The organism is Streptomyces sp. NPDC006235 (genome assembly GCF_040613735.1).
Lineage (GTDB): Bacteria > Actinomycetota > Actinomycetes > Streptomycetales > Streptomycetaceae > Streptomyces.
In genome coordinates this window covers 56,171-113,451 of the sequence record NZ_JBEXSR010000009.1, presented here as the reverse complement: position 1 = coordinate 113,451, position 57,281 = coordinate 56,171, and the positions used below count along the sequence as shown (strand labels likewise).

Annotated in this window: 45 protein-coding genes and 3 pseudogenes (2 of these 48 running past the window's edge); 26 read left to right on the top strand and 22 right to left on the bottom strand. The window is 70.9% G+C overall.

Translation table 11 applies throughout. From position 1 onward, the window contains the following. A protein-coding gene (locus ABZ192_RS14040; protein WP_356924735.1) for a helix-turn-helix domain-containing protein crosses the window boundary here: on the bottom strand, nucleotides 1–297 show its 5' portion. It extends 54 nt beyond the left edge of the window; only the first 297 of its 351 coding nucleotides appear in the window; its start codon is at nucleotides 295–297; its stop codon lies off the left edge, out of view. Between the two features lie 136 nt (nucleotides 298–433). On the opposite strand from ABZ192_RS14040, the gene ABZ192_RS14035 reads away from it, so the two are divergent. From ABZ192_RS14035 to ABZ192_RS13995, 9 genes are all read left to right on the top strand, one after another. Then, nucleotides 434–1,159 carry an ANTAR domain-containing protein gene (locus ABZ192_RS14035; protein ID WP_356924734.1) on the top strand — a complete coding sequence of 242 codons (726 nt, stop codon included), beginning with the start codon at nucleotides 434–436 and terminating at the stop codon, nucleotides 1,157–1,159. 180 nt (nucleotides 1,160–1,339) lie between these two features. After that, nucleotides 1,340–2,617: an ROK family transcriptional regulator gene (locus tag ABZ192_RS14030; protein WP_356924843.1), complete on the top strand. Its 1,278-nt coding sequence runs from the start codon at nucleotides 1,340–1,342 to the stop codon at nucleotides 2,615–2,617. Nucleotides 2,618–2,837: 220 nt separating this feature from the next. Beyond that, entirely contained in the window at nucleotides 2,838–4,103 is a 1,266-nt protein-coding gene (locus ABZ192_RS14025) for a sugar ABC transporter substrate-binding protein (protein ID WP_356924733.1), read from the top strand. Between the two features lie 21 nt (nucleotides 4,104–4,124). Next, complete coding sequence (locus ABZ192_RS14020; RefSeq protein ID WP_356924732.1) at nucleotides 4,125–5,090, top strand: sugar ABC transporter permease; 966 nt, start codon at nucleotides 4,125–4,127, stop codon at nucleotides 5,088–5,090. A 5-nt stretch (nucleotides 5,091–5,095) separates the two neighbouring features. Further along, nucleotides 5,096–5,980: a carbohydrate ABC transporter permease gene (locus ABZ192_RS14015; RefSeq protein ID WP_356924842.1), complete on the top strand. Its 885-nt coding sequence runs from the start codon at nucleotides 5,096–5,098 to the stop codon at nucleotides 5,978–5,980. Nucleotides 5,981–5,992: 12 nt separating this feature from the next. Then, nucleotides 5,993–8,860 (top strand): glycoside hydrolase family 2 TIM barrel-domain containing protein, encoded by a 2,868-nt coding sequence (locus tag ABZ192_RS14010; RefSeq protein ID WP_356924731.1) that lies wholly within the window; start codon nucleotides 5,993–5,995, stop codon nucleotides 8,858–8,860. A 139-nt stretch (nucleotides 8,861–8,999) separates the two neighbouring features. Further along, nucleotides 9,000–9,995, top strand: coding sequence for an ATP-binding cassette domain-containing protein (locus tag ABZ192_RS14005; RefSeq protein ID WP_356924841.1), 996 nt, complete (start codon nucleotides 9,000–9,002; stop codon nucleotides 9,993–9,995). Nucleotide 9,996: 1 nt separating this feature from the next. Further along, nucleotides 9,997–10,800, top strand: a complete 804-nt coding sequence (locus ABZ192_RS14000) for an ABC-2 family transporter protein (protein WP_356924730.1) — start codon at nucleotides 9,997–9,999, stop codon at nucleotides 10,798–10,800. A 1-nt stretch (nucleotide 10,801) separates the two neighbouring features. Further along, nucleotides 10,802–11,608, top strand: a complete 807-nt coding sequence (locus ABZ192_RS13995; RefSeq protein ID WP_356924729.1) for an ABC-2 family transporter protein — start codon at nucleotides 10,802–10,804, stop codon at nucleotides 11,606–11,608. Here the strand turns inward: ABZ192_RS13995 and ABZ192_RS13990 are convergent. Continuing rightward, nucleotides 11,522–12,862 (bottom strand): MFS transporter, encoded by a 1,341-nt coding sequence (locus ABZ192_RS13990; protein WP_356924728.1) that lies wholly within the window; start codon nucleotides 12,860–12,862, stop codon nucleotides 11,522–11,524. The two genes, ABZ192_RS13995 and ABZ192_RS13990, sit on opposite strands and share 87 nt — an antisense overlap. Nucleotides 12,863–13,076: 214 nt before the next feature. Between ABZ192_RS13990 and ABZ192_RS13985 the strand changes: the two genes are divergently transcribed. Further along, complete coding sequence (locus ABZ192_RS13985; protein WP_356924727.1) at nucleotides 13,077–13,844, top strand: hypothetical protein; 768 nt, start codon at nucleotides 13,077–13,079, stop codon at nucleotides 13,842–13,844. Between the two features lie 12 nt (nucleotides 13,845–13,856). Here the strand turns inward: ABZ192_RS13985 and ABZ192_RS13980 are convergent, their stop codons facing one another. Beyond that, a complete protein-coding gene (locus ABZ192_RS13980) occupies nucleotides 13,857–14,243 on the bottom strand; it encodes a hypothetical protein (protein WP_356924726.1) in 387 nt (128 codons plus the stop codon). A gap of 103 nt (nucleotides 14,244–14,346) precedes the next feature. Between ABZ192_RS13980 and sigJ the strand changes: the two genes are divergently transcribed. The 4 genes from sigJ to ABZ192_RS13960 all read left to right on the top strand — a co-directional run bounded on the left by sigJ (nucleotide 14,347) and on the right by ABZ192_RS13960 (nucleotide 18,300). Next, entirely contained in the window at nucleotides 14,347–15,261 is a 915-nt protein-coding gene (gene sigJ / locus ABZ192_RS13975; RefSeq protein ID WP_356924725.1) for an RNA polymerase sigma factor SigJ, read from the top strand. Between the two features lie 145 nt (nucleotides 15,262–15,406). After that, on the top strand, nucleotides 15,407–16,726 hold the full coding sequence (locus tag ABZ192_RS13970; protein WP_356924724.1) for a jacalin-like lectin: 1,320 nt from the start codon (nucleotides 15,407–15,409) through the stop codon (nucleotides 16,724–16,726). Between the two features lie 22 nt (nucleotides 16,727–16,748). Then, entirely contained in the window at nucleotides 16,749–17,339 is a 591-nt protein-coding gene (locus tag ABZ192_RS13965) for a TetR-like C-terminal domain-containing protein (RefSeq protein ID WP_356924723.1), read from the top strand. Further along, nucleotides 17,332–18,300 (top strand): aminoglycoside phosphotransferase family protein, encoded by a 969-nt coding sequence (locus ABZ192_RS13960; protein ID WP_356924722.1) that lies wholly within the window; start codon nucleotides 17,332–17,334, stop codon nucleotides 18,298–18,300. Before ABZ192_RS13965 ends, ABZ192_RS13960 begins: the two co-directional genes overlap by 8 nt. A gap of 9 nt (nucleotides 18,301–18,309) precedes the next feature. Here the strand turns inward: ABZ192_RS13960 and ABZ192_RS13955 are convergent, their stop codons facing one another. From ABZ192_RS13955 to ABZ192_RS13940, 4 genes are all read right to left on the bottom strand, one after another. Further along, entirely contained in the window at nucleotides 18,310–19,110 is an 801-nt protein-coding gene (locus tag ABZ192_RS13955) for an isocitrate lyase/phosphoenolpyruvate mutase family protein (protein ID WP_356924721.1), read from the bottom strand. A 22-nt stretch (nucleotides 19,111–19,132) separates the two neighbouring features. Further along, nucleotides 19,133–21,733, bottom strand: a complete 2,601-nt coding sequence (gene rph / locus ABZ192_RS13950; protein WP_356924720.1) for a rifamycin-inactivating phosphotransferase — start codon at nucleotides 21,731–21,733, stop codon at nucleotides 19,133–19,135. Nucleotides 21,734–21,897: 164 nt separating this feature from the next. Beyond that, on the bottom strand, nucleotides 21,898–23,589 hold the full coding sequence (locus ABZ192_RS13945) for a DUF2264 domain-containing protein (RefSeq protein WP_356924719.1): 1,692 nt from the start codon (nucleotides 23,587–23,589) through the stop codon (nucleotides 21,898–21,900). A gap of 87 nt (nucleotides 23,590–23,676) precedes the next feature. Next, nucleotides 23,677–24,720 carry a rhamnogalacturonan acetylesterase gene (locus tag ABZ192_RS13940; protein WP_356924718.1) on the bottom strand — a complete coding sequence of 348 codons (1,044 nt, stop codon included), beginning with the start codon at nucleotides 24,718–24,720 and terminating at the stop codon, nucleotides 23,677–23,679. A gap of 191 nt (nucleotides 24,721–24,911) precedes the next feature. On the opposite strand from ABZ192_RS13940, the pseudogene ABZ192_RS13935 reads away from it, so the two are divergent. Then, nucleotides 24,912–26,589, top strand: a pseudogene (locus ABZ192_RS13935) (rhamnogalacturonan lyase B N-terminal domain-containing protein). Nucleotides 26,590–26,606: 17 nt separating this feature from the next. Here the strand turns inward: ABZ192_RS13935 and ABZ192_RS13930 are convergent. Then, nucleotides 26,607–28,016, bottom strand: a complete 1,410-nt coding sequence (locus tag ABZ192_RS13930; RefSeq protein WP_356924840.1) for an RICIN domain-containing protein — start codon at nucleotides 28,014–28,016, stop codon at nucleotides 26,607–26,609. A 1-nt stretch (nucleotide 28,017) separates the two neighbouring features. Beyond that, a complete protein-coding gene (locus tag ABZ192_RS13925; RefSeq protein ID WP_356924717.1) occupies nucleotides 28,018–29,115 on the bottom strand; it encodes a glycoside hydrolase family 43 protein in 1,098 nt (365 codons plus the stop codon). A 258-nt stretch (nucleotides 29,116–29,373) separates the two neighbouring features. On the opposite strand from ABZ192_RS13925, the gene ABZ192_RS13920 reads away from it, so the two are divergent. Next, complete coding sequence (locus ABZ192_RS13920; RefSeq protein WP_356924716.1) at nucleotides 29,374–30,336, top strand: expansin EXLX1 family cellulose-binding protein; 963 nt, start codon at nucleotides 29,374–29,376, stop codon at nucleotides 30,334–30,336. A 62-nt stretch (nucleotides 30,337–30,398) separates the two neighbouring features. Then, a complete protein-coding gene (locus tag ABZ192_RS13915) occupies nucleotides 30,399–32,507 on the top strand; it encodes an autotransporter-associated beta strand repeat-containing protein (RefSeq protein ID WP_356924715.1) in 2,109 nt (702 codons plus the stop codon). A 3-nt stretch (nucleotides 32,508–32,510) separates the two neighbouring features. On the opposite strand, the gene ABZ192_RS13910 is transcribed toward ABZ192_RS13915, so the two are convergent. The 3 genes from ABZ192_RS13910 to ABZ192_RS13900 are packed head-to-tail and all read right to left on the bottom strand — an operon-like array spanning nucleotide 32,511 to nucleotide 35,911. Then, a complete protein-coding gene (locus ABZ192_RS13910) occupies nucleotides 32,511–33,356 on the bottom strand; it encodes an MOSC N-terminal beta barrel domain-containing protein (RefSeq protein WP_356924714.1) in 846 nt (281 codons plus the stop codon). 40 nt (nucleotides 33,357–33,396) lie between these two features. Next, nucleotides 33,397–34,512 (bottom strand): aminoglycoside phosphotransferase, encoded by a 1,116-nt coding sequence (locus tag ABZ192_RS13905; protein ID WP_356924713.1) that lies wholly within the window; start codon nucleotides 34,510–34,512, stop codon nucleotides 33,397–33,399. A 10-nt stretch (nucleotides 34,513–34,522) separates the two neighbouring features. Beyond that, nucleotides 34,523–35,911, bottom strand: coding sequence for an amino acid permease (locus ABZ192_RS13900; protein WP_356924712.1), 1,389 nt, complete (start codon nucleotides 35,909–35,911; stop codon nucleotides 34,523–34,525). 130 nt (nucleotides 35,912–36,041) lie between these two features. Here ABZ192_RS13900 and mmuM point away from each other — a divergent pair, with 130 nt between their 5' ends. Then, nucleotides 36,042–36,989, top strand: coding sequence for a homocysteine S-methyltransferase (mmuM, locus tag ABZ192_RS13895; protein WP_356924711.1), 948 nt, complete (start codon nucleotides 36,042–36,044; stop codon nucleotides 36,987–36,989). Next, nucleotides 36,977–37,054, top strand: a pseudogene (locus tag ABZ192_RS13890) (hypothetical protein); the annotation flags it as partial. The gene mmuM and the pseudogene ABZ192_RS13890, both read left to right, overlap by 13 nt. On the opposite strand, the pseudogene ABZ192_RS13885 reads toward ABZ192_RS13890, so the two are convergent. After that, nucleotides 37,054–37,191: pseudogene (locus ABZ192_RS13885) on the bottom strand (helix-turn-helix domain-containing protein); the annotation flags it as partial. The pseudogenes ABZ192_RS13890 and ABZ192_RS13885 overlap by 1 nt on opposite strands. Between ABZ192_RS13885 and ABZ192_RS13880 the strand changes: the two are divergent. Both ABZ192_RS13880 and ABZ192_RS13875 read left to right on the top strand, forming a co-directional pair. Then, nucleotides 37,135–37,389 carry a hypothetical protein gene (locus tag ABZ192_RS13880; RefSeq protein ID WP_356924852.1) on the top strand — a complete coding sequence of 85 codons (255 nt, stop codon included), beginning with the start codon at nucleotides 37,135–37,137 and terminating at the stop codon, nucleotides 37,387–37,389. The pseudogene ABZ192_RS13885 and the gene ABZ192_RS13880 sit on opposite strands and share 57 nt — an antisense overlap. A gap of 160 nt (nucleotides 37,390–37,549) precedes the next feature. Further along, the gene (locus ABZ192_RS13875; protein WP_356924839.1) at nucleotides 37,550–38,062 is read left to right on the top strand and encodes a hypothetical protein; all 513 of its coding nucleotides are present in this window, start codon (nucleotides 37,550–37,552) and stop codon (nucleotides 38,060–38,062) included. Nucleotides 38,063–38,135: 73 nt separating this feature from the next. Here ABZ192_RS13875 and ABZ192_RS13870 read toward each other — a convergent pair whose 3' ends face one another. Next, complete coding sequence (locus ABZ192_RS13870; protein WP_356924710.1) at nucleotides 38,136–38,993, bottom strand: MBL fold metallo-hydrolase; 858 nt, start codon at nucleotides 38,991–38,993, stop codon at nucleotides 38,136–38,138. A gap of 305 nt (nucleotides 38,994–39,298) precedes the next feature. Here ABZ192_RS13870 and ABZ192_RS13865 point away from each other — a divergent pair, with 305 nt between their 5' ends. After that, entirely contained in the window at nucleotides 39,299–40,354 is a 1,056-nt protein-coding gene (locus tag ABZ192_RS13865) for a LacI family DNA-binding transcriptional regulator (RefSeq protein ID WP_356924709.1), read from the top strand. 7 nt (nucleotides 40,355–40,361) lie between these two features. Here ABZ192_RS13865 and ABZ192_RS13860 read toward each other — a convergent pair whose 3' ends face one another. The 7 genes from ABZ192_RS13860 to ABZ192_RS13830 form a co-directional block, all read right to left on the bottom strand. Then, entirely contained in the window at nucleotides 40,362–41,969 is a 1,608-nt protein-coding gene (locus ABZ192_RS13860; RefSeq protein WP_356924708.1) for a carboxylesterase family protein, read from the bottom strand. A 93-nt stretch (nucleotides 41,970–42,062) separates the two neighbouring features. After that, complete coding sequence (locus tag ABZ192_RS13855; RefSeq protein WP_356924707.1) at nucleotides 42,063–43,310, bottom strand: alginate lyase family protein; 1,248 nt, start codon at nucleotides 43,308–43,310, stop codon at nucleotides 42,063–42,065. Nucleotides 43,311–43,335: 25 nt separating this feature from the next. Further along, nucleotides 43,336–46,677 carry an alginate lyase family protein gene (locus tag ABZ192_RS13850; RefSeq protein ID WP_356924706.1) on the bottom strand — a complete coding sequence of 1,114 codons (3,342 nt, stop codon included), beginning with the start codon at nucleotides 46,675–46,677 and terminating at the stop codon, nucleotides 43,336–43,338. Between the two features lie 38 nt (nucleotides 46,678–46,715). Then, entirely contained in the window at nucleotides 46,716–48,248 is a 1,533-nt protein-coding gene (locus tag ABZ192_RS13845) for a glycosyl hydrolase family 28 protein (protein ID WP_356924705.1), read from the bottom strand. A gap of 34 nt (nucleotides 48,249–48,282) precedes the next feature. Further along, nucleotides 48,283–49,146 (bottom strand): carbohydrate ABC transporter permease, encoded by an 864-nt coding sequence (locus ABZ192_RS13840; protein ID WP_356924704.1) that lies wholly within the window; start codon nucleotides 49,144–49,146, stop codon nucleotides 48,283–48,285. After that, on the bottom strand, nucleotides 49,143–50,141 hold the full coding sequence (locus ABZ192_RS13835) for a sugar ABC transporter permease (protein ID WP_356924703.1): 999 nt from the start codon (nucleotides 50,139–50,141) through the stop codon (nucleotides 49,143–49,145). Before ABZ192_RS13835 ends, ABZ192_RS13840 begins: the two co-directional genes overlap by 4 nt. Beyond that, entirely contained in the window at nucleotides 50,138–51,487 is a 1,350-nt protein-coding gene (locus tag ABZ192_RS13830; protein ID WP_356924702.1) for an extracellular solute-binding protein, read from the bottom strand. The genes ABZ192_RS13835 and ABZ192_RS13830 overlap by 4 nt, the downstream gene beginning before the upstream one ends. 502 nt (nucleotides 51,488–51,989) lie before the next feature. On the opposite strand from ABZ192_RS13830, the gene ABZ192_RS13825 reads away from it, so the two are divergent. After that, the gene (locus tag ABZ192_RS13825; protein WP_356924701.1) at nucleotides 51,990–53,003 is read left to right on the top strand and encodes a hydroxyacid dehydrogenase; all 1,014 of its coding nucleotides are present in this window, start codon (nucleotides 51,990–51,992) and stop codon (nucleotides 53,001–53,003) included. Between the two features lie 259 nt (nucleotides 53,004–53,262). On the opposite strand, the gene ABZ192_RS13820 is transcribed toward ABZ192_RS13825, so the two are convergent. Further along, nucleotides 53,263–53,820 carry a hypothetical protein gene (locus tag ABZ192_RS13820; protein WP_356924700.1) on the bottom strand — a complete coding sequence of 186 codons (558 nt, stop codon included), beginning with the start codon at nucleotides 53,818–53,820 and terminating at the stop codon, nucleotides 53,263–53,265. Between the two features lie 320 nt (nucleotides 53,821–54,140). Here ABZ192_RS13820 and ABZ192_RS13815 point away from each other — a divergent pair, with 320 nt between their 5' ends. The 3 genes from ABZ192_RS13815 to ABZ192_RS13805 all read left to right on the top strand — a co-directional run. Then, nucleotides 54,141–55,229 carry a LacI family DNA-binding transcriptional regulator gene (locus ABZ192_RS13815; protein WP_356924699.1) on the top strand — a complete coding sequence of 363 codons (1,089 nt, stop codon included), beginning with the start codon at nucleotides 54,141–54,143 and terminating at the stop codon, nucleotides 55,227–55,229. A 395-nt stretch (nucleotides 55,230–55,624) separates the two neighbouring features. After that, nucleotides 55,625–56,962: an extracellular solute-binding protein gene (locus ABZ192_RS13810; RefSeq protein WP_356924698.1), complete on the top strand. Its 1,338-nt coding sequence runs from the start codon at nucleotides 55,625–55,627 to the stop codon at nucleotides 56,960–56,962. 8 nt (nucleotides 56,963–56,970) lie between these two features. Next, on the top strand, nucleotides 56,971–57,281 hold the 5' portion of the coding sequence (locus ABZ192_RS13805; protein ID WP_356924697.1) for a sugar ABC transporter permease. It continues 574 nt past the right edge of the window; only the first 311 of its 885 coding nucleotides appear in the window; the start codon lies at nucleotides 56,971–56,973; its stop codon lies off the right edge, out of view.

Below are 57,281 nucleotides of genomic sequence, written 5' to 3'. Positions count from 1 at the left end.
CTCGTCCTGGACGAGCAGGGAGAGCAGCGACGCCACGGTCAGGCCGGCCTCGGCGGGGTGACGCAGCACCTTGCCGGGGTCGATCCGGTAGGTGTTGGTGCGGCCCTCCCGGGTGTGGGAGAGATAACCGTCCTGTTCCAGATCGGCGATGATCTTCTGCACGGCGCGTTCGGTGAGCCGGCAGTGCGCCGCGATGTCCCGGATACGGGCGTTGTGGTTGTCGGCGATGGCCGCCAGCACCCGGGCATGGTTGGTGAGAAACGTCCATCCGGTGTGTGGCTCGGGCACTCCATCCATACGCCCAACTCTACCGACCAGGCGTACACGTATTCAAAAACACGTACTGCGTTTCATGTATTGGTTGACGTGTGTGGGGTAGAGGGGCAACGCTGGAAAGTGGAGGAACGGCGAACAGACAAGGGAGAACGGGGCCATGCCGGACCCTGCGCACTCGGTGACGGCGATCCCGCCCTGCATGGCGACCATGGACGTCATGCCGGACGGCGACCGGATGACCGTCACCGTGTGGGGTGAACTCGACCTGGGCAGCCGGCGGCTGCTGCCGGACCTGCACGACATCCTCACGCTGTCGGGCAGCGGCATCGACCTGCGTCTGGACGCCGTCGGGTTCTGCGACTGCTCCGGGCTCAACGTGCTGCTCGACCTGCGGCTGCGCGCCCTCGACGAGGACAAGACGGTCACCGTCCGTTCCAGCGGCCGCGCGGTCGAGCGCCTGCTCGACCTGACCGGCACGCGGGAGCTGTTCGCGGCGCCGGGCCAGCACCAGGACGGCGCACACCCCGCCACCGGGGGCCAGCCCGGCCAGGAGGCGGCCGACGACCAGGAAACCCGCGCGGACGACCGGGAACTCCGCGCCGAAGTCACCCAGCTGCGACGGGCCATGCAGACCCGGCCGACCATAGACCTGGCCCGCGGCATCCTGATGGCCTCCTTCGGCCTGAGCCCCGAGAGGGCCTGGAGCGTGCTGGTGAGGACCTCCCAGAACACCAACACCAAGCTGCACCATCTCGCCCGGGACCTGGTGGGCACCGTGCACGGCGGCACGCTGCCCGAGCCGGTGCAGCAGCAACTCGCGGCGGCGGTCGCCGGCACGGCGCCCCGGAGCGGGGCGGCGGAGGACGGCACCGGCGTCCTCTGAGGCATCATGAGCAGGCTGCCCGCGGCTGCCGACCGGCCACCAACCGGCCACCACCGGCTCTCACCAGGAGCGCACTTTATAAAGCCCCTTTCCTAACCCCTTGTCGAAAGTCCCGGCAGCCCATAGCCTTGCGCCGCGCCGGTGCCGACGTCGACCCGGCCCGAGCCGGTCTGGGAAGGGATGGGCACCCCGGTGAAGCGCACGTCACGAGACATCCGCACCGCGAACCGCTATGAGGTGCTGCGCCAGATCATCGCCGAGTCACCGACCTCCCGGCAGGAGCTGGCGGCCGCCACCGGCCTCAGTCTGGCCACGGTCGCCACACTCGTCGGCGAACTGCTCGACCTCCGCATGATCACGGAGGTCGGCTTCGAGGACTCGGCCGGCGGCCGCCCCCGCGGGCTGGTCGCGGTCAACAGCTCGGGGGGCGCGCTGATCGGCGTCGACATCGCCGAGACCTACGTCCATGTCGAGCTGTTCGACCTGGGGCTGAACGTCCTCGCCCGCGCCGAGGAGGACGTCCGCGCCGGTGAGAGCCTGCCGGAGCAGGTTGTGGGCCATGTGGCCGCCGCGGTCGGCTCGGTGGTGACCCAGGCCGGCATCGAGGGCGCCCGGGTGCTCGGGGTCGGGGTGAGCGTGCCGGGGCAGGTGGACCGCGCCACCGGCACCTCGGAGTACGCGCCCAACTGGGACTGGCACGACGTACCCCTGCTCGACCTGCTCACCGAGCACATCGCCTATCCCCTGTACCTGGACAACCCGCTGCGGGCCAGCGCGGTGGCCGAGCTGTGGTTCGGGGCCGCGCGCGGGCGGGGGAACGCCGTCGTGGTCAACCTCGGGACCGGGGTCGGCGCCGGGCTCGTCCTGGGCGGCGGGCTGCACCGCGGCGTGAGCAACAGCGCCGGGGAGTGGGGCCACACCACGATGGTGCTGGACGGACGCCTGTGCCGCTGCGGCAACCACGGCTGCGTGGAGACGTACGTCGGTGCGCGCGGCATCATGCTGAACCTGCGTGAGATCGGCCCGGACAGCGCGCTGCTGCATCCGGACGACCAGACGGCGACCATCGACGCGCTGGCCCGCGGGGTCGCGGCGGACGACCCGGTGGCGCGCCGGGCCGTTCACGAGACCGCGCGCTACCTGGGCGCCGGCGTCGCCGACCTGGTGAACCTGTTCAACCCCGAGATCGTCGTGCTGAGCAGCTGGGTCGCCCGCACCCTGGGCGAACCGCTGCTGCACGAGGTGCGCGAGGCCGTCGCCCGGCACGCGCTGCCGCGGCCGCTGGCCGCCACCGAGATCGTCCTCTCCCCGATCCCCACCGACCCGGTGTGCCTGGGCGCGGCGACGTTCGCGCTCGAAGGGGCGCTCCAGGCCGTCGGGCAGAAGAACGGCACACGCACCACCCCGGCAAAGAGCACCACCCGCGCGCGGAGCCGCACCACCGCTCCACCCTCGTAACGGCGGAATCAACTCCTCCGCCACTCCCGCTTGTTCGAAATCGCGAACCGGACACAACGCTTCGAACAGACTTCGTCCAACCCCTTGCCGAAGCCTTAGCCGAAGCTCTAGCGTCCCGCACCGCACCTCTCTTTGAGCCATCTGGCGCGAGCCCCCGGGCCGTGAGCCATCAGGCAGTGAGCCGCAGAGCCGCAGCCGCACTCGAGACAAGGACGTCAGCATGTCGGCATCGAGCAACATGAACTGGGACCGCCGCAACGTACTGCGGGCCGCGATGGGCCTGGCCGCCGCCGGCGGACTGGCCGCGTGCGGCAGCAACACCGGACGGGGCGGTGGGTCCGGGTCGGGCACCAACCTGGTGCAGATGTTCCACGCGTACGGCGAGGCAGGCACCGAGCAGGCCATCAAGCGGTACGCCAAGGCCTACAAGGGCGCCAACGTGACCACGCAGTGGATCACCAGCTCGGACTTCGAGAGCAAGCTCTTCTCGGCCCTGCTCACCAAGAACGCCCCGGACCTCTTCGAGTTCCACCCGCAGATCCAGATGGTCAAGAGCGGCCAGGTGGCGGATCTGACCGACATCATCGAGCCGGTCAAGGACGACTTCAACCCGGCCGACATCAAGTCGCACACGGTCGACGGCAAGATATACGGCGTCCGGATGATCGACGACCCGCAGTTCTTCTTCTACCGGAAGTCGATGCTGGACAAGGCGGGCGTCAAGGTCCCGACCACGCTCGACGAGCTGATGGAGGCCGCCGCCAAGCTCACCACCGGCAAGGTCAAGGGCCTGTACCTGGGCAACGACCTGCACAACATCATCAACCCGATGATCTGGTCGGCCGGAGCGGACACCCTCAACGAGAAGAACGAGATCGCATACCACACCCCGGCTGTCATCGAGGGCATCAAGAAGATGCGCAAGCTGTTCACCAGCGGCGACCTCCTCCTCGGCGCTCCGACGGAGTCCTGGGACCCGTCCTCGTTCAACCAGGGCCTGTGCGCCATCCAGTGGTGCGGCATGTGGGCGATGCCAGCGATCCAGGACGCGCTCGGCGACGACTGGGGCGTCTTCCCCTTCCCGAAGACCGTCGACTCCGGCAAGCAGTCGGTCTACAACGGCGGCTGGTCGATGTTCGTCAACGCCAAGAGCAAGAACGTCGACGCGGCCAAGGAATACGTCAAGTGGCTGTGGATCGACCAGAAGCAGTACCAGGAGGACTGGGCCACCTCTTACGGCTTCCACATCCCGCCGCGCACCTCGCTCGCCAAGTCGGCCGACAAGCTCAAGTCGGGCAACGCCGCTGAAGGCGTCAAGCTCTTCAACGAGTTCGGCCACTTCGACAACATCGGCTGGACCCAGGCCATGATCACCGCCCTGGAGGACGTGTTCGCCAACTCCGTCCGCAAGAGCATGGACCCGGAGAAGGCCCTCGACAAGGCCGACGCGGCCGTCAACCGCGAGCTCAAGAAGCTGTTCGGATAGGTCGCGGGACGGAAACACGACATGTCGACGACCACCAAGCTCGACCTCGCGAGCCCCGCCACGGCGAAGGCCTCTCCGGCCAAGCCGCGGCGGGGTCTGCGGGGCAGCCCCACCGTCAACTTCTGGCTCTTCACCGGGCCGTTCCTGATCGGTCTGGCGATCTTCGTCTACGCGCCGATCCTCTGGAGCCTGTGGCTCAGCTTCTTCGAGGCCCGCTTCACCGTCACGCCCGACAAGTTCGTCGGCTTCGACAACTACGTGTACATGCTGACGAACGACGACTTCGTCGGCTCGCTCGGCACCTTCACCGTCTTCGCCGCGTTCATCGTGCCCACCACCTGGGCTCTGTCCCTGGGGCTCGCCCTGCTGGTGAACCGGATGCGCTTCATGCGGGCGTTCTTCCGTTCGGTCTTCTTCCTGCCGACCGCGGTCAGCTACGTCGCCGCGGCGCTGATCTGGAAGATGTCCATCTTCAGCGGGGTCCGCTTCGGCCTGATGAACACGGTGCTCGGCTGGTTCGGCATCGAGAACATCGCCTGGCTGATCGACCCCAACCCGCCCTGGTACTGGCTGGTCATCGTGACCGCCCGACTGTGGCTGCAGTCCGGCTTCTACATGATCCTGTTCATCGCCGCCCTGCAGAACATCCCGGACGAGCTGTACGAGGCCGCCGCCATCGACGGCGCCAAGCCGGGCTGGCAGACCTTCCGGTACATCACCCTGCCCCAGCTGCGCGCCACGTCCACAGCCGTGATCCTGCTGCTGCTCATCGCCGCCTACCAGGCCTTCGACGAGTTCTTCAACCTGCTGTCGAAGACCACCTGGGGCCGCCCGCCCCTCGTCGAGCTGTACTACAAGGCCCTGGGCGAGAGCCAGGACTACGGCGCCGGCAGCGCGGGGGCGCTGATTCTGACTGTGCTGATCTGTGCCGTGACCCTGCTCCAGGGCAAGATCATGGGCTTCGGAAGGGGGGACGAGTCCAAGTGACCACCATGCCCGAGGTGCGGGAGTCCGCGCCGGCATCCGGCAAGCCCCACCGCGTCAAGCGCGGTGGCGGCGTGATGAGCTCCACCGGCCTCTACATCGCGACGGGCGTCGCGGGCTTCCTCTTCCTGGTCCCGTTCTACATTCTCGTCCGCAACGCCCTCTCCACCGACGCCGAGATCACCGGAGAGAACTGGAAGTTCTTCCCCACGGACATCCAGTGGGGCAACATCAGCGAGCTGTTCAGCGACGAGACGGTCCCTTTCGCCCAGTCCCTGTGGAACTCTGCGGTCGTGGCCACGCTGCACACCGTCGGCGTCCTGCTGGTGTGCTCCCTCGCGGGCTACGGGCTCGCCCGCATCCCATACAAGCACGCCAACAAAGTGTTCTACGCCGTCCTGGGCACCCTGATGGTCCCGACCGCGGTCACCTTCGTCCCCAGCTTCGTGCTGGTGTCGTCGCTCGGCTGGGTGGACACCTACCGGGGTCTCATCGTTCCGGGCCTGTTCAGTGGTTTCACCTGCTTCCTGTTCCGGCAGTACTTCCTGGGGTTCCCCAAGGAGCTGGAGGAGGCGGCGCGCGTGGACGGACTGGGCTACTGGGGTGCGTACTGGCGCATCGTGGTGCCCAACTCGCTGAACTTCTTCGCAGCGATGGCCACGATCACCTTCATCCAGGGCTGGAACGCCTTCCTGTGGCCCCTGGTCATCGGTCAGGACCCCGGCGCGTGGACCGTCCAGGTCGCGCTCTCCAGCTACATGACCAACCAGACCGTCGTCTTCCACATGATCTTCATGGCCACGGCCATTTCCATCCTGCCCCTGGTGTTCGTGTTCCTCTTCCTCCAGCGCTGGCTGGTGCAGGGGATCGCCCAGACCGGCATCAAGGGCTGAGCAAGGAGACCGATGTCTTTCCGCACCACCTCCGTCGACTACGTCGAGGACGTCTCCCCGGGCAGCGGGGCCCTGGCGCCCCGCGCCTGGTACGCGTCCTCGGACGCGCGGTCCCTGTCCCTGAACGGCAGCTGGCGTTTCCGGCTGTCGGCGACGATCGACGCCGAGGACGACTCGTTCGCCGAGGAGGGCTTCGAGGCCGGGGACTGGGCCGAGGTCACGGTCCCCGGGCACTGGGTCCTGCAGGGTGACGGGGCGTTCGGGTCCCCGATCTACACCAACCACCTGTACCCCTTCCCGGTGGACCCGCCGCACGTCCCGACGGAGAACCCGACCGGTGACCATCTGCGCGTCTTCGACCTGCCCTCCGACTGGCCGTCGGACGGCGGGGCGGTGCTGCGGTTCGACGGCGTCGAGTCCTGTGCCCGCCTCTGGCTGAACGGCACGGAGCTCGGCGAGTTCAAGGGCTCCCGGCTGCCGCACGAATTCGCGGTCGGGCACCTGCTGAAGCCGGGCGGCAACGTGCTGGCCGTGCGCGTCCACCAGTGGTCGGCCGGGTCGTACCTGGAGGACCAGGACCAGTGGTGGCTGCCGGGCATCTTCCGCGACGTGACGTTGCTGCACCGCCCGGCGGGCGGCGTCGGCGACTTCTTCGTGCACGCCTCCTACGACCACACCACCGGCGAGGGCACCCTGCGCGTCGACTCCGACGTCGACGGGCGGGTGACCGTGCCGGCCCTGGGCATCGACGTCGCGACCGGCGAGCCGGTGACGGTGGCCGTCGAGCCGTGGACGGCCGAGACGCCGAAGCTCTACGACGGTGTGCTGGCCACCGACGGCGAGCGGGTGCCGCTGCGGATCGGTTTCCGTACGGTCGTCCTGGAGGACGGGCTCGTCAAGGTCAACGGCAAGGCCGTCCTCTTCAAGGGCGTCAACCGGCACGAGTGGCACCCCGAGCAGGGTCGCGCGCTCGACCTGGAGACCATGCGCGAGGACGTGCTGCTGATGAAGCGGCACAACCTCAACGCCGTGCGCACCTCGCACTACCCGCCGCACCCGGCCTTCCTGGACCTGTGCGACGAGTACGGCCTGTGGGTCATCGACGAGTGCGACCTGGAGACCCACGGCTTCACCGAGCAGGACTGGCGGGACAACCCGGTCGACGACGACCGCTGGACCCCGGCCCTGCTGGACCGCGCCGCGCGCATGGTCGAGCGGGACAAGAACCACCCGTCGATCGTGTTCTGGTCGCTGGGCAACGAGGCCGGCACCGGCCGCGGCCTCACCGCCATGGCCGAGTGGATCCACGACCGCGACCCCGAGCGGCTGGTGCACTACGAGGGCGACTGGAACTGCCGCGACACGGACGTGTACTCGCGGATGTACGCCTTCCACGACGAGGTCGAGAAGATCGGGCAGAAGCTCGACGGCGGCACCCACAAGCGCCGTGAGCTCCCCTTCATCCAGTGCGAGTACGGGCACGCCATGGGCAACGGCCCGGGCGGGCTCGCCGACTACCAGGAGCTGTTCGAGAAGTACGAGCGGCTCCAGGGCGGGTTCATCTGGGAGTGGATCGACCACGGCGTCAAGCACCCCGAGCTGGGCTACGCCTACGGCGGTGACTTCGGCGAGGAGCTGCACGACGGCAACTTCGTCTGCGACGGGCTGGTCTTCCCGGACCGGACGCCGTCGCCGGGCCTGATCGAGTACAAGAAGGTCATCGAGCCGGTCCACATCGAGGGCGACGGCGCGAACGGCATCGTGCGGGTCACCAACAAGCAGGACTTCGCCGACCTGTCCGCGCTGGCCTTCGAGTGGTCGTGCCAGGTGGACGGCGAGACGGTCGAGTCGGGTTCGCTGTCGGTGCCGGCGCTCGCGCCGGGCGAGAGCGCCGAGGTGAAGCTGCCGGAGCCGCCCGTGGACGGCCGGGGCGGTGAACGCCAGTGGACCGTGCGGGCGCTGCTCGCGGAGGACACGCTGTGGGCCGCGAAGGGCCATGTCGTGGCATGGGGGCAGTTCGCCGCGGGGGCACGGCCACTGCCGACCTTCCCCGCGACCGACCGGCCCGTGCGCGACGGGGACCGGTTCACGCTCGGCCCGGCCGCGTTCGACGCCCGCACCGGTGCCCTGCTGTCGATCGGCGGGGTCGGGGTGAGCGCCCCGCGGCTGGACGTGTGGCGGGCGCCGACCGACAACGACGACGGCGCGGAGTGGCAGAGCGACACCCGCTACGGGACGCTGTGGCGCACGCTCGGCCTGCACCGCATGCGGCACCGCCTGGTCTCGGTCGAGGCCGGCGACGACGCGCTGACGGTCCGTACCCGGGTGGCGCCGGCGGCCCGTGAGGTCGGCCTGGACACGGTGTACCGCTGGACGTCCGACGGCGAGCGGCTGCGGCTGGACGTGTCCGTGACGCCGGAAGGCGACTGGACGGTGCCGCTGCCCCGGCTCGGCGTCCGGTTCGGTCTGTCGGAGGCCGACGCCGTGGAGTGGTTCGGCGGCGGCCCGGGCGAGGCGTACCCGGACACCCGGGCGGCGTCCATGGTGGGCCGCTGGCAGTCGACGGTGGACCGGCTCCAGACGCCGTACGTCCGCCCGCAGGAGAACGGCGCCCGCGCCGACGTCCGGTGGGTGGAGCTCGGCGGTCTGCGGATCGAGGGCGATCCGGAGTTCTGGTTCACCGCGCGGCGCTGGACCACCGAGCAGCTGGACGCGGCCCGGCACCGCACGGACCTCACGCCCGGCGACACGGTGTGGGTCAACCTCGACCACGGGCAGCACGGCATCGGCTCGCAGTCCTGCGGCCCGGGTCCGCTGCCGCAGTACTTCCTGAAGGCCGAGCCGGCTCGGTTCGCGTTCGTGTTCTCGACCACCTCGTGAGAAATCGAGGTAAGAACTCGATTAATCGATTGACCAATTGATCGACATTCCGACAGTGTCGGAACATCATCCGCGGCCGGTCGGCCCTAGAAGCCGACCGGCCGCGACTGTTTTCACCACGAGGAAGTGGGTGGGTCGGTTGAATGTCGCCATCGAGGTCCGCGGGCTGACCCGCACGTTCCACACCACCGTCCGCCGACCCGGTTTCCTGGGCGCCGTCAGATCCCTGGTCAACCCGGAGCGGGTGGCCAAGCACGCCGTCGCCGACATCAGCTTCGACGTGGCCCCCGGCGAACTCCTCGCCCTGCTCGGCCCGAACGGCGCCGGCAAGTCCACCACCATCAAGATCCTGACCGGCATTCTCACGCCGACGTCCGGCGAGGCCCGGGTCGCGGGCGTGGTGCCGTACCTGGAGCGGGAGCGCAACGCCCGTAACATCGGCGCGGTGTTCGGGCAGCGCACGCAGCTGTGGTGGGACCTGCCGGTGCGCGAGTCGTTCGCGATCCTGCGGGACATCTACGAGGTGCCGAAGGCCGAACACGCCGCCCGGCTGAAGGAGTTCGACGAGATCCTGGACCTGTCGTCCTTCTGGGACACCCGGGTCCGCCATCTCTCGCTGGGGCAGCGGGTGCGCAGCGACCTGGCCGCCGCCCTGCTGCACGACCCGCCGGTGGTGTTCCTCGACGAGCCGACGATCGGCATGGACGTGGTGGTCAAGGAGCAGGTGCGGGAGTTCCTGCGCCACCAGGTGGAGCAGCGCGGCCGTACGGTCCTGCTGACCACGCACGACATGACGGAGGTCGAGCGGCTCGCCGAGCGGGTGGTGCTGGTCAACCACGGCCGGCTGGTGCTGGACGGCACCCTCGACGAGATCCGCCGGAAGTTCGGCTCGACCTGGCAGGTGCGGGCCACGCTCGCCGACGCGCAGGCCGAGGTCGTACCGCCGCCCGGCATCACCGTGCTGCGGCGGGGCGGCGCGCAGGTCGTCTTCGGCCCCGACGGGGCGGACGCGCCCACCGTCCAGCAGGCGTTGAAGGCCGTGATCGAGCGGTTCGAGGTGACGGACATCGCCCTGGACGAAGCGGACCTCGAGGACGTGATGCGGGCCGCGTACGTGCATGTCGGGGAGGTCTGACATGACCGCGCTGCACGCCTGGCGCGCCGCCCGTGTCACCCCGCTCGGCGAGCTGAACGCCCCGCCCCGGATGACCGCCGTCGCGCTCCGGCTGGCCGTCCAGGTGGTGCTGGTCTGGTCGCTGTGGCGCGGGCTGTACGCGCAGACCGGCACGACCGCCGGCCTGAGCCGCGACCAGGCGGTGACCTACGCCGTGCTGGCCGTCCTGGCGTCCCGGCTGCGGGAGCTGGACCAGTACGCGGGCCGGGACACGGTCCTCCAGCACATGCACTTCGGCACCATCGTCTACTGGTACCTGCGTCCGCTGCCGCCGCAGCGCTACTACGCCCTGCGGGCCGCCGGAGAGCAGCTGTACGGGCTCGCGTGGGCGCTGACGGGATACGTCGTCTGCCTGGCGGCCGGGGTCGTCGAGCCGCCCCGCTCGGCCGCTGTGGCGGGGGTGTTCGTGCTCAGCATGCTGCTGGGCCAGTGGGTCCTCTACTACGTGATGCTCGTGCTCGACCAGTTGTGCTTCTGGACGGTCCGCAACACCGCCGCGATGCTCATCCTGCTGTTCGCGCAGAACCTGCTGTCCGGGGTGTACGCGCCGCTGTGGTTCTTCCCGGACTGGTTCGTCACGATGAGCGCCTTCCTGCCCTTCCAGGCCACGCTGAGCGTGCCGCTGTCGCTGTACGTGGGGCGGATCCCGCTGTCCGACGCGGCCTTCCAGCTGTCCGTGCAGGCCGCGTGGGTGGTCGTACTGGCGTTGTTCACCCGGCTGTTGTGGCGGCGGGCCGCCCGGCGCGTGATCTCGCAGGGAGGCTGAGATGTCGGTGAAGGCTCTGCGGATCGTGTGGCGCGTGACGGCGCTCAACTTCCGCGCGCAGATGGAGTACCGCACCGAGTTCCTGCTGATGATCGCGATCGGGGCGATCTGGCAGGTGTCGGTGATCGTGTTCGCCACGGTGCTGCTGTCCCGGTTCGCCGGGATGGGCGGCTGGGACAGCTCGGACGTGCTGCTGATCCCGGCGACGCGCATGCTGGCGCACGGTCTGTTCGTGCTGTTCCTGGGGCGGATGCACTGGGCCGGCCGGCAGATCCAGGAAGGCCGGGTCGACATCTACCTGACGCGCCCGATGCCCGTCCACCGACAGATCCAGCTGGCGTTCTTCCCCACCAACGCCATCGGGGACCTGACGGTGGCGGCGGGTCTGATGGTGGGGGCGCTGTCCCGCAGCGACCTGGACTGGACGGCGGGCCGGATCACATACCTGGTCGCGGCCGTGCTCGGCGGCATGCTGCTGGAGGCGGCCCTGTTCACGGTCGTGGCCAGCGCTGCCCTGCGCTTCCCGGCCGCCGACCAGTGGGGCCGCTGGCTGGAGGAACTCCTCGGCACGTTCGGCAGCTACCCGCTGAACGTCCTGCCCAAGGCGGTGGGCGGCTTCCTGACGTACGGTCTTCCGCTCGCGTTCGTCGCCTACTTCCCGGCGGCGGTCCTGACCGGCCACGGCCACACCACGGGCGTGCCGTTCTGGCTGGCGGCGGCGTCACCGCTGCTCGGGCTGCTGGCGTACCTGGGATCCCGGCTGCTGTGGCGGTGGAGTCTGCGGCACTACAGCGGGGTCAACGGGTGACCGGCCGGCCCCGCGGATCGGGGTGAACAGGGCGGTCACGGCGAGCAGGACGCAGGTGGCTCCGGCGGCCATGGCCACCGGGGTGGTGCCCCGCTCCTCGGCGGCCCAGGTCAGCAAGGCCGCGCCGATCGGTGCCGCCGCGTACTGAAGCGTCCAGAAGGCGGAGGTGACGCGGCCCAGGAGGTGCTCGGGCGTGACCTCCTGGCGCAGCGACAGCGAGCAGGTGCCCGCCATGCCGACGCAGGCGAGGAACGCGGCGCTCAGGGCCGCCACGACCGGCACGTCCCGGGCCCAGCCGAGACCGGCGAAGGCCAGCCCGCACACGGCGACCGAGCCGGTCCACGTCGGGCCGAAGCCGAGGCGGCGACGGAACCGGGCCACCAGCAGGGCACCGGTGATGGTGCCGAGCGCGCCGACCGCCATGACGGTGCCGACCGTGCCGTCGTCATGGCCGAGGTCGTGCTTGAGGTGGTAGATGACCAGGTCGTTCAGGCCGAGGGTGAGGAAGCTGAAGACGAACAGCAGGGCGGTGAGCGAGCGCAGCACGGGGTGGCCGTGGAGGAAGGCGACGCCGGTGCGCAGGTCCTGCCACAGTCCGGTGCGCCGGCCCGTCTGCTCGTCCGGTGCGCGCTTGCGGAACCGTACGCAGCACAGGCACGCGGCCGACACGCCGAAGCTGGCCGCGTCCACACCGACCGCCGCCGCCGGGCCGGACCAGGCGGCGACCAGTCCGGCGCACAGCGGTCCGAGGACCCCTGCCGCGGCGGCGGTCGCGTTCAACCGGCCGTTGGCCTCCGTGAGTCGCCCGGTGCCGACCAGGCCCCGCACGACCGTGACGTAGCCGACCGCGAACAGCATGCCCACGGCCTCGCACAGCGGCAGCACCACGTACAGCAGCCAGATCCGCGGACCGAACAGCCACGCCAGCGGGATCACCCCGTACAGGACCATGCGCACGAGGTCGCAGGCGATGAGCAGCCGGCGCCGGTCCACCCGGTCCACCACGGCCCCGGCGAACACCGCCGCCACGACCGCGGCCGCACCGCCCACCGCCGTCAGCAGCCCCATCCGCGCGAGGGACCCCGTGGACTGCAGCACCAGCAGGGGCAGGGCGATCAGCGCGAAGGAGTCGCCCAGCACGGAGAGGGTCTGCGCGACCCAGAAGATGCCGAAGTCCCGCTGCCGCCACAGGGGGCGGGTGCCGGGTAAGCCTTCGTCGGCGGCGTCCTCGCGCCGTGCCGCCCCGTGCGACATGCCGCCTCCCGTGTCCCCGCCTTCTCGCCGCCCGGCAACCATAAGGCTCCGCGCGTCGACCGGAGGGGCGCCCCCGCGCGGGCGTAAATCGATACCGGTGGACGGTGCGCACGGAGTAGCCTCCGCGCCGTGAGGTGATCTCCCACGCGGTGTCCCGGACACCGCAGACGCGAACCCGACCCGTACCCCTGACGCTCCGCGGGGAGACCTCACCATGCACATCACCATGGGCGACACGCCTGACGCCACACTGGCCGCGTTCACCGCACGGGCGGCCGCCGATCCCGGCGTGGCCGGGCTGGTCCTCAGCGGCTCCCGGGTCCACGAGGGCATGCCGACGGACCACTCCGACTACGACCTGCACGTGATCCTGAAGGACCGACACGCCTCGCCGATCGCCGCGTTGGACTGGTTCCGTTCCGCCCACCTCGACCTCGTGGTCATCGAGCTGGCGGAGTTCCGCACCCGCGGCATACCCGGCCGGCCGGACCACTTCGCGCGCTACTCCTACGTCCACGCCCAGGTGCTGCTCGACCGGCTCGACGGGACCATCGCCCGGATCCTCGACGAGAAGCGGACGCTGGGCGCCGACGAGGCCCGGGCCGCCGTCGACGGCTGGCTCGACGCGTACGTCAACCAGACCTACCGCTCCCTGAAGAGCTACCGCGACGGCCGCCCCGCCATGGGCCACCTGGACGCAGCCGAGTCCGTGCCCTACGCCCTGGAGGTGCTCTTCGCCCTGCACCGCCGCGTCCGGCCCTACAACAAGTACCTCCAGTGGGAGCTGGAACGGCAGCCGCTGGGCGAGCCCCGGTGGGACGCGGGCCGGCTCCTGCCGGTCCTCCGCCGCATCCTGGCCGACGGCGACCCGACCGCCCAGCGCGCCCTCTTCGCCGGCATCGAGGAGGCGGCACGGCGGGCCGGCCACGACGGGGTGCTCGACTCCTGGGGCGCGGATCTGGAGCTGCTGCGTCACCCCTGACGCACCGGGACCTCAGCGCCGGGCCAGCGCCAGCACACTCAGACCGAACATCAGGACACCCAGCGGGAGATGGACCGACGAGACGTGCGCGATACCGAGCACGACCTGGACCGAGGCGAGGACGAGGAAACCCGACGCGTGCCAGACGGGCCGGGCGGAGCCGCCGCCCGGCTTCCACGCCAGCACCGCCGCGAGCAGGTACAGCATGGATGCCCCGTACATCACGCGGGCTCCGGCACTGTGCAGCGTCTCTCCGTAGGACGAGGTCAGCAGCATTCCCGCGGAGACCGCCTGGAAGAAGATGGTCAGGGTCTGCAGGGCGATCGCGACCCGCAGGAAGGAGGAGCCGGGCTGCGCGTCCGCGGTAGCCGTCGTCGTCGCCGTCACCTGAGTAGCCATGTCACATTTCCCCTTGTCCGCCCTCGGGCAGTGGATCGATAAGGTCTCACCAGCTCGACGACGCGGGCCTGCGAAAGGTAAGGCGAGGGGGGCGACCGGAAGCATGGGGACTGCCGGGGGCGGCACGGACGGGGTAGCCGGTGAGCGACGCCAACTGATCAATGTCGCGTACCGGTTGCTGGGTTCGGTGACCGAGGCCGAGGACGCGGTGCAGGACGCCTACGCCCGCTGGTACGGGCTGCCCCGCAGCCGGCAGGAGGAGATCCGGTCCCCGGGCGCATGGCTGACGACGGTGACCGGCCGCATCTGCCTGGACCTGCTGGGCTCGGCGCGGGCCCGCCGGGAACGCTATGTCGGCGCGTGGCTGCCCGAGCCGCTGCCCGACCGGACCGAGTGGGACCAGGCGGGCGGCGCCGGCCCCACCGGCCCAGCGGACCCCGCCGACCAGATCGTCCTGGACGAGTCGGTGTCCATGGCCTTCCTCGTCGTGCTGGAGTCGATGACGCCCGCCGAGCGGGTGGCGTTCGTCCTGCATGACGTCTTCCGCTATCCGTTCGCCGAGATCGCCCACGTCCTCCGCCGGTCTCCCGCGGCCTGCAAGCAACTGGCGGCCTCCGCCCGGCGGCGGGTGGGCGCCGCGCCTACTCCCGTGCCGGCGCCCGGCCGGGCCGACGTGGTGCGGCACGTCAAAGAGGCCTGGGAGAGCAAGGACATCGCAGCTCTTGTCGGCGTCCTCGACCCGGCCGCCGTGATGACCGCCGACGGCGGCGGTATGGCCGGCGCCGTCCTGCGCCCGGTCGAGGGCGGCACGCGCATCGCCCAGTACATGGTCGCCATCGCCGACAAGGCTCCGGGGCTCGAACTCCTGGAGCGGATGGTCAACGGTGTGCCGGGCCTGGTGGCCCAGCGGGCCGGCGTCGTCATGACCGTGGCCGCGTTCGACGTGTCCGACGGGCGCGTCACCCGGATCTGGGCGGTCCGCAATCCGGAGAAGCTGCGGCCTTGGGCCTGGTCCTAGCCAAGCTGTGGCGTGGTCCTGGCGCCGGTCCGCCGTTTCATCTTCAACTGTTTCCCCCGTGTCCCTTGCGCACCACCCGAGTTGGCGTCGAACCTGAGCATCGTTCATGTCCCGCTGCGCCTCCCCAACCGGAGACACCCCCACCATGAGACGACTCCTCGGCACTCTCGCCGCTGCCGCCCTGACCCTCACCGGACTGACCGCGGCCTCCGCGACGCCCGCCGTCGCGGCGGACTCCGGTTCCTTCAACGTGCTGACCTACAACATCGCGGGCCTGCCCCTGGGGCTCGGCGACAGCGACCCCGAGGCCAACACCCCGCTGATCGGGCAGCGGCTCGGGCCGTACGACATCGTGAACGTGCAGGAGGACTTCAACTACCACGCCTCGCTGTACGCCAACGACAAGCACCCGTACCGCACGGCGACCAGCGGCGGCGCGGCCTTCGGTGACGGGCTCAACACCCTCTCGGACCACCCCTTCGAGGACTTCCAGCGGGTGAAGTGGAAGAACTGCACGGGCACCAACTGCCTGACGCCCAAGGGCTTTTCGCTGGCGCGGGTCAGGCTCGCGGAGGGCGTCTTCGTCGACCTGTACAACGTCCACACCAACGCCGACTCCACCGACGACGCGCTCGCCGCACGCCGGGCCAACGTCGAGCAGCTCTCGGACTTCATCCAGGCGAACTCGGCGGGCAACGCGGTCATCGTCATGGGCGACACGAACACGCGGTACACCCGCACCGGCGACAACATCCGCACCCTGCTGTCCGAGAACGGCCTGACGGACGCCTGGGTGAAGCTGGTCAAGGGCGGCACGCCCCCGGCCCAGGGCGGTGACGCGCTGGTGTGTGACCAAGGGGCGCCGGCGAACGACTGCGAGGTCGTGGACAAGGTCCTCTACCGGGGCAGCAAGCTGCTGACGCTCACCGCGACCCGCTACGCCAACGACTGGAAGGCCTTCCTCCGCTCGGACGGCAAGCACCTCTCCGACCACTTCCCGCACGCGGTCGACTTCTCCTACACCCTCAACTCCTCCCTGCGCGCGAGCGACTTCATCGGCGGCCCGCACGGCACGGCCTTCAACGACGCGGACGACCTGCCGGCGAACCCCGCTCCCCGCACCCTCACCCTGCGCGGCGCCACCCGCCTGGACGCGGTGTCCCTGACCCACGACGGTGGTACGGCCCTCACCCACGGCGGCACCGGCGGCACGGCGGCCTCCTTGACGCTGGCCCCGGGCGAGCACCTGACCTCGGTGAAGCTGACCCAGGGCCAGAAGGACGGCCGGACCCGGGTCTTCTCGGCGTCCTTCACGACCGACAAGAACCGCGCCCTGTCCGCCGGCACCGCCACGTCCGACGCGAAGACCTTCACGGCCCCCTCCGGCTGGCAGATCGTGGGCTTCACGGGCCGCGCGGGCGCGGAGATCGACAAGCTGGGGGTGATCTACGCGCCGATCCGCTGAGCCCGTACTACGCTCTTCCCTCATGCCCAGAGCCGGCCTCACCCCCGACCGCCTCGTCGCCGCCGCGGCCGACCTCGCCGACGAGGCCGGCCTGGACCACGTGACCCTCTCCGCCCTGGCCCGCCGCTTCGGCGTGAAGGACGCGAGTCTCTACACCCACGTCCGGAGCCTGAAGGACCTGCGCACCCGCCTGGCCCTCCGCGCGGGCGGCGAGATGATCGACCGGATCGCGGCGGCGGTCGAGGGGCGGGAGCCCGGCCGGGACACGCTCGGCGCCTTCGCCGGCGCCTACCGGGCCTACGCCCTGGACCACCCCGGCCGGTACGCGGCGACCCAGCTCGCGATCGACCAGGACCTCCTCACGGACTCCCCCGCGATGCGCCGCACGGCCGACGTCACCTACGGCATGCTCCGCGCCTACGGCCTGGAGGAACCCGACCTCACCGACGCCGTGCGCCTGCTGCGCAGCACCTTCCACGGCTACTGCGCCCTGGAGTCCACCGGCGCCTTCGGCGCGCCCCGTGACGTCCAGGCGTCCTGGGACCGGGCGATCGACGCCCTGCACGTACTGCTTCAGAACTGGCCCCGCGAGAAGAGGACGACCGATGCCTGACACAGCCGGCTCCATAGCGGAGATCTACACGCTGGGCACCGGGCCCTGGACGATGACGCCCGTCACGCGGGGCGCCCTGGGCCAGATCTGGAAGCTCACCGGGAACGGGTCCTCGTGGGCCGTGAAGGAGCTGCTCTTCGGCTGCGACGAGGAGCAGGTCCGCCGCGAGGCCGCGCTGCGGGACTCCGCGGCCGACCTGGGCATCGCCTCGCCCCGCCTCCACCCGAACCGGGAGGGCGCGCACGTCTCCCGGCTCGGCTCGGGCGGGTCGTACGTGAAGCTGTACGACTGGGTCGACGGCACCCGGGCGGACGCGTCCGACCCGGACGTCCTGGACTGGTTCGGCCGGACCATGGCGCTGCTGCACCGTGCCGGTGAGGGTGCCGTCGAGACGCCGGACGACTGGTACGAGCGGTGTCCCGGCGACGCCGACTGGGAGGACGTCCTCAAGAAGGTGCGGGACGCCGGCCTGCCGTGGGCGGACGAACTGGACCGGTTCATCACCACGTCCGGGCCCCGGCTGGCGCACTGGGTGACGCCGTCGGACCCCGGCGGCCTCGTGACCTCGCACCTCGACCTCCAGCCCCAGAACGTCCTGGTCGGCCGGGCCGGGCCGGTCCTCCTCGACTGGGACAACGCAGGGCCGGTCTCGGCGGACCGGGAGTTCGCGCGTGCCGTGTACGTGTGGTCGGGCCGGCACGAGGTGGACATCGCGGCCGCCCGGCGCCTGGCGCGGGCCTACCGCGAGGCCGGGGGCCCGGCCGAGGTCACCGGCCCGGAGTCGTTCTCGATGCTCTTCGCCACGGACCTGAACTACATCCGTGTGCAGGCCGAATGCGCCGTCGATCCGGCGGTGACCGCGGCGCAGCGCGAGTTCGCGGGCCGGCAGGTCCTCACCTGCCTGCGGAGTCTGCCGGACCTCGCTGCCGTGTCGCTGCTGGTCGCCGCGCTCGACACCTGACGCGGCGGCCTACCGCGGTGGGACCTGACCGGCCACTTCCCCGTACGACGGTGTCCGCCCCGCCGGGGTCCGGCCGGCCCGGATCTCCGCCACCGCCTCCAGGGCCGCGCCCAGCGCCCGCCGGTACAGCAGCGAGCCGAGGCTGATCCGGCGTACGCCGGCCTCGGCGAGGCGGGAGACGGCGGGGCCGTCCGGTGAGTAGAGGATGTTGAGGGGTACGCGCACGTGGCGCACCAGGGCGGTGATCCGCCGCAGGTCGGTGAGGCCGGGGACGAACACGCCGTCCGCACCCGCCTGTTGGTAGGCGTCGAGCCGGGCGAGCGTGTCCGTGGTGTCGCCGTCGCCGAGCCAGTGGGTGTCGGTGCGGGCGTTGACGAAGAGGCCGGGGGCGGCCTCCTTGACGGCGGCGATCTTCGCCGCGTGCCGGTCGGCGGGCCCGAGTCCGTCCTCCAGGTTGATGCCGGCGACCCCGACGGCGTGCAGCTCGCGCGCGAACTGCGCCACCTCGTCCGGGTCGTCGCTGAAGCCGCCCTCGGCGTCCACGGACAACAGCCACGGCTCCGGGCCGAGAGCGCGGGCCAGCCGGAGCGTCTCCGCGCGGGTCGCCGCCGCGCCGTCGGGAAGTCCCGCGGCCGCGGCGACGCCCAGGCTCGTCGTCCCGATGGCCGGGAACCCCTGCCCGGCCAGGGCCCGCGCGGACGCGCAGTCCCAGGCGTTGGGCAGCAGGAGGGGCTCCTCGGCGTGGTGAAGGGCGGCGAAGGCGGAGTCGGCCCCCGCGTGCGGTGTCGTGTGCTTCGGACGAGCGGTCATGGGGCCACGCTAGCCAGGTGGGTCAAGACAGGATCTCGACGTACCCGTCGGTCCCGTGCACACGGATCCGCTGCCCGTCCCGGATCAGCCGGGTGGCCCGCTCCACACCCACCACGGCCGGCAAGCCGTACTCCCGGGCGATCACCGCGCCGTGGGTCATCAGGCCGCCCACCTCCGTCACCAGGCCCGCGACGGAGACGAACAGCGGCGACCAGCTGGGGTCCGTGTAGGTGGTGACCAGGATGTCGCCCGCCTGGAGATCGGCCTCCGCCATGTCGAGGATGACGCGGGCCCTCCCCTCGACGGTCCCGGCGGACACGGGCAGGCCGACCAGGGCGCCGGCCGGCACGTCGTCGCGCCGGTAGGCCCCGGTGACGGCCTCGCCGTCCGAGGTGAGCACCCGGGGCGGGGTGAGCGCCTGGTACGACCGGAACGCGTCCTCGCGCTCCCGGATGAGCCGGTCGTCCACCTGGTTCGAGCGCACGACGTCGTGGAGTTCCTGGAACGTGAGGTAGAAGATGTCCTCCTGCTCGGCGAGCACGCCCGCCCGCACGAGGCGCTCGGCCTCCTCCATCAAGGCCTGCTTGTAGACGAAGTAGCGGCAGACGATGCCGTACTTCGGATACTCCCGGTACCCGATGAAGGTGCGGACCCGGTCGATCATCCGCTTGGTCTCGTCGGCTTTCCGCTCCCCGTCGGGCAGGGCCCGCAGGCGTGCCAGCACGTCCTGTTCCTGCCGCAGCGCCTTCCGCCGGCCTTCCTCGAAGCGGCGCCCGGCGGCGCCCGGCTCGAAGTGCCTGACGTTGTCGAGGATCACGGGCACGAGCGTGCTGGGGCGCTCGCGCCAGCGCGGCCTCGTGATGTCGATCTCGCCGACGCAGCGCATGCCGTACCGGTCGAGGTAGGTCTCGATGGCGTCGCGCGCTTCGGTCCCGCCCGGGAGCTTCACCAGCTCGTCGAGGAAGCCGTCGTCCTCGACGCCCTCCAGGAACGCCACGACCTCCGGATGGGGGCGGACCACGTCCGCGACGTCGAGCAGCGCCAGTCCCATCTCCGAGGTGATGTTGTCGGGGGCGGACAGGGTGAGCGTGTCAGCCGCGTTCTTCTCGCCCAGCCACTCCTGCAGCTTGTCGTTGAGCCACCATGTGGCCTCCATCCCCGCCATGATCACCTGCATGCTGAGCGGATCACCGAGGACGCGCTTGTGCTCCTCGAAGGCCTCCAGCAGGAAGTCGAACAGCGCCGGTCCGGTCTTCGTCCGGATGTCGCGCTCCAGGGCGGCGACGGACGCCTCGCTGCGTTCGATCAGCTCGGTGACGATGGCCGGATCGGTCTCGATCGAAGCGGACGTGCGACCGCCCGAAGGCGGCCCGCCGGTGCTCGCGTCCGGGAGCGGCGGGACGAAGTCGTCGCGGTCGAGGACGGTCTCCAGCGCGTCCCTGACCAGCGGATCGCCTCTCCCCACCATGTCGAGGAGGCCGGCGCGGCTCGCGGGCGAGGCCAGGCGCCGGGTGACGTCGACGAACAGCCTCCCGCCGGCCTCCTGCATCGGCACCATGGCCGTCAGCTGCCACATGGAGAGCCCCAGCGGCTTCATGGCGTCGGTCATCATCTGCTGATGTCCGACGGAGACGTAGACGTGGTTCTCCTGGTCGCCGGTCTCGGGGACGGGGAACAGCGTCGTGATCGGCCGGCTCTGGACGATGTGGAAGTCATCGCCGTCCAGGCACCATTCGATGTCCTGCGGGCTGCCGAAGTGCGCTTCGATGCGCCGCCCGAGCCGCACCAGCCGCACGACCTGCTCATCCGTCAGCGCCGGCTGCTCCTGCCGCTGTGCGTCGATCGCCACCTCGTGCGTGCCGCCGGCCGGCAGGGCGTGCAGGGCACGCTGTTTGGCGGCGATCGTCTTCGCGACGACGTCGCCGTCGCGCACCTTGAAGACGTCCGGGTTCACCAGGCCGGAGACCAGGGCCTCGCCGAGGCCGAGGCCGGCGTCCACGGTGGCGACCTTCCGGTTGCCGGTGACGGGGTCGGCCGTGAACAGGACGCCGGACGCCTGCGGGAAGACCATCCGCTGCACGACCACGGCCATGTGGACCGTACGGTGGTCGATGCCGCCGCGCCGGCGGTAGGTCACCGCCCGCTCGGTGAACAGCGAGGCCCAGCACCGGCTGACGTGCCGGAGGACTGCCTCCTGCCCCACGACGTTCAGATACGTGTCCTGCTGGCCGGCGAAGGAGGCCGTCGGCAGGTCCTCCGCCGTCGCGCTGGACCGGACGGCGTAGGCGGCCTGTTCGCCGTGGCGGCCGAGCGCGCGGGTGATCGCCGCGGCGAGATCGTCCGGGATGGCGATGTCTTCGATGGTCCGGCGGATCTGCGCGCTGAGCGTGCGGACCGCCTCCCGGTCGTCCGGGTTCACGCGCGACAACCGGTCGAGCAGATCGTCGATCGACGGCGCTTGCGCCATGACCCGCCGGAAGGCCTCCGTCGTCACGCAGAAGCCGGCCGGTACGCGGACGCCCTCGATCCGCGAGAGCCTGCCCAGGTGCGCGCCCTTGCCTCCGACGACCGCGACCTGTGTCTCGTCGGTCTCCTGAAGATCCCGCACGTAGTGCTCAGCCATCCGACGCGTTCCCCATTTCCGCAGTGTGTGGCACAGGCCGACGATTCTGCGCCCTGACCCGGGCCTTGCGGCAAGCCCCCTGGTGCGCTATACGTTGAGAAGGGCAAGGAGAGTTCTCTCCTTGCCCTTTGCCATGTCGTCGGCGGTTTCGAAGGGTCAGCGCCTCACGTGAGCGGCGCTACCCCCACTCCCGCATCGTCCAGCCGGACCCGCGCCCCGTCCCCGTCGCTCCAGCGGACCTCGACCACCCCTGTCTCGTCCACCCGCACGGAGACCAGCTCCGCCAGCGGGAGGGGGTCGCCCTCACCCGTCAGCCGGGCCAGGGCGACGAAGAGCGTGGCGCCCTCGCCGGTGACGCCGGTGAGGGTGTCGTCGAGGCCGGCCGCGGGCAGGAGTTCGGCCCGCAGGCCCTCTCCCGCCGGCCAGCCGGTGACCCGTACCGGCGTTCCGGGCTCCGCGCCCGTCACCAGGTGTGCCCGCACCTCCGCCGCCCCGTGCGCGAGCACCACGCTCGTCACCCGGGCTCCCCCGCCCGCGGTGTGGCGCGAGGCCGCCCAGCCCTCGCCGACGCCCAGCGGTTCGATGCCGGTGCGGCTCGGGTCGTCGCCGACGAGCACGCTGTTGTCGTAGGAGGGGGACGGGGCCGTCACGGTCGAGTAGGCCAGGCGCGTGTAGTACGGGTCGTAGCGGACGTCCTCGCTGCCGTGGTTGTGCAGGCGGACCACGCCGTCGGAACGGGTGGACTGCAGCAGCCAGTTGGGCGGGCCGACGGGGGTGACGGCGTCCGCGCGTTCGGCCGGGGCCGGTTCTTCCGCCGCCGTCCACACCTCGTGGCCGGGCGGCAGGAGCAGGCCGAGGAAGCCCTTGCTCGCCCAGTACGGGGAGGCCGGGCCCGAGTAGCCCTGGAGGACGGACGCGTCGGGGCCGTGCCAGCCCAGGGAGAGCAGGCCCCGGTCGTCGACCGCGCCCCGGTCGAGGAAGTAGCGCAGTGCTCCCGAGGCCAGGCGCCGGGTCTCGCCCGGGGAGAGCGGCGTACGGCCGGTCAGCGCGCCCAGCCACAGCGGTGCCGTCGTCGCGAAGCGGTAGGTGAGGGAGCGGCCCTGGTGCATGGGGGCGCCGTCGCCGCCGAACAGGCGGGCGTAGTCGGAGAGATGGCGTTCGAGACGCGCGCCGTACAGGTCCAGCAGGCGCTCGTCCCGCTCCAGCCAGGCGTGCAGCACCGGGTAGAGGTGCATGGCCCAGCCGTTGTAGTAGTCGAACTTGCGGCCGTCGCCGTCGGTGTACCAGCCGTCGCCCAGGTACCACTGCTCGATGCGCTCCAGGCCGCGGTCGATCGCCGCGCGGGCCGCTTCCGGCTCGTGGCCGATCTCGGCCAGGAAGCCGCCCACGGTGACCGGGAACAGCTCCCAGTTGCAGGGCCAGGCCTCGGCGGTGAGCGCGTCGCCCAGCCAGGCCGCCGCCCGCTGGCGCACGCCGTCGTCCAGGCGGTCCCACAGCTGCTCCCGGGTCAGCCGCAGGGCGAGTGCGATGGACGCCGCCTCCACCAGGGGCTGGCTGCGGTCCTCGATGCGGGGCCAGACGCCCGCGACTCCGGCGGCCAGCCCGTCGGCGTAGCGTTCCAGGGCCTTCTCGTCGCGGCGGAAGGCGGCCAGCAGCAGCGTGCGGGCGTAGCCCTCCAGGCCGTCGGAGAGGCGGCCGGACCAGCTGGTGCGGTCGCCGGGCAGGTGGTAGAGCGCGCGGTCCTCGGTCGCGTACGGCTCGACGGCGGTGAGCAGGGCATCGGCCGCCGCCTCCCAGTGGGCGCGGGTGTAGCCGGTGATCGAGGAGGCCGTGCGGTCGGCGGGAGGCAGCTGCATCGCGTCTCTTTCGTGCTGGGACAGGTCGGAACAGGTGAACGGGCCGGACCTGGAGCGCCCCGGTTCCGGTCGGGGCGCCCCAGGGGTTCATCCCACCCGCACCTTGCCCTTCGGCACCAGATGCCGGGTGACGAGTTCGTCGCGGACCAGGCTCGCGTAGGCCGTGGCACCGCGCACGGAGGTGTGCGTGTTGTCCCGCTTCTCGTTGTAGAGGTAGAGGGCCTTGGAACCCTCCACACCCAGGGACTCCACGAGTGCCTTCGTCTTGGCCGTGAGGTCGATCAGCGGGACGTCCCGCTCGGCCGCGACGGAGCGCGTGACGGCCGGGTGGTCGACGCCCAGGCCGTTGACCAGGAGCGCGGTTCCGTTGTTCAGCGTGCCGTCGGGGTTGAACCAGCGCCGCACGATGGGAGTGACAAGGACCGGCTGTCCGCCCCGCTCCCGGACTCCCGCGACCAGGGTCTCCAGGTTGGCCCGGTAGGTGGCCTCGTCCGTGGTCTTGTCGTTGTGGGCGAGCTGGACGAGGACCAGGTCGCCGGGGCGGATCAGGGGCCGTACGGTGGCCCACAGCCGCGGGTTCCCCAGATACGTGACCGTACTCTCGCCGGAATCGGCGTAGTTGGCGACCGACAGGCCCTTGCCGAGGTACTGGGGCAGCTGCTGGCCCCAGCCGGAGTACGGGTCGCCGGGCTGGTCGCAGACGGTGGAGTCGCCGATCAGGAAGATCTGCCGGGCGTGCCGGGCCGGGGTGACCTTGATGCCGGCCAGCGCGGGGGCGGAACCGCCGATGCGCAGGTCGAGGCCGGCGGTTCCGTCGGGGCCGGTGGGCTCGCCCTCGGGGGTGCGGACGTTCACGGTGAAGGTGCGGGTGACGTGCTCGCCCGCCGGTGCGGCCGTCTCCGGCAGCAGGGACCGGCGGGTCTCGCCGCTGATGCTGGTGGCGGACGCGGCCTTCCCGCCCAGCACGACCCTTACGTCGTACGTGCCGGGCGGGACGTCGAAGTGGCAGGCGCCGTCGGCGCAGTGCGCGAGGCCCGGCCTTCCGCCGGCCTCGTCCGCGTGGGCGGGTACGGCGGACAGGGCGGCGCTCAGCGTCACGGCCGCCAGCGCGGCGATGGTGAAACGTCTCACTCGCAACTCCTCCGTCACGGTGACAAGGCTTGGCGGCTGAACGTATCGCCTCTGGCAAGCGCTTTCTAGACCTCGGCCCGATTTCGCGAGGATCCTGCTTCCAGGCGCGCGAAAGCCCTTTCGCGAAATCGATTCAACTGTCACTCTCGCTCTCGCCCGCAACCCCCCACCTCCCGAAGGAGGCACCCCCCATGCCCGGATCCGTGAACAGACCGGTCCGCCGCCGCGCCTTCGTCCTCGGCGCCGGCGCCGCCGCCGGCACGGCCCTCACCGGCACAGCCCTCAACGGCACGGCCCACGCGGCCGGCTTCGGCTGGAGCGACGACGGCTCGAACTACGTCGTCGACACCGGCGCCCAACTGGTCTTCAAGGTGAGCAAGTCCACCGGCGACCTGACGTCCCTGGTGTACCGGGGCACGGAGTACCAGGGCTACGGCGGCATGAACTCGCACATCGAGTCCGGCCTCGGCGCCTCCACCGTGAGCATCAGGCAGTCCGGCTCGACGATCCTGGTCTCGGTCACGCACGGCACGCTCCGGCACTACTACGCGGCCCGCAGCGGCGAGAACAACGTCTACCTGTGGACCAACAAGGCCGACACGTCCGTCTCCGCGGACCCGGTACATCGTGCGTGTGAAGAAGGGCGCGTTCCTCAACGACGAGCCCGACTCGTACACGTACGCGCCCACCGCCATCGAGGCCTCGGACGTGTTCCGCAAGTCCGACGGGCAGACCCGCTCCAAGCACTACTCCAAGCGGCGCGTCATGGACTACGACTACGTCGGCTGGTCTTCCGGCGGCGTCGGTCTGTGGATGGTGCGCAGCAACCACGAGAAGGCCTCCGGCGGCCCCTTCTACCGCTCGCTGCTGCGCCACCAGAGCGCGGACGGCGGCGGCCTGTACGAGATCCTCTACTACGGCCAGAACCAGACCGAGGACCAGCGGTTCGGCCTCCAGGGCCCGTACGTCATCGCCTTCACGGACGGCGGGGCGCCCTCGTCGGCGCTGTTCCCGGGCACGCTGACCACGCCGTGGGCCGACTCGCTCGGCATCGCCGGGTACGTGCCGGCGAGCGGCCGGGGCAAGGTGGCGGGGGTCGGGATATCCGGGCGGAACGCGGCCTACCCGTACACCGTGGGCCTCGCCAACGCGACCGCGCAGTACTGGGGTTCGGCGCGTTCCTCGGACGGTTACTTCGCAGTCACGGGTGTGCTGCCGGGCACGTACACGCTGACCGTCTACAAGGGCGAGCTGGCGGTATACACCACCTCGGTGAGCGTCTCGGCGGGCGGCACGACCACCCTGAACACGATCGCGATCCCGTCCTCCAACGACCCGTCCCACGCGAGCGCGATCTGGCGGATCGGCGACTGGAACGGCACGCCGGGCGGGTTCAAGAACGCGGACCTGATGACGTACGCGCATCCGTCCGACGCACGGGCCGCGTCCTGGACGGGGAACGTCGTCGTCGGCGACGGCGAGACCGCGGCCTTCCCCTGCTACCTCTGGAAGGACGTCAACAGCGGCATCCTGGTGTACTTCCGGCTGACGGCGGCCCAGGCGGCGGCCGCGCACACCCTGCGGATCGGGGTCACGACGGCGTACGCGAACGGCCGCCCCCAGGTGACGGTGAACGATGTCTGGACATCCGCCGTCCCCTCCCCGCCCACCCAGCCGAACACCCGGTCGCTGACCAACGGTTCCTACCGCGGCAACAACCACACGTTCACGTACAGCGTCCCGGCGTCCGCCTGGAAGACGGACCCGAGTCAGTACAACGTGCTCAGGATCGACGTGGTGAGCGGGTCGGGGGCGACCGGCTTCCTCAGTGCGGGGACGGCGGTCGACGCGATCGACCTGCTGGCGTAGCCGCCGTCACGGGGTTGTCATGTCCCGCGCGTCCACTGCTGGTTGGTGCCTCCGTTGCACGTGTACGTGATGAGCGCGGCGCCGTTGGCGGTGGACGCGCCGTTCACGTCCAGGCACTCGCCGGTCGCACGCGACTTGACGTTCACGTACGAGCCGGTGGTGGTCAGCGACCACTGCTGGCTCGTCGCGGAGGAGCAGTTCTCCTGCGTGACCGTGCTCGCGTTCTCCTGCACGCACAGGGAGCTGTTCCTGACCATCAGCTGGTAGTAACCGCTTCCGACGGACTTGAACCAGTACTTCTGGTTGGTGCCGCCGTTGCAGTCGTACTGCTTCAGTTGGGCGCCCGCCCAGAGCGACTGGCTGGTCACGTCCGCGCACTTGGAGGAGTGGCGGGCGATGAGGGTGTTGTACGTGGCGCTCGTACCGGAGACGGTCCCGGCGGCCGTGTCGACGGTGACCTCCGGCGACCAGGACATGGCCATCGTGGTGGAGTTGGAGAAGGTCAGCGGCAGCCAGACGTACCGCGAGTCGTTGACGGTCCCGCCGAAGGAGTTGCCCCAGCGGTCGCCCAGGTAGAGGTACGAGGTGCCCGAACTGCCCTGTACCGGAAGGACGTAGGCGGTCTGCGAGCCGTACCCCGTCGAGTCGCCGATGTTCTTCATGGCCGACCAGGGTCCGGCGATGTTCGTGGCCGTGGCGTACTGCTGCTGGTTGGGGTTCCAGCCCGTGGCGCCCGAGGTCAGCATGAAGTACACGCCGCCCCGCTTGAACAGGGCCGGGGCCTCGCGGTGGCCGCCCGGCCAGGGGTTGGCGACCAGGCTCGCGATACCGGTGTAGTCGGCGGTGAGGCGGTAGATCTGGAGGTCGTAGTTCTCGCGGGCGGCGGAGATCATGTACCCGGCGCCGTCGGTGTCGACGAAGACCGTGATGTCGCGGGACATGTGCTGGCCGAGCGGACGGAAGCTGCCCTTCCAGGTGTAGTTTCCGTCGACGGTGTCGGAGACGGCCACGGCCGCGCGGGCTTCGCTGTAGTCGGTGCCGTTCTCCTTGTGCATCCACATCACGAACTTGCCGGTGGACGCGTTGTACATGACCTTCGGCCGCTCGATGTTGGCGGTCGCCAGCTCCGGGTCGCTGGCCTCGGTCAGGACGTGGTTGCGGAACTCCCAGTTCTTCAGGTCGGTCGAGCGGTAGGCGTCGACGTACCGGAAGGTGTTGTCGGCGTTGCGGTGCTCGCCGAACCAGTAGTAGTACGAGCCGACCTTGAGGACCCCGCCGCCGTGCGCGTGGACCGGGTTGCCGGAGGTGTCCGTGAACTGGGTGCCGTTGGTGAGGGTCTGGGGTGCGGCCTGAGCGGGGCCGGCGGTGGCGAGGGCGCCGAACAGGCCCAGGCACAGGGCGAGGAGGAGCGCGTACGCGCGTCTCATCTCAGTCACCCGCCTTCACGGTGTCGGCGACCGGGATGCCGAAGTCCGGGGTGCCGTCCGGCTTCCAGCCGAGCTTCTGGACGCGGGTGTGGCGGTTGGGGTCGTTCAGCGGGTCGCCGTTGATCTCCTTGTACTGGCGGGCGTGGTAGACGAGGACGTCGGTGCGGCCGTCCTCGGCGACGGTGAAGCAGTTGTGGCCGGGGCCGTACTGCTTGGTGGTGTCGTTGCTGGTGAAGACCGGCGTCGGCGACTTGGACCAGCTCATCGGGTCCAGGAGGTGACTGTCGGCGTCGGCGGTCAGCAGGCCCATGCAGTAGTTGAAGTCGGTGGCGCTGGCCGAGTAGGTCATGAAGAGGCGGCCGTTGCGCTTGATGACGTACGGGCCCTCGTTGACCTTGAAGCCGATGCACTCCCAGTCGTACTCGGGGGTGGAGAGCCGCACCTGCGGGCCCTTCAGGGTCCAGGGGTTCGCCATCTCGGACAGGAAGATGCCGGTGTTGTTGTCCAGTCCGGGCTCGTGCTGCGCCCAGGCGAGGTAGCGCTTGCCCCGGTGGGTGAAGGTGGTGGCGTCCAGGGAGAACGTCTCCCAGGCCGTCTTCACCTGGCCCTTCTCCACCCAGGTGCCCTTGAACGGGTTGGGATGGGCGTTCTCCAGCACCCATATGCGGATCGCCCAGACATCCTCCGCGGGCGCGGAGGCGAAGTAGATGTACCACTTGCCGCCGATGCGGTGCAGTTCCGGCGCCCAGATGTGGGCGCCCATGTTGCCCGTGGGGTGGGCGCGCCAGATCACGGACTCGTCGGCCGTACCCAGGCCGTTCAGGGTGCGGGAGCGGCGCAGGATGATGCGGTCGTACTCGGGGGCGGTGGCGGTGAAGTAGTAGAAACCGTCCTTGTGCCGGTTGATGTGCGGGTCGGCCCGGTTGCGGACGAGCGGGTTCACGAAGGGAGCCGGCTTCGGGGGCCGGGTCTGGGTGGCGGCCTGGGCCACACCCGGGACGGCGGGGACGGCGGCCAGGGCACCGGCGGCTGCGGCGCCCTTCAGCAGCAGCCTGCGGCTGGGGGGTTCGGGCAGAGCGTGGTCGCGGTCGCGGCTCATGCGGTGGGGCCTGCCTCTCACTGGGGGACACACGGCGTTGTCCGATGCGTCGCCTGATACATCGCCTGATGCGTCGTCTGGCATTTCGAACACCATCTGTCATTACGAACGCCGAAAAGGTAAGGGTGTGCCCCCGGGAGGTCAACGGGTCTGACGGGACGAAGAGAGACGGCTGCGAGAAAGGGGGCAACCTTTCCGGCCCCGGCGACGACTGGTGGGTCGAAAGCGCGTTTCCCTGAACCACGTAAGGACGCAACCGTGGCATCCCATTCCCGCCGCCGTCCCCTCCGCAAGCGGCGCACGGCCCTCGTCCTCGCCGTCGCCGTGGCAGCGGTGGGAGTTCTGCTCTCCCTGGTGATCGCACTCCGCCCCGACGACGAGCCGAACGCCGGGGTGCGAGCCGCTGCGGAGCCCGCCGCCGCCAACCGGTCGAGTGCCCCGGCGGCGACACAGGAGCGGAAGGCCGAACCGAGCCCGAAGCAGAAGCCGAAGCCGAAGCCGTCCAAGGCGTCCCCGACGCCGACCGCGACCACCCCGTCGAAGCGCCCCTCGCCCACCAGCGCCCCGCGGTCCTCACCGCGGCCGGCGTCCGGCACGGCACCGCTGGCGGGGCGCATCCAGCCCCAGGCCACCTACAAGGGGGTCGCCACCCACTACGACGCCGCGGACGGCAACGGCGCCTGTCTCTACGGCCCGAGCCCCGACCTCATGGTCGCGGCGATGAACCACACCGACTACGAGACGTCCAAGGCGTGCGGGGCGTACATCCTCGTCCGCGCGGCGAACGGCGCCTCCGTCACGGTCCGGATCACCAACGAATGCCCGCTGCCCTGCGCCCCCGGGCAGCTCGACCTCAGCAAAGAGGCCTTCGCCAAGCTCGCCGGCCTCTCCGCCGGCCGGATCCCGGTCACCTGGAGCCTGCTGAGCCCCGGCACGTCCGACACCGTCTCGATCCGCTACAAGACCGGCTCCAGCAGCCACTGGTGCGGCATCCAGGCACTCGGCCACCGCAACCCGCTGGCCCGCCTGGAGGTGAAGACCGGCAGCGGCTGGAGCCGGCTGACCCGGACCGAGTACAACTACTTCCTCTCCCCCTCCGGTACGGGCTGCGGCGGCCCCCTGAGGCTCACCGACATCTACGGCGAACAGCTCACCGTCGAGGGCGTCCCGATCCGCCCGGACGTCAAACAGTCGACGCGGGTGCAGTTCGCCCGGCACTGAGCGGTCGGACGGCAACCGCCGATTTTCTGTTATCGGCCGCCCGCCCCCGCGTCTCCTCTCCCGTGCGCAGTCTCACTCACACCACAGCAGCGGCCGCCGGTGTCCTCGCGGCGGTCGCCTCCCTGCTCGCCGCTCCCCCGGCGGTGGCCGCCGGTCCCCGGGACGTCACCGCCGACGTGCTGGCCGACCGGGACGTGACGCTCGGCGGTGACACGGTCGTCACCGTGCCGCCGGGGACGACGACGTACGACGGCGTGTTCCGCGGTGAGGGCACGCTCACAGTGCGCGGCAGCGGGACCCTGGTCCTCACCAAGGACAGCGACTTCACGCTCCCGGAGTCCCGGCGGCGGCAGCGGGTGCGGACGCCGGGCGGGAACCACCCGTACGTCACCGTCGCCAATCCGGACCCGCCGGCGGTCACGGTGGAGCGCGGTGCGACGCTGCAGTACGGCGACGGCGGCACGACGGGGCTGATCGGCCACTTCCCGTACGACACCCCGGCGTTCCGCCTCAACCAGGACAACATCCGGGTCGACGGCACGCTGCGGCTGTCGCTGACGAGCGCGTACAACCTGGGCACCATCAGTGGCTCCGGGCTGATCACCCAGCCGAGGTTCCTGTGGGGCACCTGGGACCTGTCGGGCACCCACTCCTTCTCCGGGGTGATCGACAACGGCACGCAGCTCAACGCGGGCCGCCCGGAGTACGCGACGTCGCTCCCGAACGTCCGCAAGGTCCTCAACCAGGGCACCTGGACCGTCGACACGCCGCTCGGCCGGACCGTCACGATGGGCATGGACTTCTACCAGCGCGAGTACGGCAGCGACATCAACGTCCAGTCGCGGCCCGGCAGCAAGGTGATCCTCACCGGCCAGTACAGCTGGTCGGACCAGGGCGGCGACAGAGACCCGTCGCTCAGCGACCCGGCCCTCAACTGGACGCCCGCCCGCAAGAACGTCAACAAGCGCGGCACCAACATCAAGGGCGCGAACGTCCAGTGGGGCGACGGCACGACCGACAAGATCTTCATGCCGGGCACCGCCGAGACGGTCTACATCAACCTCCTGGCCGCCCGCTCCCGTTCCCGTCTCACCTTCGACTACGACGGTCCGGTGACGCTCGGCGCCCCCATCGGCGGCGGCGTGTTCCACGACACCCTCTCGGCCCCCGGCGCCGGCGACATCGTCATCGCCGGAACCCCCGGCAACGACGTGACCTTCGCGGCCGTCCAGTACTACGACGGCTCCACGACGGTGGAGAAGGGCGCGGTGCTCCGGCTGGGCAGCGGGAAGCGGGGCGGGGACAGCGGGCTGTACACGGCGGGCGGCCACTACAAGGTCGTCAACGACGGCTCACTCGTCCTGCGCAACACGAAGCGGCCTCTCGCCCTCTCCCGCATCGGCGGCAGCGGCTCGCTCACCCAGGCGGGAGCCGCCACGACGACGCTGACGGGTCCCGCCGTCACGTACACCGGGACGACCACCGTCTCCAAGGGCACGCTGGCTCTCCGGAAGGGCGCCACGCTCACTCGCAGCAAGGCCATACGGCTCGCAGCGGCCGGAGCGCGGCTGGACACGGGCCCGGCTGGTCTGCGCGTCGCGACCACACTCACCGGCAAGGGCACGGTCGCGGGAGCGGTGACGAACGACGGTGCCGTGACGACCGGCCTCACCGTGAACGGCGGCTACACACAGAGCTCCAAGGGCACCCTCGTGCTGCGGGACGAGCCGTTGAAGGTGACGGGGCCCGTGCGGCTGGCCGGGGATCTCGACGTCTCGGCCCTCGGAGGCCGGGGCCGGCCGGCTCGTGAGGTCACCGTCCTCGACCACAGGGGAGACGGCAGGATCTCGGGAACGTTCGAGGGGCTGCGGCAGGGCGCCCGCCTGAAGCTCGGTGACACCACCTATCGCATCGACTACCGGGCGGGAGACGGGAACGACGTGGCTCTGACCGCGAAGACCGCCCCGAGCCCCTCCCCCACCGCGCCCGGGGCGTCCGCGTCCGGCCCCGTGGCGCCCCGGAGCGCCGGCGCGTCGGACGACGTCGGCTTCGGCTGGTGGCCGTACGCGCTCGGGCTGGCGCTCGTCGTCAGCCTCGCCGTGCCGGTGGTGACGCGGCGCGGCCGCCGGCACCGTGGCGGTGGCCGGCACGCGGGCCGCGCGCGGCGGTGAGGCTCACAGCTCGGACTCGCCCCATGACGTGACGACCGCGTGGTCGCCGACGGACACCCGGCCGGGCCGCAGCACGGCGAACTTCGCGCCGAAGGCGACGCCGCCCTCGCGGGCCCGCCGGTAGCCGGCGAGAGTACGCAGGGGTTCGGGGCCCGCCCTGGTCCCGGACTCCTGCTCGACCAGGGTGACGGCGCAGCGGATGGCGAGCTTGGCATAGCCCAGTTCCGTGTCGCCAAGGCGGATGCGGCGGGCGCGGTCCTCGGTGTGCGGTTCGTCCCAGCCGTCGGGTGCGTGCCCGCCGTCGAGCACGATGTTGGGGCGGAAGCGGTTCATGGGCAGCGGGCTCGCGCCGCGTTCGCCCAGTTTGCGGTTGAAGAGGCCGAGGGTGGAGCGCGAGATGATGTGCAGCGCGCAGCTGTCGGCGTAGCCGGAGGTGCCGGGTGTCATGCCGTCGGTCACCCGGTCGTGTTCCGGCGGTACGCGCACCAGCCGGCTCGGGGCGCGCAGCACCTCCGAGAGCCAGTCGGCTGCCGTGTCGCCCTGGTCGATGCCCTGGTAAGCGGTTCCGAACAGGTCCACTTTCCGGCGGGTGCCGGTGGTGTCCACCCGGAGGTGCAGGTCCTCGGTCCCCGGCGCACCGAGCGTGAGGCGCGCGCCGTCGGCGCTGACGGCCGGCCGGATGACGGCCAGCCGGGGATCCCGGCGCTGGGTCCGGTACACGCCTTCCTCGCTGACGACCATGAAGCTGCGGTCGTGCGCCAGTCCGGCGGGGGTCAGCAGTGCCTCGGCCGCCGATGTCCCGGCGCATCCCTTGACGGGGTAGTACGACAACTCGACGACGCGGGCCATGCTCTTCCCTTCTCCCGGCGGTGAGCCTCACACATCCGCGTCAGCGGCCGCTCGGCGCCTCCGGGAACCCGAGCTGGGGAGCCAGCAGCCGGGCCTCGGCCGCCCAGTCGGCGAGGAAGGCCAGGGTCAGGCCGCGTTCGCGGTAGCGGAGTCCCGCGGGGACGGCGCCCTGCCCTCCGTAGGCCGGCTGCTCGCCGTCCGCCCGGGCGAGCATCAGTGCGGTGAGCCAGTCGTACTTCACGGCGGAGGCGCACACGCCGAGCCGTACGAGCCGTTCGTCGCCGCGCCAACCTCCCTCGCGCAGGCCCTGCACGTACGCGTCGTACGCCGCTTTGGCCAGGCCGGGGAGGTCGGCGGCGGGGACGAACAGGTCGAAGACGGAGTCGGGGAGGTAGTTGCCGAGGTCCTCGCCGAGCGCGCCGTCCCCGGCGAACGCCCAGTCGAACACGACACTGTGGCGGCCGTCGGAGCGGACGTTGGCCGGCCACTGGTCGAGATGGCAGAAGGCTCGTGGCAGTGACTCCATGACCGTGAGGAACCACTCGCGGTCGTGGCGGAGTCGGACCATGTCCTCGCGCAGGCCCGCCGGGAAGTGCTCCCGGACCAGGGGGTGTTGCCAGGCCTCGTCGTCGTCGAGGAGGTCCTGGCCCGTCGTCTTGCCGGCCGTGTAGTCGCGCAGGAAGCGCTGCGACAGCCATGGCCGGTCCTCCCCGGCACCCACCGCGCCCTGCGCGGCACCCAGCCGGTGCGCGTGCTCGACGTGCCGGGCGAGCGGCCAGGCCGTCGCCGGTTCGCCCGGTACGTCCTCCAGCCACAAGGCCAGGTCACCGTCGGCACGTTCGACGCAGGCCAGCAGCCGGGGCGCGCGGATGCCGTGCCGCTGCCAGGCCTGGGCGAGCCCCGACTGGTAGACGTACGCCTCCCGGCGCCAGAAGTTCCAGTGCCGGGGGTCGTTGGAGGCGGCCCAGGTGACGCTGGTCTCCTTCGTCCGCGTCAGCACCTTCAGGACGGCCGACCGGCCGCCGGCGGTGACCCGCCAGACCCCGGCCGTGACGCCGTTCCACGGGTTGTGCGTGAGCGGCTCGAACACCGCCTTCTCCGCCGGGACTCCCAGGACCTCACGTACTTCGGCATCAGCGACAGCGACCTCGGGCATGCCCCGAATGCTATGCCCGCCGGGAACCCGGCGCCTCCGTCTTGTCCTTGCGTCCCCGCAGCCACACGTACACCGGGATCCCGGCGAAGAGGAACAGCACTCCCTGGTAGACGGCGGCGTATCCGGCGCCCGCGATCAGCCAGAACGAGAAGCCGAAGGAGAGGACGGCGACGATCAGGTCGCGGACCAGGCCGGCGGGGCGGACGCGTTCGCGGGTGCCGCGGGCCAGCCAGTACAGCTGGGCGGCGGCCGACAGCAGGTACGGCACGCAGCCGGTGAACGTGGTGATCAGGACGAGGACGCGGAACGTGGTGTCCGGGCCCGCCGTGTAGTTGAGGGCGATGAGGAGCGTGCCGAGGACCGCGCAGGCCCAGACGCCGAAGCCGGGCACGCCGCCCTTGCCCACCCGGCCGAAGGGCGCGGGGAAGAGACCGTCGCGGGCGGCGGCGTACGGCATCTGCGCGGCCATGAGGATCCAGCCGTTGAGGCAGCCGGTGATCGAGACGACGGCGACCAGGGCGATGGCCGTGCCGCCCCAGGAGCTGCCGGTGAGGGCGTTCACCGCGTCGGCGAACGGGGCGCCCGAGTCGACGAGCCGGCCGTGCGGGACGAGGCCGAACACGGCGACCGTGCCCAGGATGTAGACCAGGGCCGAGGCCAGGGTGCCGAGGACGCTCGCCCGGGCGACCGTGCGCTCGGGGTCGCGGACCTCACCGGCGCTGACGGCGGCCGACTCGACGCCGAGGAAGCTGTACAGCAGCAGCGCGGCGGAGGCGGCCAGCGCGCCGGAGACGCTCTGGCCGGAGGCGTTGAACGGGCCGAAGTTGTCCGCGTCGACGAAGAACAGGCCGATGCTGGCCAGCAGGAGCAGCGGCACGAACTTCAGGACGGTGGAGACGACCTGCACCGCGCCGACCCAGCGGGTGCCCGCGAAGTTGGCGGCGGCGGGCAGCCACAGGGCGGCCATGGCGACGGCGGCCTGGAGGACGTGGTTGCCGTGCAGGGGTATCAGGACGTCGACGTAGCCGACGACCGCGACGGCCAGGGCGGCGATGCTGACCCAGCACATCGTCCAGTACGACCAGGCCGACAGGAACCCGGCGAAATCGCCGAACGCGTCCCGCGGGTACACGTACAGCCCGCCCGTGACCGGGCTGCGCCGCGCCAGCTTGCCGAAGAGCAGCGCGAGGGCGACCGCACCGACCGAGAGCACGACGAAGGCGAGCAGGCTGATCGTGCCGTAGGGGGCGACGGTGGCGGGCAGGGCGAAGATGCCGCCGCCGATGATGTTGCCCATGACGAGGGCCGTGGCGGCGGCCAGGCCGAAGGTGCGGCGCGGTGGGGGCGCCGGGGCCGGATCGACGGGTTCGGCGGTCTCGGCGGGGGTGGGGACGGTCATGGGCGTTCCTGACGAGCGGAGAGGGGGAGGCCGTGATCGTAACCCGCTGTCCCACATGTTGGGCGACCTGTTCATGGAGTGGACACAATCGGCTGGGGTCCGCCGCCGGATCTGGACTACGGTCGTCCGTATGACCAGTACCCTCACCCTCGCCGAAGCCCTCACCGCCGGGACGGTCGTCCTCGACGGCGGCCTGTCCAACCAGCTCGAGTCGGCCGGGCACGACCTGAGCGACGAGCTGTGGTCGGCGCGGCTGCTCGCGCAGCAGCCGGAGGCGATCACCGAGGCGCACCTCGCCTACTTCCGGGCGGGCGCGGACGTGGCGATCACGGCCAGCTACCAGGCCACGTTCGAGGGCTTCGCCAAGCACGGCATCGACCACGACCGTGCAGCGGAACTCATGGCGCTGAGCGTCGAGTTGGCGCGGGACGCGGCCCGCCTGGCCCGTGTCTCCCGCCCGTTGTGGGTGGCGGCCTCGGCCGGCCCGTACGGGGCGATGCTCGCGGACGGTTCCGAGTACCGGGGGCGCTACGGCCTCACGGTCGACGAGCTGGAGCGCTTCCACCGTCCCCGCCTGGAGGTGCTGGCCGCCGCCCGTCCCGACGTCCTCGCCCTGGAGACGGTCCCCGACGCCGACGAGGCCACCGCCCTGCTGCGCGCGGTGCGCGGGCTCGGGGTGCCGGCCTGGCTGACGTACTCCGTCGCCGGTGGCCGCACGCGCGCCGGGCAGCCGCTGGAGGAGGCCTTCGCCCTGGCCGCCGACGCGGACGAGGTGATCGCCGTGGGCGTGAACTGCTGCGCGCCCGAGGACGCGGACGACGCCGCCGCGATCGCGGCCCGGGTCACCGGCAAGCCGGTCGTCGTCTACCCCAACAGCGGTGAGACCTGGGACGCCGACGCCCGTGCCTGGACCGGCCGGGCCACCTTCACCGCCGGCCAGGTGCAGGGCTGGCAGCGGTCCGGCGCCCGCCTGATCGGCGGCTGCTGCCGGGTGGGCCCGGAGGCGATCTCGGGCATCGCCGGGCTCAGCTCGTCTTCGTCACCCCGGAGTACAACCACAGCAGGTCCGGCGTACTGAAGAACGCCGCCGACCACCTGCACGCGGAGTGGCCGGACCTCGTCATGTCGGCCGCGGTCTCCTGACGAGCCGTGTAGGCGGCGGGGGTGAGGCCGGTGTGGTGGCGGAAGAACCGGCCGAAGTTCGCTGCGTCGGTGAAGCCGAGGTGAGCGGCGACCGCGTGGGCGGTCCACCGGGCGTGACCGAGGAGGCGGCGCGCTTCGCGTATGTCGAAGCGCGTGGCGAGGTGACGCTCAGCGAGGACCTGGGCGAGCTCCTCGACGTCGCCACCCGGGCCGGCGCCCGGCACATGGGCGCGGACCAGGCCGAGGACTTCGGCAAGCGCAACGCCGTCCCCGGCGAACTCGTCGTCCGCCTGCGCCCCGCCAAGGTCATCACCTACGGCGGCATCAGCGACTGACGACCACCCGGCCGCTCGCCACGACCGCCTCGCGCGCTCCGGAGCCACGTTCGGCGATTGAGCCCTCCTCAGGTCCTCCCTCAGGGGGTGCTCCCTCATCCGCAGGGCGGATACGGTCCACCGCAGCGGACGAGGTGCGGCCGCCATGTCCAGGGCCAGCATGTACGCCATGACGACAGCGACCGCCGCTCTCCCCGCCTGTGCACCTGCGCCTGTCTGGGCTCGCCGCGCCGCCCACGCCATCGCGCTGTGCGCCGTCCCGTCCGGCCTGTGGCGCATCGCCATGGCATCCGGTGTCCCTGTGGGCTACAGCGACCAAGTGCTGCGCGACGTCTTCGACATCCCGGGCTGGGGCATCGCATACGTCGTCGGCCTCTCCGTCCTGACCGAGCTGGCCGCCCTGTTTCCGCTGCTGCTCGTCAGCGACCGGTGGAGGCCGCTGCACCCCAGGGTCCTCGCCCCGCTGGCCTGGATCGCCTCGGGCATCCTGGTCCTGGTGGCGCTGTGGCAACTCGTGGTCGCGTTCACCGTCGAGAGCCAGACGTACCTGTCGAGCGGCACGGCACAGACCGTCTGGGGGTTCGTTTTCGCCCCGCTGTTCGCCATTCCGGCTCTGATGACCGCGGTGACCTGGTCGTACGCACAGCGGCACCGGGTCGTCTTCCGGCCTTGACCGTCATGGCGGCCGGACGACCGACCGCAGTGCGGCGAGCTACCGGCTGTACGGACCCGGCGCACTGCCGCGATCACGCCGAGTGGAACGGCTCCGTCAGATGCGGCGTCGCCAGGTGCAGGGTGGTGGCGCTGTCGTGGCCGAGCATGCGCTCTCTCGAGTGCCTGGCCACCTCCGGGTCGGTCTCGTGCGCGTAGGCGAGCTCGGGGTGGAGCAGTTGGAGTGCGTGCACCAGGAGGTCGCCGGTGACGAGTACCAGCTCCCGCCCGTCGGCGACCAGCACGCTCTGGTGGCCGGGCGTGTGACCGGGCGTGGCGACCGCGCGCCCGGTGCGCAGCGGCGTGTCCCCGTCGAGGAGCCGGAGGCGGCCGGCGGCCGTGAGCGGGTCGGTGAGGGTCTCGCGAAGTTGCGGGTTGAGCGCGTCGAGGGCGTCGAACTCGGCCCGCTGGAGCAGGTATTCGGCGTTCGGGAAATAGGGGCGGCGGCCGCCGGTCGATGCGATGCCGTCCACCGCGCCGCCCGTTGACGGGACGGCCGCCTCGGTCACGACCGCCCACCCGACGTGGTCGGTGTGCAGATGTGTGAGGACCACGGTGTCGACTTCCGCCGGGTCGATGCCCGCGGCGGCGAGCGACTCGGGGAGCACACCGGGCACGGGCGCCCACGAGGCGGCCGGGCCGTCCGCCGGACCGATCCCGGCGTCCACGACGGTGAGGCCCTGGTCGCCGCGTATCGCGTAGGCGCGGAAGCGGAGCCGCCAGCGGCCCTCGGCGTCGACCGCGCCCGGGTCGTAACGGTCGGCCTCGGCCCACTGCGCTGCCGTGGCCTCGGGGAAGGCCTCGGCGCGCGGGGAGAAGAACGGGCCCTCTCCGTCGGCGAGGGCGATGATCTCGGTCGAGCCGATCCGGAGGCGGGGAACGCTGAGGGACATGGCCGCGATCCTGCCATGCCGTCCACACGGGTGTGACTCGTCCCAAGCTGTCTTGTTCCCCGGGGCCGTGTCATGCCCGAGGCCGAGACCGCGGCGGTCGGCGGGTTCCCGCCCAACCCGTACGTCCAGCTCGCCTGGCCCACCTTCCGGGAATGGCTCGGCACCCCATCCGACACCGGTCCGGGCACACCACTCCTCCCCTGCCCTTCCCGCTGCTAGCCTCCGTCCGAGGAACCGGTTGCCATGGTGTTGCCGCAGTTCCCGAGGGGTGGGTGCGGACCGGCGCCCGGAGAGACGAGGCAGTCATGACGAGGAAGAGCGGGGACGCGAGCCGCAGCACCATCCGGGACGTGGCGGCCCGCGCGGGGGTCTCGGCGTCGACGGTGTCCCGGGTGCTCGGCGGTGTGTACCCGGTGAGCGCGGCGACGCGCGGGCGCGTGATGCGGGCGGTCCGTGAGCTGGACTACGTGGCCGACGCGCGGGCGAAGGCGGTCGCGGGCGTCGGCACGCCCACGCTGGCGTTCGTGCTGGAGGACATCACCGGCCCGTCGTTCGCGCACATGGCCCACGGCGTCGAGCGCGAGGCGACCCGCCTCGGTCACCTCTGCCTGGTGTGCAGCACGGAGGGGGACGTGCAGCACGAGCTGGAGTTCGTCGAGATGATGCGCGCCCAGCGCGCCGCCGCCGTGATCCTGGTCGGCGGCACCGCCGACACCCCCGCGTACCGCGAACGCACCCACCGCATGGCCGACTCCCTCGCCTCGGCCGGTTCCCGCCTGGTCCTGTGCGGCAGGCCGCCACTGGACCCCGGCGCCCCGGTGACGGTCATCGAGTACGACAACGAGGGCGGCGCCTACACCCTGGTCGCCCACGTCCTCGCCCAGGGCCACCGCCGGGTGCTGTTCCTCGGCGGCCGGGCGGACCACACCACGGCCCTGGGCCGTGAACGCGGCTATCTGGCGGCGCACCGGGCCCGGGGCCTCACACCCGACCCGTCCCTCCTCCTGCACGGCGACTTCACCCGCGACGCGGGCCACCGACTCGTGCAGCAGGCCCTCAAGGACGACCTCGACTTCACGGCCGTGGTGGCCGCCACCGACATGGTCGCGGCCGGCGCCCTCACCGCCCTGCACGAGGCGGGCCTGACCGTCCCCGGCGACGTCTCCCTCGCCGGCTACGACGACATCCCCTTCGCCCGCGACCTGCACCCCGCCCTGACGACGGTCCACGTCCCCTACGAGGAACTCGGCCGCCTCGCCGTCCGCACCGCCCTGGAACACACGCCGGGCGCCCCGGACGAACACCTGCTGCTCGGCACGCACGTGGTGGTGCGCGACTCGGTGGGGCCACCGCCGGCGTGAGGCGCGGTCAGTGCCGGCGGAGCGCCCCGGAGCGGCGGAGCCGCCGTACGGCCGACCGCAGTTCCGTGCTGCGGTTGGGCGGGCCGTCGGCAGGGACCGGCGCGGGTGGGGATTCCTCCGGCGTGACGGCGGCGTCGGTCGCCCACAGGGCGAGTTCGCGGTCCCGGGGGCCGTGCGCCGTGTAGGACAGGCCGTTCTCGGCGTCCGGTGCGCGGTCTCCGAAGACGCGCACCGGGTGGGTCTCGTCCCAGCGTTCCCAGCCCGGGTCGCCGTCCGTGGCGAAGCGCACCCAGGCGGCGTGCATCTCGTCGGCCAGATCCTGCGGGGCGCCTTCCCCGGCCAGTTTGCGGGACTCCGGGACCTCCCCCGTGTCGAAGACGAAGCCGAGTTCCAGCGCGTGGCACGAGCCGAGGTCGGGGAGGTTCGAGGGCCAGGCGAACTCGTAGACGTACGAGGCTTCCGTACGGGCGTCGGCCAGGTGGTGCAGGGGGATGCGCAGGAGGTGGTCGGTGACCAGCTGGCCGACGATCTCCGCCGTGCCCGCCTCGGGGTGCAGGGCGCGGTAGCCGCGCGGGACCTCGCTGCCGCAGTGGCAGCGGGCCATGGCTCCCGCGAAGGCGACGGCCCCGAGGCGGTCGACGCGCTCCAGGAGTCCGCCCGGGACCAGCCACAGCCGGTACTCGTCGCGGGTCCAGCCCATCATCAGCTCGACGCCCGGGGCGGCGCCGCCCTCGGTGAGGGCCTGAAGGGGGTCACGGGGGACGGTGTCGCCGTCGATGACGATGCCGAAGGCGGGGCCGCCGACCACGGGGCTGCTGAGTTTGCCCACCTCGGCCTGGGTGTGCAGCAGCAGGTCGCGGTCGACGGCGGCGAAGGCCTCGGCGGTGGCGGGGATCTTCAGCCGGGACGCCATACGGCGCACCATCCGCCGTACCTTGGCCCGCTCGGACACCTCCGGCGGCCCGCTCTGCAGGACCGCCCGCCGGACCAGTCCCTGCGTCTGCGGGGCGGCGATGAGGGCGCCGATGCTGATCGCCCCGGCGGACTGGCCGAAGAGGGTGATGCGGCCGGGGTCGCCGCCGAAGGCCTCGATGGCCTCGTGCACCCAGGTCAGGGCGGCGATCTGGTCGCGCAGGCCGGGGTTCGGTGGCGTGTCCGGGAACAGGCCGTAGCCTTCGACGCCCAGCCGGTAGTTGACGGAGACGCAGACGACTCCGTCGCGGGCGAAGGCGTGGCCGTCGTAGACGGGGACGGCGGACGAGCCCCTGGTCAGGGCGCCGCCGTGCAGCCAGACGAGGACGGGGAGCCGGGCTCCGGGGTCGGGCTCCGGGGTCCAGATGTTGAGGTTGAGGCAGTCGTCGCCCGGCACGACCGGGTCGGACAGGTAGTGCGCGAAGGCCTCGGAGTACGGGGGTTTTGGTGCAGTGGGGCCGAAGGCGCCCGCGTCGCGGACGCCGTCCCAGGGCGGCAGAGGAACGGGCGGGCGGAAGCGGCGGGGGCCGAACGGGGGCGCGGCGTAGGGGATGCCGCGGAAGACCGCGACTCCCCGCTCGTACCTGCCGCGTACGGATCCGTACGCGCTCTTGACCACGGGATCCGTCTGGCCTGCCGTCATACGCCCACCAGCCCTTCGCCGCGCTCGTGCACCGGGTGATACCAGAGCACCACATGGTCCACCGGTATTCCGGTGCACGAACCGGCTTGACGGCTATTTGGCGTACATCAGCGTGCCGAACCCGAGCTGGTCGAAGCCGCCGCTGGTGGTGCCGTAGTCACCTCCCCCGCCCTCGGGGGCGACGGAGAAGCACATCTGGGCGATGTACTTGTCGTCGAGGAGCAGGCGCCGGCCGTAGTGGTAGTGGAGCATCGCCCACACGGGGCGGACCTGGCCGCGGGATCCGGAGCCGATCACGGTCTGTGACTGCTGGGAGCAGGTCTGCCCGCTGCCCCAGGTGTAGGTGGTGTAGGGCACGTTCATGTTCAGGTTGTACTTGGCGACGTACTGGGCGGCCTTCATGAACCGCCTGCCGTCGTAGGAGTACAGGTCGTCGCCCTGGTTCCAGGCCATCTCGCACAGGGCGCCCATCTGGCCCATGCCCATGACGGTGTGGCCCTGGTCGCGGCCGGACTCCTGCCACTGGCCGAGGTCGTAGCCCTCGACGTTCGGGTAGAGGAACGGCACGGCCCGCTGGATCTGGCCGTTGCCGCCGCCGCTCTTGAAGTAGTTCACGGCCTGGTCGTACTTGGCGCCGTCGTCGCACAGGATCCCGATGGCCATGATCGAGGCCATGTTGCACAGGTCCCAGTTGGCCCAGTAGTTGGTGATGCAGGCGTCGTTGTGCTCGCGCAGGAACCGGTCGTTCAGCGGGTAGAAGACGTTGAGCATCATCGTCTTGAACCGGCCCAGGTCGAACCCGGCGTAGCCGCGCATGAGTTCGGCGACGTTGGCGAACTGCCAGCCGTAGAGACCGGCCGCCAGGTACCGGTCGGCGTTTCCGGTGATGGTGGTGAGCGTGGACGACCAGGCGTTGAGGATGCGCACGGCGCAGTCGGCGTTGGCGGCGGTGCCGCCGACGTGCCAGCGCAGCGCGTTCTGGTAGGCGGCGTGGATGTCGTTGTAGAGCTGGGGGTAGTTCTCGCCGGTGCCGCCGCGGATGATCGTGGCGGTGGGGCGGGGCGTCCAGGTGGACGCCGAGTGGGAGTTGGCGGTCAGCCTGCGCCAGCCCGAGGCCCAGGGGTCGGTGCCCGCGGCGACCCTGACCTTGGCGCGGTTGATGTCGCCGGCGTTGTGCAGCATGCCGGGGTGGGTGAAGGCCGCCGGGGCCGCGTCCGCCGTGGTGGCGGTGGCGGTGGCGCCGAGGGCGAGGGCCGCGGTGAGGCCGCCGGCGGTCTTGAGCAGACCGCGGCGGCTCACCTGGCCGCCCTCGTCGTGCGTGTGGGGGGACGTGCGGCTCATGTGGGGTTCTCCGATCCGTGGAGGACTACATGGGGGTGATGCTCACCTCGTCGAACTCGGTGGTGCTGTGGGTCAGGGGGCTGCGGGAGCAGACCACGAGGCCCACGTAGTAGGGGGCGTCACCGAAGCCGGGGATGTCTCCCTCGGCGAGGGGGGTCCAGGTGGCGCCGTCGTCGGACGAGACGGATGCGGTGAAGTGCGTCCCGGTGCGCTTCAGCCGCAGCAGGCACGGGGCGGTGACCGCCGCGTTGCCCGTGAACGTGGACCTGCCGGCGACGGTCGGGCGCAGCATCAGCTGGGCGCTCGTGCCGCCGGTGACGATCGTCCCGGCCGCCTGGTCGAACGGGGACAGGGACTTGGCCATGAGCAGGCCGACCCGGTCGCCGGTGGCTCCGGCGCGGGAGAGCAGACGGGCGGTGACCTCGCAGTCACCGGTGACGGGCCGTCGTACGAACTGGCCGGTCATGCCCTGGTTGTTGACCGTGAGATCGGTCCCGGCGCCCCGCACCACGAAGGTCCCGTCCTCGTGGGCGGTGCTGCCGGGGGTGCGGACGGCGACGACGCCGAGGGTGCCGTAGGCGCGGTCGTCGAGGACGACATCGCCCAGGTCGCCGTAGGTCCAGGGCGCGGGCGGCGCGGTGCCGACCGTGAGGGTGAGGGTGCCGGTGGCGTCTCCGGCTGCGTTGCCCGCGCTGGCGGTGACCTTGAACTCGCCCGTCTTGGTGGGTGTTCCGGAGATCAGGCCGGTGCGCTTGTCGACGCGCAGGCCGTCGGGCAGCCCGACCGCGGCGAACCGTACGGGTTCGTGCGAGGCGCGCAGGAGGTGCTGGAACGGCACGCCCTTGTTGGCGAACGCCGTGGTGGCGGAGGTCAGTTGCGGCTTGGCGGGTGTCGGCATCGTCGCCGTGGCGGACTCCGACAGGGGGCCGCGTCCGGCGCAGTTGGTCTTGGCGACGGCGTAGTGGTACGTCGTGCCGGGTGTGCCGGTGGCGTCGGCATACCGGACGCGGGTGCCGAAGCCGACCGCTCCGATGCCGGTGGCGATCGTGTCGTAGGGGCCGTCGGCCGCGGCGGCGCGCAGCACCTTGTAGCGGGCGGAGAGGTCCGGGTCGGTCCAGGCCAGTTCGACCGCGTCGGCGCCCGCGGTGGCCCGCAGGTCGCCGGCGGCGGTGGCCGGGCGGGGCACGGACCAGACCTCGCCGCCCGTCCGGGAGACGACGCTGACGTTGTCGAAGGCTCCGGTGCCGGTCTCGGCGTAGTCCTCGTCGACGCCGAGGCAGGAGGTGAGGGTGAGACCGACGTACGCCGTGCTGCCGAGGTCGACGTCCGTGGAGCCGACCTCGGTCCAGCGGATGCCGTCCGGGGAGATGGCGCCGGTGCAGCGGTCGCCCCGGCGGGTCACGCGCACCCAGTAGGGCATGCGCAGCCGGTAGCCGTCGCCGGCGCCCTCGACGTACGGGGCCTGGAGCGGGGTCGCCGACTCGGGCAGTGTGCCGAGGGAGGAGATCGGGAAGGCGGCACTGGTGGTGATCGTCTGCTGCTGGGAGGGCGGCACGGGTGTGCTGCCGGTGCCCTTGACGGCGGCTCCCGCCTTCGGCCGTACGGACCACACGCCGCTCCAGGTGTGCAGCGGCAGGCCCTGGATCAGCATGGCGGCGTGCGCGGCGTCCGCGTCCAGGCCCGCTCGTATCGTGACGCCGATCTTGGAGTACTGGGAGCTGAGCGGATACACGACCCGCGCGGTGATCGTGCCGTCGCCGCGCAGCGGCAGGTACGCCAGCCGGTGCGTGTCGGCGGTGCCGGACGCCTCCAGCACGAACCGCTCGCCGTCGAAGACGGCCGAGCCGGGGATCCGTACCTCCCCGATGTCCCGTGTCGCCCAGGGGTCGGGCAGCCCGGGGACCGCCGCCGCCCAGGCGGAACGGGCGCTGGTTCCGTGGGAGTTGGCGGCCGTGACCGTGTAGTAGGAGGGCCTGCCCGGGCGGGCGTCCCGGTCGGTGTACGCCGGCGTGCCGAGGCCGGTCGCGATCGTCTCGTACGGCCCGTCGGCGGCGGTGGCCCGCAGGACCGTGTAGGACTCGGCCCACGCGGACGGCACCCAGGACACGGTGACGGACTTCTCGCCGCCCACCGCCGTGACACCGGCCGGAGCCGTGGGCCCGGCCGGGGACGGGGCCTTCGTGCCCGCGAAGGTGAGGGTGCCCCAGCTCGGCAGGTCGTCGTTGCTGCCCTCGACGACCCGGGCGCCGCCCGTGCCGCGGAAGACGGCCGCCTTCGTGTAGGGGGTGTCGAGGCCCCGGACACCGGCGTAGTGCGCGTAGGCCATCTCGTAGACGGGGGGCAGGTTTCCGCGCCCGACGGCGGAGACGGACTTCTTGACGTACTTGCCCGTGCGGTCCAGGTCGGGGACGAAGGGCACGTCGCCGCCGAGGTTGTAGCGGGCGGCGTACTCCACGTTCTTCAGCAGCCGGTTGTCGTCGAAGGCGTACAGGTCGACGCCCTGGTTCCAGGCGACCTGCGCGGCGTCCGCGAGCAGGCCGACGGCGAGCTGCTCGTGGCCCTGGTCCCGGCCGGACTCCTGGCCCTGGCCGGCGTCGGTGACGATGCGGTGCGGGACGCTGCCGTTGCCCGCGCCGGCGGCGGCGAAGCGCAGCGCGTCCTCGAAGAGGGTGGGCTCCTCGCAGAACACGCCGATGGCCAGGATGGACTGAATGGACGTCAGGTCCCAGTTGCCGTTGGCGTAGAGCATGTAGCCGGAGATCGCCGGATACCAGACGCGCAGGAAGGACTCCTTGCAGCGGGCGATGTCCTCCTTCGCCCAGCCGTCGTACCCGGTGTACTGGAGCAACTCGGCCGCGTTGACGAACTTGAAGGCCTGAAGTCCGGCGCCGAGTGGCCCGTCCGCTCCGGTGATGGCGGTGAGCGACGCCGACCAGGCGTTGAGGATGTCGCGGGACTTGTCGGCGTAGGCACGCTCACCGGTGATGCACCACATCAGCGCGGTCTGGTAGGCGGCGGCCGAGTCGGCGACGGCCTGGTTCTGGAAGTTGGTGGGGCCGCGGCCCCAGGAGGTGATCTGGCCGGTGTTCTGGATGGTGTAGGTGGCCTTCGAGCGCGCGTGGGCGGCGAGGGCGAGGTAGCCGTCGTGGACCGGGGATTCCTTGGCGGCGACCGCGGCCTTCATGCGGGCCAGGTCGTCGGCGCTGTGCAGCAGCCCGGGGTGCGTGAAGGCACGGAGCCCGGTGGTGGTGTCCTGGGTGGCGGCCCGGGCGGTGCCGGACGCGAGCAGGCCGCTCGCGCCCGACACCAGCAGCAGGGCGGCCGCGCCGCCGAGGAAGCCCCGGCGGCTCGGTGCGGGGGTGCTCATGGGTGTGCTCACAGGGGTGCTTCTCACGGGGACGGTGCTCATGACGCGGCGGCCGCCGCGGCCTCGGCGGTGGTGAGGAACTTCAGGTTCGTCACGTGCTCGTTGACGAACATGGGCACGCCGTCCGAGGCCAGGTACCACTTCGGCTTGCCCGTGCTGTCGGCGATCACCCTGCCGTTGACGCGGAGGTTCTCGAAGGTGACGTCCTTGATCGCGTGCTCCGCGTCGAGGCCGGCGATGATCGAGAGGTCGGCGTTCTTGCCGTTGTAGCTGAGGTCCTTGACGTAGACGGACTCGATGCCGCGGCCTGCCGACGTGTTGTACTTCGGGTTGTACTCGACCCGCATGTGGATGAGCTGGCCCCAGCGGAAGTCCTCCACGCGGATGTCGTCGAACCTGACGTCCCGGACGATGTTGCTGTCGCCGACCATGAAGGCGATGGCGCCCTGGTAGGTGACCTGTGGCTCGCGGTGGTCGAGGATGTCGATGTTCTCGTAGCGCAGGTTCTCCAGCACCTCCGGGGTGTCGGAATTGCCGTGCACGCCGATGTTGATCGGGTGGGCGACGTCGGCCCAGAGGGAGCAGTTCTTGACGGTGATGTTGCGGGTGTCGCCGTAGAAGTCCCAGCGGTGGGTGTAGAGAGCGACGCAGTCGTCGGAGGTGCGCAGGAAGCAGCCGTCGACCGTGACGTTCTCGGAGCAGTAGAGCTGGATGCCGTCACCCCAGCCCTGGTGGCTGAAGGCGCGCACGTTCTTGATGGTGAGGTTCTGGGACTCGGCGACCCGGATGTTCTCGTACCGGGGGTTGAGGATCGTGATGCCGTCGATCGTGACGTTCTCACACTTGCGGATGAACATCGCGCCGGCCGGGGAGTTGTAGAGCACGCCGCGGCCGGTCAGCCGGGAGTTCTCCACGTTCTCGAAGATCACCTGCGAGGTGAGGACGGCGCCGGGGGCCAGGTAGACGGTGGTGCCGCTGGGCACCTTCAGCGTCCCGTCGGGGGTGGTGTGCAGACCGGGCCCGAAGTACATGACCTTCTTGTCGCCCTCGGTGGGCACGTCCTGCTCGATCGGGTTCGCGAACAGGTGCAGGCAGTCGAAGATCTTGTCGTCGATCTGGACGACGAGGTTGCGGGGCCGGTCCAGGGTGAAGCGCGCGGTGCTGCCGAGCACCTCGGGCTTGATGCCGTACGAGTCCGGGCGGATGCGGACCTTCTCGCCGCCGCCCGGGTTGTACGTGACCTCCACCTCGACCGTGCCGGAGAAGTCGAAGGCGGCCCAGGAGGAGCTCTGGGCTCTGTTGCTGCCGGTGGTCGCGTCGATCAGTGCGAGCTTGGCGAGGTAGACGCCGAGCTTCTGCCAGGTGCCGCCGAGCGGCCGGACCTTGACGGTGAAGGAGTTGTTGACAGGCACCTTCGGAAGCGTCGGGTGGATCACCACGCTGTCGCCGGCGGTGCCGGTCTCATCCGCCGCGGCGGCCTGCGCGGTGCCCGCGATGCTGCCGGCCAGGCCGGCGGCGGCGATGACACCGGCGGCCTGGAGGGTGGTTCGGCGTGACAGGGGCGTGTTCATGGGTGACTCCTTGCAAAAGGTTCAGGAAGAGGGGCTACTTCAGTCCGGTCGTGGACATCCCGGCCACGAAACCGCGCTGGGCGATCAGGAAGATCAGCAGGATCGGCACGACGTACATCACGGAGGCCGCGGCCTGGAGGTTGGCGACGGGTGTTCCGGCCGACGTCACGTAGGTGGTCATGACGGCGACGGCCAGCGTCGACTTGTCGGTCGACAGCAGTAGCTGCGGGGCGATGTAGTCGCCCCAGGACCAGGTGAAGGCGATCACGAAGCTCGCGGACAGCACCGGCAAGGACTGCGGCAGGAAGATCCGCCAGAAGATCATGCCGTAGCCGCAGCCGTCGACGATCGCGGCCTCCTCCAGTTCACGGGGCAGCCCGGCGAAGAACTGCCGGAAGAGGAAGACCAGGTAGGGAGCGGCGGCCAGTCCCCAGAACACCCACGGCCAGTACGTGTCGACCATGCCGAGCTTGGCGAAGATCAGGTACGTCGGCAGCAGGGTGATCATCTGGGGCAGCATCATCGAGCCGACGAGAATGCCGAACAGCGTCTTCTTGCCGGGGGCTTCCAGACGGGCGAAACCGAAGCCGACCCAGGCCGAGCTGAGCGTGACGAGCACGGCGTAGATCAGGGCGATGATCAGGGAGTTGCGGGCGTAGCCGAGGAAGTCGATCAGGTTGAAGGCGTCGGCGAAGTTCTGCCACTGGAAGTCGGTGGGCAGCCAGTGCACGGGCGAGGCGGCCAGTTCCGCCGGGGTCTTCAGGCCGGAGAGGATCAGCCAGCCGAAGGGGCCGATGAACAGCCCGGTGAGGGCGACGAGGACCGTGTAGAGGACGAGACGGTTGACGCGCACCCGCACCGGGGGCGCGGAACTCGGCGGCAGGCTGGTGGCGGTCACTTCTTCGCCTCCGGGTCGACGTTGTAGAACACCACACCGGACGTGAACTTGAAGATGAGTCCGGTCACGATGAGGATCAGGACGAAGAGCACCCACAGCAGTGCGGAGGCGTAGCCGTAGCGGCCGAGCGCGAAGTACTGCGAGAAGACGTGCATCATGTACAGGTAGTTGGACTGCGGCAGGGCGGTGACGCCGGCCGTGGTGCCGTCCGGTGACAGCAGCAGCGGCATGATGGTCTGCACGGAGGCGATCACGCCGGTCACGGTCTGGAAGAGCAGCACCGGCGACAGCAGCGGCACGGTGATGCTGCGGAAGGTCCGCCAGGCGCTCGCCCCGTCGATCCGGGCGGCCTCGTGGAGTTCCCGGGGCACGTCCTGGAGCCCCGCCAGCGAGATGATCATGACGTTCCCGGCCGCCCACAGCACACTCATCAGCAGCACGTAGCGGGCGTAGGGGTCGGCGAGCCAGCCCAGCGCGTCGAAGCCGAACAGGGTGATGACGCCGTTGGCGGCACCGGAGTTCTGGTCGAAGAGCGCCTTGAAGGTGAGGCCCACCCCGACCGGGGGCACCACGGCCGGCAGGTAGAGCAGGGTGCGGAACAGCCCGCGCGCCTTGACGGGCCGGTTGACCAGGACGGCGAGCCCGAGCCCGGCGATGATCGACAGCGGCACCGACGTGATCGCGAACAGGCCGGTGCGGCCCAGGGAGTTCCAGGTCTGCGGGTCGGAGAACAACTCGGTGTAGTTGCCGAGGCCGACGTAGCGCCAGTGCGGCGAGATGCCGTCGTACGTGGTGAAGCTCAGCCACAGCGCGTACGCCATCGGCACGATCGTCAGCAGCAGGAAACCGAGGATCCAGGGCGCGGTGAACAGGTAGAAAGCACGATGCCTGCGCGCGGTCATGGAGATCCGGGGCCGCCGGTCCGGCGCGGCACGCCCGGCAGCACTCGCGGCCGGACGGGACCGCCCCGCGACGGGTATCTGGTCGACCGTCATCCCACCTGCTCCTTACCGCGCTTGAGCTGCTCGTTCATGGCCGAGTTCAGGCGGCCCGCCAGGGTGTCGACGGACATCCGGCCGTTCATCGCGGCCGGGGCCTCCTGGTTGAAGAGGGCGTAGAGCGAGTCCGCAGTGGCGTAGGGGGTGTAGGCGATCACCGAGAAGTGCTTCAGCTCGGCGTTCTGCACCTTCAGCACGCGCTTCTGGTAGTCCTCCTGGGCCGGCATCAGCGGGCGCAGGGACTTCAGCGTGGGGATGCCCCAGCCGCTGGAGGCGCGGGCCTTGGCCGGTCCCTCGCCGAAGAACCACTCGAAGACCCGCCAGGCGGCGTCCTTGTTCTTCGCCTTCTTCGGCATCCACAGTCCGGTGCCGGCCTGGCAGGGGCTGATCCGCCGGCCGCCCTCGAACATGGGGGCCGGGGCGAGGCGGGCGTGTGGCGCCAGCTTCTTGTCGGCGTTGATCAGGCCGCCGAGCCAGTAGCCGGAGTTGGACATGGCCATGCGGTTCGCCTGGAACGTGGGACCGTCCCAGGTGTTGGGGTCCGGCTGGATGATGCTGGGGCCGACCCTGGTCCGGCCGTACTCGACGTACCAGTTCAGCGCCTTGCGGGCCTCGGGGGTGGTGAAGTCCACCCGGGAGAAGTCGTCGTTGAACAGGCTCCCGCCCGCCGCCGCCGTCAGGCTCGCGAGGAGGTTGGGCGTCAGCACGCCGTTGTAACTGCCGCCGAAGACGGTCGTCTGGCCGCTCTTGCGCCGGGTGAGCCGCTTGGCGTTCTCCAGCCACTCCTCGAAGGTGACCGGCTCGGTCTCGGGCGGGTAGTCGACGCCCGCCTTGTCGAAGAGGGCGGTGTTGTACCAGTACATGGAGTCCTGGGAGAAGTCCTTCGCCATGCCGTAGCGGGGGCCCTTGCCCTGGGTGCGGCCGTCGAAGCGCCACAGGTCGTTGACCGGATCCAGGTCGTCGACCCGGAGGACGCTGCTCCCGGCGAAGTAGGGGTCGAGGTTCTCCATCACGTCCCGCGCCGCGAAGTAGGGCGCGTCGGTGGCGCCGACACCGCGAACCAGGTCGGGCGGGGCGCCGTTGGTCATCATGCCGATGAACTTGGTGATGTCGTAGCGCACCGTGACGATCTTGACGCCGATGTCCTTCTGGGCCTGTCTGATCAGCTCCGGGGAGATGTCGTCGGGCTTGACCATCAGCGTGACCGTGTCGCCGTCGCCGCTGACGCCGCCGGAGACCCGCATCGCGCAGCCGCTCAGCGCCGCCGTGCCGGTCGCGGCGCCGGCCGCGGAGAGGGCGAGGAATCGGCGGCGGCTCAGGGAAGCACCAGCATGTGGGTGCATGAACGCACCACCTCCTTGCTTTTCCGGCTTGCTGTGGCAACCGGTTGTTGTGCGTGGGGCAGAGCTTCTTGCCGTCGCGGTGGCGCGTCAAGAGCCTTGACGAGTTTTCGAAAAGACTGTGTAACCTCGGTGTCATCAGCCAGAGCGCCGGTCAGTCCTGTTTTCGGCCGTCGCGATCAAGCCGCCGACGGGTGGCGGGACGCCCCTGACCAGGGGCGGTTGGGACCGCGTCTCGGCAACAAACTTGGGAACCGGTTGCCGAAGTGGTCTGCTGAGGGCTCGGGTACCGAGGGCGGCGCAGTCTGCCTCCACCTCCGCGCATCGAAACGCCAGTAACCGATTACCAAGACAAGCCGTGCCGCACCTCCGAGGGACGGAGGCTCGGGCCACCTCACTTACTGACAGCTGCCGCCCGGTCCTGCCGATTGACCGCCGCTTCCCGGCGGATCTACGGTAGAAGGCGCTTTCTGAAACTGTTTCCATCCTCTGCTCCAGGAGTGTCATGCCCAGCCCTCAGCTGCCGCGGGCCGTGTTCGCGATGGACCCGGTACACCTCCCGCTGCTCTTTCCTCCGCCGCTGATGGAGCGGCTGAGGCGCACGGCCGACATCGATCCCGGGTTGGTCGTGCGGGACTTCACCGATCCGGCCGCGGCCGGCGCCCTGGCCTGTGCCGAGGTGCTGATCACCGGCTGGGGCTGCCCGCATCTGGACGCCGGCGCCCTCGCGGCGGCCCCGAAGCTGGACGCCGTCCTGCACGCGGCCGGGTCCGTGCGCTCCCTGGTCGGCGACGCCCTGTGGGAGCGCGGCGTGAAGGTGTCCAGCGCGGTGACGGGCAACGCCGTGCCCGTCGCGGAGTACACGCTCGCGATGATCCTGCTCGTGGGCAAGGACGCCTTCGACCACCGCGAGCGCTTCCGCCGCACGCACGCCTATCCGGGCCCCGCGGAGACGGCGGCGACCGGCAACCTCGGCCGCCGGGTCGGTGTCATCGGCGCGTCCCGTGTGGGCCGCCGACTGCTGGAACTGCTGCGGCCGTTCGACCTCACCGTCCTGCTGCACGACCCGTACGTGAGCCCGGCCGAGGCCGCCGCCCTCGGTGCCGAGTCGCTGCCGCTGGAGGACCTGCTCCGACACAGCGACATCGTGAGTCTGCACGCCCCCGACATCCCCGAGACCCACCACATGCTCGACCGCGACCGGCTCGCCCTGGTGCGGGACGGCGGCGTGCTCATCAACACCGCCCGCGGCGCGCTGGTCGACCACGACGCGCTCGCCGACGAGCTGGTCTCCGGCCGGCTCAGCGCGGTCCTCGACGTCACGGACCCGGAGCCGCTGCCGGCCGGTTCACCGCTGTACCACCTGCCCAACGTGTTCCTCACGCCGCACATCGCGGGCTCCCTGGGCAACGAACTGGAGCGGCTCGGACGCATCGTGGTGGAGGAACTGGAGCGCCTGGTGTCGGGCGCGCCGCCGGCCCACGAGGTGCTGCGGGCGGATCTGGCCCGGGTGGCGTGACGCCGTGGCGGTCGGACGGTCCGGACTCAGGCCGGGTCGAGCGGGACCGGCACCGTTCCCCGGCGGACACGCCATGACAGGCGGCCCTGCGGCCGGGCGACGCGGCCCTGGGGTCGGACGGCGCGGCTCTGGGGTTGGACGGCGCGACTGTGTGGTCGGACGACGAGGCCCTGCAACCGGGCGACGCGGCCCTGCCACGGGACGGCGCGGCCCTGCAAGCGGACGACGAGGAAGGAGCGCGAAGTCGACCGCCGTGCCCTCACTCGGGGGACGGTCTCGTCACTCCGAGATCCTCGCGCATGGTCGTGCGCATCCTGGACAGGTCTTGCCAGCCCTGCTTGATCGCATCCCGCACGCCCTCGATGTCGTCGCCGTCGCGCGTGGTGCCGCGAGTGAGGCGGGCCAGGACGCCGTAGACGGAGTTCAGGTCGCTGTCGACCCGTCCCACCTCCGTCAGCACGACATCCGGCACGATCATCTGGGCCTCGGCGTAGCGGCGGCGGTAGTCCACGCGGGCCGCCTCCACCGTGGTCAGCGACTCCTGCGGGTCGTACCCGATGCGCAGTGCGTGGGAGTGGTCGTTGAGGGTGGCCAGATAGTGGCGGGCGGCGGCGTTGAGCTCCGTGTACGCCGCTGTGCGGGCCTCGCGGCCCGACTCGGCTCGCCGGGCGGCCGTCTCGGCGCGGCGTGTTCCCTCGAGTCGTTCCCACTCCTCGCGGCGGGACGCGTCTCCCCGGCGCTGGGTCAACCACGCCGAACCAAGCGTGCCGCCCACACCCACCACCGCCGCCAACAGCCCCGCCACAGTCGGATCCATCGCGCCTCCCCCGCGCCGACAGCGCCTCGGTACCGCCCCTCAGTGTGCCTGGCGGAGGCGCTCCGCCACAGAACGCGTTGCGGCTCGGTGACCAGCGGCCGGGGGATGCGACGCGGCATGTCGCGGCAGGGCAGGCGATTCCCTCACACGTCATGCCGGGCAGGCCCGTCCAGCCCCTGTCCACAGGCCCTCCGGCCCTGGAGTAACGATGGGATACGGTTTCCGCACGGCGCGGGTACGACCCCGGCGGCAGGCGCGGCCCGGACCGCCACCGACCGGACGACAGCAGGCCGGGCCACTACCGTGAAGGAGCCGCAAGGGTGAGTCAGCGCAAGGCGACGAGCGACGCCGGACGGGCGACCATTCGCGACGTCGCGGAGCGGGCCGGCGTCTCCGTGGCCAGCGTCTCGCGGGTGCTGTCGGGCAACTACCCGGTGTCGGAGGAGCTGCGCCGCCGGGTGATGAAGGTGGTCCGGGACCTGGACTACGTCACCAACGCCCATGCGCGTTCGCTGGCAGGCGGCGGCACCCCGACGGTGGCGATCCTCATCAACAACATCACCGGCGCCGCGTTCGCGCATGTCGCCAAGGGCGTCGAGGGCGCCGCGACTCTGCGCGGCTGGCTCTCCCTGGTCGGCACGACCGGCGACGACCCGGAGCGGGAACTGGCCCTGGTGAACCTGATGCGCCAGCAGGGCGTGGCCGCCGTGATCCTGCTGGGCGGCGCGTACGACTACGACGAGTACCAGCTGCGCATGGCCCGCTTCGCCCGTTCGCTGGACGCGGCAGGCTCGCATCTGGTCCTGGTGGGCCGGCCGCCGCTGGAGGGCGACGTCCCGGCGACGACCGTCGACTACGACAACGAGGGCGGCGCGTACGCGATGGCCAGCCACCTGCTGTCGGCGGGACACCGGCGCGTCCTGGTCCTGCCGGGACATGCCGAACTGACCACCGCGCAGGGCCGGTTGAGGGGAGCGCAGCGGGCCTTCGAGGCGTACGGCGTGCCGTTCGACCCGGGTATGGTCCGGCACGGCCCGTACGACTACGAGCACGGGTACGAGGCCGTCGAGGCGGCCCTGCACGAGACGCCGGACTTCACCGCCGTGCTCGCGGGGACGGACGTGGTCGCGGCGGGCGCCATGCAGGCACTGCGCGCGGCGGGTCTGCGGGTGCCCGAGGACGTCTCGATCGTCGGCTACGACGACATCCCGCTCGCGTCGCAGCTCACTCCCCAACTGACCACGGTGCACGTGCCGTACGAGGAGATGGGCCGCGTCGCGCTGCGCGCGGTGGCCGACCGGCGCGAGGGGGGCGCGGGGCGGCGCAAGAGCGCCGACGGCGACCATCTGGTGCTGGGTACGCATGTCGTGGTCCGTAACTCGGTGCAGCCGCCGGGGCAGCACGGGTAGCGGACAGCGGGGCGGCCAGGCGTCGTTACGTAACCGGTTTCCACAGCCCTTGCGGCCCGTTCGAGATTTCGTCGGCGGGCCCGTCCGGGCGCAGGACCGGCTTGCCTCATACCTCATTGACCTGCACATATTCGAGTCGGAGCGTGAGCGGATGCCTCGCTTCCGGAGATAACGCGGCGGACAATCCGCCGTAACAAATTTCCGCGCACCTCTTGCTAAGAGCTGAGCCGTCCGCCTACCGTCCCAGCAACCGCTTACTACAGCTTCTTCTTACGCTTGGCCGAACCCCCCGCAACCGCGAGCCGACGGTTTCCGGCCGCCGTTCCTGGCCAGCACCACCGAGCCGCTGCCGTCCTCTCGTTCTGAGAACGCCTATTCCGAAGGATCACGGTCAGATGAACTTCACCAGCCCCCGGAGAAGGTTCGCCTCCGCCGCTGTCGCGGGTATCGCGCTGACAGGTCTCCTCTCCGCCTGCGGCGGATCCGGCTCGGGTGACGACGCCGCGTCGAAGTCCGGCCCGGTCACCCTCCCCTTCTGGGGCTGGGCCAACGGCCAGGAGGCGGTCGTCAAGGCGTTCAACGCCTCGCACAAGGACATCCAGCTGAAGTACACCAAGGTCACCGACCAGCTGACCATGCAGAAGCAGCTGACCAACGCGGTGAAGGCCGGCAACGCCCCCTGTCTGGTGCAGAACACCGCCGAGTACGTGACCAGCTGGGTCTCGCAGGGCGCGCTCGCCGACATCACGCGTTACGTCGAGGGCGAGAAGGACAAGTTCAACACCGGCGCCTGGGCGAGCGCGCAGGTGCAGGGCAAGCTCTACGGCGTTCCCACCAGCTCGGCGCCCCAGTTCACGATCTACCGCACGGACATCTTCAAGAAGTACGGCCTGAAGCCCCCGGCGACCTGGGACGACTTCATCACCGCGGGCAAGGAGCTGAAGAAGCACAACATCAAGATCACCAACTACGCCGGTGAGGACCCGAGCACCCTGGAGGTGCTCGCGATGCAGGCCGGTGCACACTGGTACGCGATCGACGGCGACGCCTGGAAGGTGGACTTCCAGGACGAGGGCACCCTCAAGGCCGCGAAGGTGATCCAGGAGATCATCGACAACGACCTGAACGCCAAGCTGTCCTTCGCCGACTACGCGGCCGTGCAGCGCAGCTACGACACCGGTGCCACCGCGACCCGGCAGATCTCCACCTGGCAGATGGCCGGCATGGTGCAGAACTTCACCAAGTCCTTCGGCGACTGGGCCCTGGCCCCGTGGCCGACGTACAAGGGCGAGACGCCCAAGACGCCGGCCGGTACCAACCTGACCGGCAGCGTGACCCTGGTGACCGAGCAGTGCAAGAACCAGGAGCAGGCGGCGCAGGCCGCGCTGTGGATGTCGACGAACCAGGACGCGGTCAAGACCATGGCGAGCCCGGAGACGGGCAACGGCGTGATGCCGGCGCTGGCCGACAGCAAGTCCTACGTCGGTGAGTCGATCTCGCAGAAGCTGCTCGGCAAGAACTACGAGCCGGCGCAGAAGGTCGTGACGGACAGCCTGGGCACCGTCACCACCGACTGGACCTTCGGGCCCAACTGGACGGCGATGTTCACCGAGCTGCAGGCGGGCTGGGCCAAGGTCGTCAACAAGGAGCAGACGGTCACCGACCTGCTCGCGCACATGCAGCAGTGGACGGTCAAGGACCTGAAGTCCCGCGGTATCAGCGTCAAGGGCTGAGGCATTCGATGATTCGCTCCCTGCGCTGGAAAGGTGCCGCGTTCACGGTGCCTTTCCAGCTCGGCTTCGTCTTCCTGTATCTCCTCCCGATCGGCTACGCCGTCTACGAGTCGCTGTTCACGGAGAAGCAGTCCGGGCTGGGCCTCGGCGGCGCCACCACGGAGTTCGTCGGGCTCGACAACTACAGCCAGGGGCTGACGGACTCGGCGTTCATGAACTCCATCCTGCGGGTGGTGCTCTTCGCCTGTGTGCAGATCCCGTTCATGCTGCTGATCAGCCTGCTGCTGGCGCTGTTCCTGGACGCGGTCACCTCCAGGGT

Bases quoted from the DNA above. Each gene is read 5' to 3' on its own strand.
- ABZ192_RS14035 (WP_356924734.1), top strand. From the start codon at position 434: ATGCCGGACCCTGCGCACTCGGTGACGGCGATCCCGCCCTGCATGGCG.
- ABZ192_RS14030 (WP_356924843.1), top strand. From the start codon at position 1,340: ATGGGCACCCCGGTGAAGCGCACGTCACGAGACATCCGCACCGCGAAC.
- ABZ192_RS14025 (WP_356924733.1), top strand. From the start codon at position 2,838: ATGTCGGCATCGAGCAACATGAACTGGGACCGCCGCAACGTACTGCGG.
- ABZ192_RS14020 (WP_356924732.1), top strand. From the start codon at position 4,125: ATGTCGACGACCACCAAGCTCGACCTCGCGAGCCCCGCCACGGCGAAG.
- ABZ192_RS14015 (WP_356924842.1), top strand. From the start codon at position 5,096: ATGCCCGAGGTGCGGGAGTCCGCGCCGGCATCCGGCAAGCCCCACCGC.
- ABZ192_RS14010 (WP_356924731.1), top strand. From the start codon at position 5,993: ATGTCTTTCCGCACCACCTCCGTCGACTACGTCGAGGACGTCTCCCCG.
- ABZ192_RS14000 (WP_356924730.1), top strand. From the start codon at position 9,997: ATGACCGCGCTGCACGCCTGGCGCGCCGCCCGTGTCACCCCGCTCGGC.
- ABZ192_RS13995 (WP_356924729.1), top strand. From the start codon at position 10,802: ATGTCGGTGAAGGCTCTGCGGATCGTGTGGCGCGTGACGGCGCTCAAC.
- ABZ192_RS13990 (WP_356924728.1), bottom strand. From the start codon at position 12,862: ATGTCGCACGGGGCGGCACGGCGCGAGGACGCCGCCGACGAAGGCTTA.
- ABZ192_RS13985 (WP_356924727.1), top strand. From the start codon at position 13,077: ATGCACATCACCATGGGCGACACGCCTGACGCCACACTGGCCGCGTTC.
- ABZ192_RS13980 (WP_356924726.1), bottom strand. From the start codon at position 14,243: ATGGCTACTCAGGTGACGGCGACGACGACGGCTACCGCGGACGCGCAG.
- sigJ (WP_356924725.1), top strand. From the start codon at position 14,347: ATGGGGACTGCCGGGGGCGGCACGGACGGGGTAGCCGGTGAGCGACGC.
- ABZ192_RS13970 (WP_356924724.1), top strand. From the start codon at position 15,407: ATGAGACGACTCCTCGGCACTCTCGCCGCTGCCGCCCTGACCCTCACC.
- ABZ192_RS13965 (WP_356924723.1), top strand. From the start codon at position 16,749: ATGCCCAGAGCCGGCCTCACCCCCGACCGCCTCGTCGCCGCCGCGGCC.
- ABZ192_RS13960 (WP_356924722.1), top strand. From the start codon at position 17,332: ATGCCTGACACAGCCGGCTCCATAGCGGAGATCTACACGCTGGGCACC.
- ABZ192_RS13955 (WP_356924721.1), bottom strand. From the start codon at position 19,110: ATGACCGCTCGTCCGAAGCACACGACACCGCACGCGGGGGCCGACTCC.
- rph (WP_356924720.1), bottom strand. From the start codon at position 21,733: ATGGCTGAGCACTACGTGCGGGATCTTCAGGAGACCGACGAGACACAG.
- ABZ192_RS13945 (WP_356924719.1), bottom strand. From the start codon at position 23,589: ATGCAGCTGCCTCCCGCCGACCGCACGGCCTCCTCGATCACCGGCTAC.
- ABZ192_RS13930 (WP_356924840.1), bottom strand. From the start codon at position 28,016: ATGAGACGCGCGTACGCGCTCCTCCTCGCCCTGTGCCTGGGCCTGTTC.
- ABZ192_RS13925 (WP_356924717.1), bottom strand. From the start codon at position 29,115: ATGAGCCGCGACCGCGACCACGCTCTGCCCGAACCCCCCAGCCGCAGG.
- ABZ192_RS13910 (WP_356924714.1), bottom strand. From the start codon at position 33,356: ATGGCCCGCGTCGTCGAGTTGTCGTACTACCCCGTCAAGGGATGCGCC.
- ABZ192_RS13905 (WP_356924713.1), bottom strand. From the start codon at position 34,512: ATGCCCGAGGTCGCTGTCGCTGATGCCGAAGTACGTGAGGTCCTGGGA.
- ABZ192_RS13900 (WP_356924712.1), bottom strand. From the start codon at position 35,911: ATGACCGTCCCCACCCCCGCCGAGACCGCCGAACCCGTCGATCCGGCC.
- mmuM (WP_356924711.1), top strand. From the start codon at position 36,042: ATGACCAGTACCCTCACCCTCGCCGAAGCCCTCACCGCCGGGACGGTC.
- ABZ192_RS13875 (WP_356924839.1), top strand. From the start codon at position 37,550: ATGTACGCCATGACGACAGCGACCGCCGCTCTCCCCGCCTGTGCACCT.
- ABZ192_RS13870 (WP_356924710.1), bottom strand. From the start codon at position 38,993: ATGTCCCTCAGCGTTCCCCGCCTCCGGATCGGCTCGACCGAGATCATC.
- ABZ192_RS13865 (WP_356924709.1), top strand. From the start codon at position 39,299: ATGACGAGGAAGAGCGGGGACGCGAGCCGCAGCACCATCCGGGACGTG.
- ABZ192_RS13860 (WP_356924708.1), bottom strand. From the start codon at position 41,969: ATGACGGCAGGCCAGACGGATCCCGTGGTCAAGAGCGCGTACGGATCC.
- ABZ192_RS13855 (WP_356924707.1), bottom strand. From the start codon at position 43,310: ATGAGCCGCACGTCCCCCCACACGCACGACGAGGGCGGCCAGGTGAGC.
- ABZ192_RS13850 (WP_356924706.1), bottom strand. From the start codon at position 46,677: ATGAGCACCCCCGCACCGAGCCGCCGGGGCTTCCTCGGCGGCGCGGCC.
- ABZ192_RS13845 (WP_356924705.1), bottom strand. From the start codon at position 48,248: ATGAACACGCCCCTGTCACGCCGAACCACCCTCCAGGCCGCCGGTGTC.
- ABZ192_RS13835 (WP_356924703.1), bottom strand. From the start codon at position 50,141: ATGACGGTCGACCAGATACCCGTCGCGGGGCGGTCCCGTCCGGCCGCG.
- ABZ192_RS13830 (WP_356924702.1), bottom strand. From the start codon at position 51,487: ATGCACCCACATGCTGGTGCTTCCCTGAGCCGCCGCCGATTCCTCGCC.
- ABZ192_RS13825 (WP_356924701.1), top strand. From the start codon at position 51,990: ATGCCCAGCCCTCAGCTGCCGCGGGCCGTGTTCGCGATGGACCCGGTA.
- ABZ192_RS13820 (WP_356924700.1), bottom strand. From the start codon at position 53,820: ATGGATCCGACTGTGGCGGGGCTGTTGGCGGCGGTGGTGGGTGTGGGC.
- ABZ192_RS13810 (WP_356924698.1), top strand. From the start codon at position 55,625: ATGAACTTCACCAGCCCCCGGAGAAGGTTCGCCTCCGCCGCTGTCGCG.